The organism is uncultured Brachyspira sp., assembly GCF_944388875.1.
Classification (GTDB): Bacteria; Spirochaetota; Brachyspiria; order Brachyspirales; family Brachyspiraceae; genus Brachyspira.
The window spans coordinates 1-57,671 of the sequence record NZ_CALXKQ010000003.1 but is presented as its reverse complement, the minus strand read 5'-3'; the positions used below and the strand labels follow the sequence as shown (position 1 = coordinate 57,671).

Here is a 57,671-nt window from a genome sequence, read left to right as displayed (position 1 = left end):
ATAAAAGTTGAAGATGACGGAAGAGGAATACCTGTTGATATGCATCCTAAACTCAAAATTTCTGCTTTGGAAGTAGTTATGACTAAATTGCATGCGGGCGGTAAATTTGACAATGAAACTTATAAGGTGTCAGGCGGTCTGCATGGTGTAGGTGTATCTGTAGTTAATGCTTTAAGTACTGAACTCATTGCTGAAGTAAGAAAAGACGGAAAATTATATAAACAAGTGTATCACAGAGGTGTTCCAGAAGAGCCTGTTAAAGAAGTAGGTACAAGCACTAAAAATGGAACTACTGTAACATTTAAAGCTGATGCTGAAATATTTGAAACTACAATATATGACTACAAAATTCTTGCCAACAGACTAAGGGAATTAGCTTTTTTGAACAGAGGAATAAGAATAACACTTACAGATAAAAGAGAATCAGAAGTTGTAAGCAATGAGTTCTATTATGAGGGCGGTATAGAGATGTTTATAACCCATCTAAATGAGAATAAAAAAACATTGCATGATAAGCCAATTTATCTTCATAAAACAGAAGATAAAACTGATGTAGAAGTAGCTATGCAGTATGTTGATGCTTATAATGAAAATATATTTACATACTGTAATAATATCAATACAACAGAGGGTGGTACTCATTTGGTTGGATTCAGAACCGCTTTAACAAGAGTTTACACTGACTTTGCCAAAAAACTTGAATTAGATAAAAAGAACAAAATAACATTTATGGGTGAAGATACAAGAGAGGGACTCGTTGCTGTGGTATCTGTAAAAATACCTAATCCTCAGTTTGAAGGACAGACAAAAACTAAATTAGGAAATACTGAGGTTCGTGCTGTAACTGAAAAACTTGTTGTAGAAGGTTTGAATGATTATTTCTCACAGAACCCTAAAGTTATAAAAGCTATATTAGAAAAAATAATATCTGCTGCACAGGCTAGAGAAGCTGCCAGAAAAGCTAGAGATTTGGCTAGAAGGAAGAATGCCTTAGAAAGCGATTCTTTACCGGGCAAATTGGCTGACTGTTCAGAGCAGGAAGTTGATAAATGCGAAGTATATCTTGTAGAGGGGGACTCGGCAGGCGGTACTGCAAAAGGCGGAAGGGACAGACATTTCCAAGCCATTTTGCCGCTTAGAGGTAAAGTATTAAATGTTGAAAAAGCCAGACTTGATAAGATTATAGATAATGAAAGTTTAAAACCTATAATAGCAGCATTAGGATGCGGAGTTGGTGCTTCATTTGATATATCTAAAATAAGATACGGAAGAGTTATAATAATGGCTGATGCTGATATTGACGGCTCTCATATAAGAACTTTGCTTTTAACATTCTTCTTCAGATATATGCGTCCTTTAATAGATTTGGGGCATATATTTATAGCTGTTCCTCCTTTGTATAAAATAAGTTTTGATAAGAAAAACTTTATTTATGCTTATTCTGATGAACAAAGGGATAAAATATTGGCAGAAAATAAGGACAGAAAATACGACATACAGAGATATAAAGGTTTAGGTGAGATGAATGCTGATCAGCTATGGGAAACTACCATGAATCCAGAAACCAGACTTATGTATCAGGTATTGACTGAAGATGCCGAAAAAGCAGATCAATTATTTTCTATGTTAATGGGGGATGAAGTTAAGCCTAGAAGAGATTTTATAGAATCTAATGCCAGATATGTTAAAAATTTAGACGTTTAATCTGTAATTTTGTATTTTTTATATTTGTATTTTTCTTAAATATTGTTTTATTTTATAATAAAGATAATTGTATAATTTTAAGAAGGAGTAAAAAATATGGATAATAAATATGATTTAATTATAGTAGGCGGCGGTCCTGGAGGCATAGCTTCTGCAGTTGAGGCTGCCATATTAGAGATGCCTAAAGTACTTTTATTGGAGAAAGGTGATAACCACTCTACTACTATTAGAAAATTCTATAAAGATGACAAAAGAGTTGATAAAGATTATAAAGGCGAAGCTTTAGACCTGAAAGGAAATATTAAATTTGAAACTGCAACTAAAGGCGATGTATTGGATTTGTTCAGTCAATGCTTATTTGGAAATTATATAGAAGCAATGTTCAATACTGAAGTAGAATCTATCAAAAGAAATGGAGAATATTTAGAAGTAAATACTGCTGATAATAAAAAATATATTTCTAAATACGTTGTAGCTTCAATAGGTAAAATGGGAAGACCTAATAAACCTGATTATGCCATACCTGCAAGCTTGAATGCTGTTGTAAATTTTAACATATATAAATGCAAAGAAAATGAGAAAATATTAGTTGTAGGCGGCGGAAACTCTGCTGTTGAGTACGCTTACCTTTTAGGAAAGGATAATGATGTTACTATCAATTACAGAAAAGCTGAGTTTACAAGACCTAATGAAAAGAATTTAGAAACTATAAAAGAAGATATTGCAAGCGGAAAAGTAAAGGCTAAATTGGGTATTGATATTAAATCAATAGAGGATAAAGGTGGAAAAGTACTTGTTCATTATACTGATGATACAGAAGATACTTATGACAGAGTTATATATGCTTTAGGAGGAGTTGCTCCTGTAGATTTCCTAAAAAGATGCGATATAGAATTAGATGAAAGCGGAGTTCCTATAGTAAAAGATAATCATGAAAGCTCAGTTGAAAATCTATATATTGCAGGAGATATATTATATAAATCTGGCGGTTCTATAGCTAAGGCTTTGAATGCTGGTTTTGATATAGTAAAACATATTCATGATTTAATTAATAAATAAAATGAAGGAGTAAACATATATGTTAAAAGTATTAGTTGCTTGTGCAAGCGGTGCTGGTACTAGCTTGATGATGAAAGATAAAGTTTCAAAAGCTTTAAAAGAAGTTGGCATAGAAAATTTTGATTTAAGCCATTGCGATTTAAAAAGCTGCAAAATGGAAGATTATGATTTGATTTTCTGCCCTTTCAACTTTTTAAATCATTTTAGTCATGCATCTGAAAAAGGAATAAAAGTTATTGGCATAAAAAATATATTATCAGAGGAAGAGTTTAAAGAAAAATTAGAAACTTCAGGATATGTAGAAGAATTAAAAAATAAATAATAAATTATATATTGATATTGATGACAGGTTTATACAGCCTGTCATTATTTTTATATACATTATTAGTATTTACAAATGATTATAAAGAATATATTATCAATGCTGTAAATTATAATTGGAGAATATATGAAAATATTGGCTATAGATACTTCATGCGATGATACATCGGCTGCTGTAGTAGAGAATGGAAATAATGTTTTATCATCTGTATTGAGTTCATCAATAGATGCTCATAAAGACTTTCAAGGAGTTGTACCAGAAATAGCGGCAAGAAAGCATTTAGAGGCTATTATTTATGTAGTAGATAAAGCATTAAAAGATGCTAATCTTACATTGGATGATATAGATTTATTTGCTGTAACCAACAGACCAGGACTTTTAGGTTCATTGCTTGTAGGAGTATGTTCTGCCAAAGCATTAGCATTTTCATTGAATAAGCCTTTAATAGCATTGGATCATATAGCAGCACATATATACTCTCCTCATCTTACAAATAAAATTGAGTTTCCGTATATTGCCTTAGTTGTATCAGGCGGGCATACAATAATAACAGAAGTTTATGACCATGGAGAATATAAGGTTGTAGGTACTACATTGGATGATGCCGTAGGAGAGGCTTATGATAAGGTTTCAAAGTTTTTAAATCTAGGCTATCCTGGCGGACCTATAATAGATAAGATGGCAAAAGATGGAAACAAAGATGCTATAAAATATCCTATTATACTTTTAAACGGAGCAGATGAGTTTAATTTTTCATACAGCGGACTTAAAACTGCATGTGTTTATTCTACAAAAAAATATTTAAAAAACGGATATGAAGCTACTAATGAAAATATAGCAGCGGCATTTCAAGTAAGTGCAATAGAACCTTTGTATATAAAAACTCAGAAATATGTTGAAAAAACAGGAATAAAAAGGGTTACTCTTTCAGGAGGAGTTGCCTGCAATAGTTATCTGCGTGAAAGATTCGGAAATTCTAAAGATTTTGAATGCTATCTTCCAGCATTGAAATATACAACAGACAATGCGGCTATGGTTGGAGGACTTGCATACTATATGAAGGATAAGCAGGATTATGCTGATTATAGTTTGGATTGTGCTTCAAGAGTTTTAAATAAAAAATATAATAAAAACAAAGGTAAAGTTTAATTTTGTAATATACTATTAATTTTTTCTATATTTTTTTTACTTATGCTTCTTACTCTGATTTTTATTTTATAATTTTTTTTATTTTTCATCTCTTTTGTATAATAACTTTTAAGAAGTCTGTTATTTTCTGTAAATAATATTTTTGTTTTTTTGTCCATGCTTTTTATATAATATTCTATACTCAAAGCAATATTAACATTATCAACTTCCCAAGCAGAGAGAAATTTCATAGGCTTATGAAATTTTGTATAATTAGCACCTTTTCCTTTTTGATGTTTTTTAAATCTGTTAATAAGATTATTTGTGATGCCTGTATAATATGAATTATCTTCGCAAAGTATTATGTAAACATAATATTTATTTTTATCATCTTCCATTTCGTATATCGCTTATTATAGTATCAACATCTATATATATATTATTATTATATTTTTTGAATATACTGCATACATTATTATAATCTTCTAAAGTATCAACGGTTGTTCTTAATTCAGGCATAGCAAAATCATTATTAACTTTTGGATTTTCTATTTTGAACTTATCAGCATTTCTGTAATGATACTGTGTTATATGTTCATGTTCAAATTTATCATTAGAATTATCATCAGCATATTTTAAAGCATCATAATTTATAACCTCAACTCCGCTGCCGTAAGGAAGTAAATCATAATGGCTTAAATCAGCATTTTTTTCTATATGATAATCTACTATCATGTCCAATGCTTTTATGCTTACTAATGGATTATCACCTGTAGCACGTACGATAATATCAGCATTGAATTGTTCAGCTGCTTTTGTATATCTGTTTAAAACATCCTCTTCACTTCCTACAAAATAACTGCATTTAAGATTATCAAATATGTTTTTAAAAGCATCTAATGATTTTTCTTCAGTGGCAACAATTACATCATCTGCTATTTTGGAGCTTCTTAGTCTTTTAATAATAAGTTCAAGCATGCTGCTGCATTCAGACATCGGTTTTAATGCTTTATTTGGAAGTCTTGTTGAGCCTATTCTTGAAGCTAGTATAATAACTATTTTTTTCATCATAATAATACCTATATTTTTTTATTAAAAGTTTTTTAATTATAATGTAATAATTAGTATTGTCAATTTGTAAAAAATTAATTTTTTGTAAAATTACATATTGATTCTGGAGTTAACTAAAATGGTATAATCCAATAAAAATTAATAAGGAGAATGATTTTTATGTTAAAACAAAACAATAATATTCTAGTATTGGTATTGTCATTTGCAATATTCTCAATATTAAATACAGAAATAGGAATAGTTGGTGTTCTTCCTATAATTTCTAACACTTTTAATATAACTATAGATAAAGCAGGAATATTGGTTAGTGCTTTTGCTTTAACAATAGCAATATCAGGAATAATAATGCCTTTATTATTCTCTGGAATAAATAAAAAAATATCAATGTTAATAGTAATTGCTGTGTTTATAATAAGCAATATAGTATCAGCATTTACAAATAGTTTTAATGTGCTTTTGATATTTAGAATAATACCAGCTATTTTTCATCCTATTTATTGCTCAATGTCATTTATTATAGCTTCAGAAACAGCGGAAGAAAAAGATATACCTAAAGTAGTTGCTTTTATAATGATGGGAGTTTCGGCAGGAATAGTTATAGGAACACCAGCTTCTAATTTTATTGCTGAAACATATTCCTATAGGGCTTCAATGCTTTTCGCTGCTTTTTTAAACATTATATCATTCATTGGAATATTATTTATAGTTCCTTCGATGCCTGCAGTTAAAAAACTTTCTTATGGCTATCAGCTTTCTGTATTAAAATTTCCTATAACTTGGATATCATTATCAACTGTAGCTTTGATTGCAGCATCAATGTCATCGGTTTACAGTTATTTTGCTCAATATATTAGAACAGTATCAAATATTACTTGTAAATATTCAAGTATTATACTATTTTTATTCGGCATATCAAGTATAATAGGCAATTTTTTAGCGGGTAAATTTTTATCAAAGAATGCATTAAAATTTGTAGGTATTTATCCTTTTGTATTTACAGCAGTATATATTTTAGTATTTATATTCGGAGGATTATTTTCTATGATGTTTGCTTTAGCATTTGTGTGGGGAATGGTATATGGAATGGGAAATAATATACAGCAGTATTGGATTACATCAGCACTTCCTCAGGCACCAGAATTTTCAAATGGGCTTTTTATATCATTTGGAAATTTAGGAATAACTATAGGCACTTCTATAGGAGGTTTATTTATTTCAAAAATAGGAATAAAAAATATAATATTATGCGGAATAATGTTTTTGATATTAACATTTATATCAGTAGTAATTAGGCTGGCTATAAATAAGGATAATGCTAATTAAATTAATTATATTTATAATAGCAAAAATTATATAAAAAATTTTTAACTAATATAAATATTTAGAATGCTGTTATATAATTTTTTACTATTGAAGTTTTTTATATTTTTTATTATACTTTAGTGAATGAATAGGACTAATCAGTTTTTTGATAAAATTCTGCAGAATTTCGATAAAGTTTCTGACATTGAAAAGAAAAAGGTATTTAAAAGACTTACCACTCTTTTATACTCTCAAAACATAATCATAGAAAATCTTGAAGAAGGTATAATTGCAATAGATAATAAAGGCATAATACAGGAGATAAATAAAAAGGCTTGTTTCTTATTTTCAATACCTAGAAATTCTGAAGGCAAATTTCTTTCAAAATACATGCATACTAATGATATAGGAAAAACAATATTAGAGCTTATAAACATCAATGATTCAGAAACTAAATTATTAAAAGATAATGACAATGAAAGAATACTTCAGATAAATATACTTCCTATAGGGGACAGCGGAAGAATAATAGGAACTCTTATAAAAGCATTTGATATAACAAAAACTTATGAAAGCACTCATAAACTTAAAAGGGCAGAACAGTTAGCATCTCTTACAACATTAGCAGCAGGCGTTGCACATGAGATAAAAAATCCTTTAGGTTCTATTTCAATATATGTTCAGCTTATAGAAAAAATAATAAAAAAGAATATGGACAATGACTGTCAATGTTATAAGGATTTTAGAGAATATTCTGATATAATCAAAGAAGAAATAGCTAGGCTTGAAGATACTATTAATTCATTTTTATTTTCTGTACGCAAATTAGAATTGGATATTGAAGATGTTAATATAAATGAGCTTATTCTTTCTACAGTTTCATTTTTGAAATATGAAATAGAAAAGAATAATGTTAATATAGATATAAAATTTGATAAGGATAATTTAATATTAAAATTAGATGCTAAATACATAAAACAGTCATTAATTAATATAATACAAAATGCAATAGATGCTATGAGCGAAAATTCTGCTGATAAGAAAAAAGAGATTTATATCAAATTGAAGACTATTGATAATTATGCTGTTATAAGTATAAAAGATACAGGAATTGGAATGGAAGATGAAACTTTAAATAAAATATTTGAGCCTTATTTCACAACCAAAAGACATGGTACAGGATTAGGACTTACAAATGTAGTTCGTATAATAGAAGCCCATAATGGCAATGTTTCAATAGAAAGCGAATACGGCAAGGGAAGCGAGTTTATAATAAAACTTCCATTGCAGCAGGAAAATCAAAAATTTTTAAAAACGGATTTATTAGATTATGCCTAAGATATTAGTAATAGACGATGAAAAAAATATAAGAGATGGTATTAAAAAATCATTAGAGTTTGAAGGTTATGAAGTAGTAACTGCAGAAAATGGAGAAAAAGGAATAGAAACAGTTTATAAGGGCGGAATAGATTTAGTTATAACAGATTTAAAAATGCCTGAAAAAACTGGCGAAGAGTTTTTAAAAGAAATTTTGGAGTTCGATAAGCATATACCTGTAATAGTTTTAACAGGACACGGCAATGTGGAAACTGCTGTGGAAATGATGAGATTAGGTGCTTATGATTTTATGACAAAGCCTTTCAATCTCGATAAAATGCTTTTGATAATAGCTAGAGCATTAGAAAGTAAAAATATAAAAAAGACAAATGAAACACTTGAAAAGCGTGTAGATTACCATGAAAGTTTTTACGGAATGATAGGTCATAGCCCTAAGATTCTTAAGGTTTATGAAGCTGTAAAGCAGGTGGCAAGAACTAAAGCTACAGTATTGATAGAAGGCGAAAGCGGAACAGGTAAGGAATTAGTAGCAAGTGCAATTCATCAAATGTCAGACAGAGCAAAACAGCCTTATATTACAGTAAACTGTGCGGCACTTTCTGAAGGTGTGCTTGAAAGCGAATTATTCGGACATGAAAAGGGAGCTTTTACAGGAGCTATAGATAAAAAGATTGGAAGATTTGAGGCTGCTAATAAGGGTACAATATTTCTTGATGAGATAGGTGAAATTAATCAGGCTGTGCAGGTTAAACTTTTAAGAGTTCTTGAAGAGAGAGTTATTGAGAGGGTAGGTTCTAATACTCCTATTGATGTTGATATAAGAGTAATTGCTGCTACAAATAAAAAATTATCTGAAGAAATTAAAGAAGGTAAGTTTAGAGAGGATTTATATTATAGGCTTAATGTTATAAAGATAGAAATGCCTCCGCTTAGAGAAAGAAGAGAAGATATACCTCTTTTGATAGATAATTTCATTAAAGAGTTTTCAAAGGTTCATTCCATAGAGATAAATTCTATTGATAAAAAAGTTTATAAGATATTATCATCATTACAATGGGAAGGAAATGTAAGAGAGCTTAGAAACACAATAGAAACTATGGTTGTTATGAGTAGGGATGGTAAAATTGACGAGAGTAATATACCTGACTGGGCATTGAAAGGAAATAATGATGATGATTTTGTGGTAGAAGGAAATGTTACTTTGGAAGAGCTTGAAAAGATGTATATAAATTATTTATTAGGTCGAAACAATTTTAATAAAGCACAGGTTGCTAAAATATTAGGTATAGAAAGAGCTACGCTTTATAGAAAATTAAAAGAAGATATTAAAGATTGACAGTAAATATATTTTTTAAAGAGGGAATAAAATCCCTCTTTTTTTATTTATCAAATATTATTTTACAGCAATCATTATAGTATCGCCTACTGATACGCTTCTTGGTTCTGTTTTATCTAATGATTTCAATTCAGAAAAATTTGGTATAATTATTGGAGAAGTAATATCATATTCTTTTTCAACTTCATATTTATCAAATTCTATTAATAAAGTACCTGCCTTTACTTTATCTCCTTCTTTTACATGAGCTTTGAAGTGTTTGCCGCCTAATTTTACAGTGTCCATTCCTATATGCACAAGTATCTCTATTCCTTTAGATGATAGTCCTATAGCATGATTAGTATCTACCATTGTAACAACTTCTCCGTCTACAGGGGAGTAAACTTTTCCATCCTCAGGAATAATAGCCATTCCATCTCCAAGTGCTTTGCTTGAAAAAGCTTCATCTTTTACTTCTGAAACATCTACTAATTTGCCTTTGATAGGACTTTTTATTTCTATTTTTTTAGAGAATAAACCCATATATGCCTCCAATATTTCTTTATGTTACGATTTTAACATAAACATTTATAAAGTAAATAACTTTATATACTAAAATTTTATTAATCGTGTTTATTTAAGTATTGTTATCGTACAATTTTAAATTAGTTTAAATATATTTATTGTATTTATTAAAAATTATTTTTATTTATATTTTATTGTAAAATAAAATATATAAAATACTTGATATATTAAAAATTGTTTAAGTTTGTAATAATAATTTACCTAAAGATTAGAAAAATATAAAAAAAATATTTTTATACATCGTATAATACTTGATTATAAAAAAATAAGTACTATAATTATATATAGAGAGAAAAATTTTATATAACATGTAAATATATAAAAATTTTTATAATTTTTAACGGAGGACATATGTTTAATTATCTACAAAGGATAGGTAAATCCTTAATGGTTCCAGTAGCTGTACTTCCTGCGGCTGCTATTCTTTTAGGTATTGGTTATTGGATTGACCCAAATGGATGGGGAGGCGGAAGTCCTGTTGCGGCATTCTTTATTAAGGCAGGCGGAGCTATTATTGATAATATGCCTATACTATTTGCTATCGGTGTTGCATTTGGTATGTCTAAGGATAGAAACGGAGCTGCTGCTTTGGCTGGATTAGTTGCTTTTTTGGTTGTAACAACTCTTTTAGCTCCTGCTACGGTTGCTATGATTCAAAGTAAAGATGCTGCTGAAGTACCTGCTGGTTTTGCTAAAATTAATAACCAATTTATAGGAATACTTTGCGGTGTTATAGCAGGAGGTTTATATAATAAATTTGCTGAGGTAAAATTACCTGAATTTTTAGCATTTTTCAGCGGAAGAAGATTTGTTCCAATAATAACTTCTGTAGTTATGATGATAGTATCTTTCATACTAATGGTTATTTGGCCTGTTATTTATAATGCTTTAGTAGCATTTGGCGAAGCTATAATAGGTCTTGGTCCTATAGGTGCTGGTATATACGGATTCTTTAACAGACTTTTAATTCCTGTTGGTTTGCACCATGCTCTTAACTCAGTATTTTGGTTTGACGTTGCTGGTATTAATGATATACCTAATTTCTTAGGCGGTCAGGCTTCTATAGATGCAGGTACTGCTACTGTAGGTGTTACTGGTATGTATCAGGCAGGATTTTTCCCTATAATGATGTTCGGACTGGTTGGTGCTTGTTTAGCTTTCATAAAAAATGCTAAGCCTGAAAATAAAAACAAAATTAAGTCTATAATGTTAGCAGCTGCTTTTGCAAGTTTCTTCACTGGCGTTACTGAACCTATAGAGTTTTCATTTATGTTTGTAGCTCCTGTACTATATCTTATACATGCCATATTAACTTGTATATCTTTGATTATTTCTGCAAGCTTTAAATGGATGGCTGGCTTCGGATTCTCTGCAGGTTTTATTGATTTGCTTTTATCAACTAAAAACCCATTAGCTACTCATTGGTATATGCTTATTTTACAAGGTATAGTATTCTTTATATTATATTTTGTTATATTTGATTTTGCTATTAGAAAATTCAATCTTAAAACACCAGGAAGAGAAGATGATGATGCAGATGCTGATGAAAGAGAAATATCAGTAGGTGCTTCTTCTAATAAATCTTATGCTGATAAAGCTATACTTTTACTTCCTTTATTAGGCGGAGCAGAAAATATAGTTGATATAGATAACTGTGCAACTAGATTAAGATTGGAAGTTAAAGATAATAGTATAATTAATGATGCTGAAATAAAAAGGAACTTCCCTGGAGTATTAAAACCAGGTAAAACATCAGTTCAAGTTATAGTTGGTACAGATGTTCAATTTTTAGCTGATGAGTTTAAGAAATTAGTTAAAAAAGAATAGTTATAATTATTTATGGCTTGCGGTATTAATTTACTGCAAGTCATTTTTTATTATATTATCCAGCATTGTAAATAATTCATCTTTACTTTCGCATTTCATAAGTTCTATTTTATTTTCCATTTTGTATCCAGTAAGATATTTCATAATGAATTTACGCATAAAATGTATACCGCTTATTTCTCCGTAAAGTTCGCAGCATCCGTTTATATGTTCTTTCATAATGTTTATTAGATTATCATTTTCATTGATTTTATTATTATAATTATCATTATCATCAAATATTGTATTAAGCTCTCTGAATATCCATGGATTTCCAATAGCAGCCCGCCCAACCATTATTCCATCAGAATTTGATATTTTAAAGGCTTTTAAAGCATCCTCTTTGTTTTTTATATCTCCATTACCTATTAATATATAATTTTTACCTAATGCCTCTTTTACTCTTGCTATAGCCTCCCAATCAGCAGTTCCTCTGTATAAGTCGCTTGCATATCTTCCATGCAGTGTAAGAAAGCATGCTCCGTTTTCTTTTAATGCTAATGCTCTTTCTATTTCTCCGCCTTCTCCTCTTTTAAGTCCTAATCTTATTTTTACGCTTACAGGAAGTTTTGAAACACTTTTTACCGCTTTTAATATTGACACCATTTTATCAGTATCAGATAATAATCCAGCCCCTCCGTTATTTTTTACTACTTTCTTTGTAGGACATCCCATATTAATATCTATAAATGAAAATCCGCTTAAATCTGTTATTTCTATAGCCTTTTTATAATCATCTTCATTTGCCCCGAATAATTGAAGCGATATAGGGTACTCATCTTCTTTATGCTCCATATATCTGTATGTCTTTTTTACTCTTCTAGCTAAAGCAGCAGCACTCACTAATTCTGTTATAAGAAGTCCTGCTCCGAATCTTCTTGACAGTCTTCTGAATACATAATCAGTATACCCTGCCATTGGTGCCAAAAAGAATCTTGAAGGTATATTTATGTTTTCTATTACAATGCTTCTGTTCATATTTTATTCCAATTAATTTGTCCGATATAATATAATAATTAGTAAAAAAGTTCAATAATATAATATTATTGTTTTTAAACTAAATTAATATTTTATTTTTATATAATTTGGTATTTTCTATTGCATGCCTCATCATAAAATTATAATAAATTACAATAACTTGACACAGAACAATTATGACTATATAATCCAATTATATGCAATAGGCATGGAAGGGTATATATGAAAAAAGTATTTATTATATTATTATTGTTTAATATTCTTTTATATTCTAAAACTTTAGATGAATCGTTATTTTCCGCTGTAGAAGATAATAATATAAAAAAAGTTAAATCATATTTAGAGCAAGGTGCAAACTGTAATGCATTAGATTCTTATAATAGAACGGCTTTAATAAATGCTTCTGTAAGCGGATATGATGATATAGCAAAACTGCTAATAGAAGAAGGTACTGATGTCAATATTCAAGATAAAGCAGGTGCTACAGCATTAATGTATACTGCTAGAAATACAAATTATGAAATGGTTGAAGTTTTATTAAAAAATGGTGCCGATGTAAACATTAGAGATATAACAGGAGAAACTGCATTATATTATAGTATTGAGCATAATAGTTTCGGACAAGAAAATGAAACAGAAAATGCTATAAAAATACTTAATTTATTAATAAAATACGGTGCTGATGTAAATACTAAAGACAATGATGGAGCATCTCTCCTTGATGTATCCTATAGAATTTCAGAATCTTTTGATAAAAATAAAGAAATGTTTAAAATATTAGTTGAAAATGGTTTTGATTTAGAGTCAGGAATAAAAACGGGTATATCTGATTATGATTATACTCCTTTAATGATAGCAGCTTTAAGAAATGACTATGATATGGTTAAATATTTGCTTGATAAAGGTGCCAATCCTAATACAGCAAATAATGAAAACAAAACAGCTTTAACAATTGCTAATAATTATGGAAAATTTGATATTTCAAAATTACTTATACAACAAGGTGCCAATATAAACGCACAAGATGAATACGGCTGTACAGCATTAATGAACGCTGCTTTAAGCGGAGACTATGAAATGGTTAAATTTTTATTAGAAAATGGTGCCAATATAAATACTAAAGACAATGATGGAAACACTGTATTATATTATAATATTTGCTATGATCATTATGGAAAAGAAGAAATGCTAGAAAATGCTAAAAAAATATTTAATTTATTAATAAAATACGGTGCTGATGTAAATACTAAAGACAATGATGGAGCATCACTTCTTAATAAATCTTATAGAGCTTCAACAGCATTGGCACAAAATAGAGAAATGTTTAAAGTATTAGTAGAAAATGGTTTTGACTTAGAATCAAGAATAAAGGCTGGGGAGCATTATCCTGAAGATTATGATTATACTCCTTTAATGATAGCAGCTTTAAGAAATGACTATGATATGGTTAAATTTTTAGTTGAAAAAGGTGCCGATGTAAATGCCAAAACACATTCTGAATATAGCTCAGTAGTAACTCCACTATTACTCTCATTAGATTATGAACATATTGAATCTAGATATGATGAAAATTCATCTGTTGCAGAATATTTAATAAATAACGGTGCTGATATAAATGTAAAAAATAATCATGGAGAGACACCTTTAATGTATGCTTCCAAACTTCATAATATAAAAGTGATAGAACTTCTAATACAAAAAGGTGCTGATATAAATGCTTTCGATAATTATGGAAATACAGCCTTAATATATGGTGTAAATAATTTAGAAACAGTAAAATTATTAGTTGAAAACGGTGCTGATGTAAACTTTTATAAAGGAGGAAGTACTGCTTTAATATCAGCATGTGAGTATAGTCATGAAAGAAATATAGATGTAATAAAATATTTAGTTTCAAAAAATGCTAATATAAATGCCCAAGATAATGAAGGAGACACAGCTTTAAATAAAACTCTTGATACTTCAGATGAAGGCAGTATTGATATATTAGACTTTGAAATAGCTAATTTTTTAATAGAGCAAGGTGCTGATGTAAACATAAAGAATAAATACCAATATACTCCTTTGATATATCTTGGTATGGGTGAAGGTAATTTTAATAATAAAAGTTTTCAGGAATATCGCATAAAATTAGCTGAAGTTTTATTAGAAAAAGGTGCAGATATTAATGCTCAAGATTATGAAGGATACACTTCTTTAATTTGGGCTTGTGCATCATCAGGGTCAAGGTTTGCTGAACCATATGTTAAATTTCTAGTAGAAAAAGGAGCCGATGTAAATATAGAAGATGACCATGGAGATACTGCTTTAGATATAGCAGAGAATCTTAAACTTAGAAAAATTGCAGGTATTCTAAAAAAAGCCCAAAGAAATAGAAACTAAATTTTTATAGTTAAACTTGTAACTTTATATTTAATTTAGTATATACTTGAACAATTTTATTTTGTCAATTAGTACATATTATACAGAATTATCAACTTTTTTGCCGCACACACTTAGTGAAAAACGCAATTGCTAGAACTTTATATTTTAAAGATATGTATTAAACGTATGACAATACCTAAAATTTGGGCTACGCCTAGAGGCGGACTTCGTCAAATGCAGTCTTTTTGGTTCTTTGTGCCAACAAAAGAACTTGGGGTGTGGGGGCTAGTCCCCACAAATACTAAAATTTAAAAATTTATTTTTTGACAAACTATAATTGTTTAGGTATAATAAAGTCATGAGAAATATTAATGTTTTAAATGACTATTTTGTGAGATATCTTTTCTAATCATCATACAGTAATTTAATACTGCTTGACTTAATGCTTGATTCTAATATAAAAATTTTAAAAGTGTATATATTTTCTCCTCATCAATGAAAGGATTGTATATTCATAAATTATAATATACTTGTTTTGAAAGTACTTGACAAGATTATATATGCAATTTTAGTAATTTATCAATTATAAAAGCAATGTTTTTATATGTTGTGTAATTTTGTTATTTTTTATATATAAACGTGCAGTATTTCGCATGCAAACACCTTCTTACTGCACGCATGGAGTTGCAATTATAAATAAAATTAGTTTTGAAATAAGCATATATATGAAAAAGAATTTTATTTAAGATTAAATAAAAATATGACAATAAAGTCATTAAGAAAAAAGTAGAACATATATAGTTCTATAACAGTTATAATCTTATATAATCAAAATAAATCTGTAAGTCTAAAATCCCAAATCATCAATACTAACAAAGTATAAATAAATCTGTTACTTACTTCTTTACCATTTTCATTATCAAAATAAATATTAATTCTTACTCTGTCATGAAAATCAGTTTTAGAATTAACATCTGCCTCTATAGTAAAAGTATCTCCATTCTTTGATTTTAATGAATAATTTTTAACGACATCGTATCCTATATATTCAGAATACATTTCATATCTTGCCCCAAAAGCCTTGAAAGTACCATAAGCTATTTCTGAATTATCTATTTTTTCTATTTCGCTTTTTAAATTATCTTTGTCTAATTTTATAACAGTTAATTGCTGTAAAGCCTGTGATATTTCATAATCTTCAAGCTGCTTTCTCCATTTATTTATAGTGTTATCGTCCATTTCTATAGGGCTTGACAAACTTATAAAAGTATTATCATCAATTTTTACTTCTTCATCTTCACAGTTTGAATAACTTCCGTCGCCTGAATATCTGAAAGTAGTTATAAAATTAGAATCTTTATCATATAAATTCCATATCAAAGATGAAGCAAATCTATTCATCATAGCATTATCAATAAAAATATCTTTGAATATATCATAACTGTATTTCTCTCCGCTTGCTAATAAAACAGCCAAAAGAGAAGAAGTATTTTTCATAAAAGAAGGAATCTCTTTTCTCAATTTTGTTACTTCATCTTTTAAATCTTCATCAAAGTTTTGAGGAATCTTTTTTAATTCTTTGTTATTTTTTATATCATACAACATTAAAGAATAATCACTATTCAAAATTAATTTATAATCTTCATTTAATACTCTTTCACCTTTAGAATTAAATCCGAAATCAGATGAATATCTTAATTTGAATTCATTATAGCTGATATCCATTTTTTCCATAACTTCATCAATCAACTTATCCGCTTCATAACGAACTTCAGATTTTTTTGTATTTGAATATATTTCGTATAATACTCTTAATACATATTTACTTTCTATATTTAATTTAATTATTAAAAGCGATAGTTTTGTGTCATGTTCTTTTTTATATATATTTTTTACAGCCTCATCTCCTCCGTATATAGCATATATAAAAGCAGCAGTTTCTTTATTAGTTTCATTATAAATATTTTTAGCAAAATTTATAAAAGATTCTTTATCAAGCAAATTAACTATATTATCAATCTGAATTAATTTTTTTACATCTCTTTTAAGAAGCAAATATTCCAAATATATATATTTTAAAACTTTATTTGCAACTTCTCTTGATTTATCTTTTATTAAAACTTTATAATCATTTATAAAGCTAACTTTCTTATCATCTTTTTTATTATAATTATCTTCAACATACTTTTCTGCTTCTTCTATAGTTTTGAAATTATAATTATCTGTAACAGATGAAAGTTCTTCGCTAAACTCGCTTTCTAATCTCTTTTTAAATGACAAAACTTTTTTATTTGTGTCTTTTGAAATAAGATCATATATTTCTTTGACATTATCTTTTGTAACAGTTAAATAATCTTTATAAGAACCATAAAATGCCTGAAGATATGCTTTAATTCTTAAAGGAAGTTCTTCATACCTTTTAAAACATAAATTACTCATTTCTGATACTTTATTTAAATCCCAGTTTGCTAATGAGTCAAAACTATTATAACCTTCGGCAAAGTCAAACATTCCAAACATTGTTTTTAATTTTTTTGTATCCCATTTATCCAAAGGCTGATTAAAAGATTCAGTACCGCGAAACATAGCTTCCATAGTTTTTACATTAGATACATTCCAGCTATTTAAAGGCTGATTAAATTTTAAACTTTCATTAAACATCTCATTCATATTTTCAACTTTTGAAGTATTCCATTTGTCAAGCGGCTGATTGAATACAAAAGCACTTCTAAACATACCCTCCATAGTTTTTACTTTAGACACATCCCAATCATTAAGAGGCTGATTAAAATTAACACATATACTAAACATATACCCCATATCTTCAACTTTACTAACATCCCAATTACTTATATCTTGATTAAATGCTTTAGCATAATTAAACATAGCCCTCATAGTTGTAACATTAGAAACATCCCATTTGTCTAAAGGCTGATTAAAACTTTCTGCTACCTGAAACATACCGCTCATATTTGTGACATTAGATACATTCCAACTATTTAGAGGCTGATTGAATTTTTTACAATTATCAAACATTCTAAACATATCCTCAACATTAGAAACGTCCCATTTATCTAAAGGCTGATTAAAATCCTGACAATAATAAAACATGAATCTCATATGCTTAACTTTGGATACATTCCAATTATTAAGATTACGATTAAACTTAGCTTTAGAACGGCTTTCAAAACTATCATAACTCATATATGCAAACATATATGACATATCCTCAACATTAGAAACGTCCCAATCTTCTATGCCTTCAAAATCTTTTCTTTCACTTTTATAAAAAAGCTCGCTCATATCAGTAATAAGGCTTGTATCTACATCGTAAAGTTTTATTCCGTCAGTGTATACTAATTTTTCTAATTCTTCTTTTGTTGATGGTTTATATTTCTTCATAATAATATGCTCCTTAATAAGTTTACATAATTTCAAATTATATATGCAGTATAATATATATACTGTAAATTTCTATATAAAATATAATTTTATTTATGATTGTAATACTTTATGTTCTTAATCTATTTAATTACTTTTACTATTTATACTAATTATCATGTTTAACTATTTTCATGATTGAAGTTAGTGTTATATGATTATTATACTTGTTTCAAAACTATATTTACTATTATTTATAATAATTTAAATACTGAAAAATTAAATAGTATAATATTTTAAACATAAAAAATTATTAATTAGTGCTGATTTATAAAAAACTTTACATATTTTTTTTATTAAAAGTTTTATTAAAATATATTGAGATTTTTACATTTAAATATACAATATAATTATACATAATAAAATCAGGAGTATATATGAGTATAGGCTCTAGCAGAAGCAAATTAGAAGATGGAATTAAATTCTTTAGAAATGAGAATTATAAAGAAGCCATAGATTCATTAGAAAAAATTTTCTCAGAGAAAAATGATGTAGAATCAGGATATCATTTAGCATTAGCCTATGCCCAAATTCAGGATTATGACAATACGCTTGAAGTATTTGATAAGATTATGAGAAGATTGGATAATCCTCTTAGGCTTATGCAGGCACATATTATTGTAGGCTATATTTATGCGGTAAAAGAAATGTATGATCTTGCCGAATTTGAACTTATAGATGCTTTATCATCAGGTGTAGAAAATACTCAAATACATGCTGCATTGGGATATGTTTATTATAAAAAAGGGAATATAAGAAAAGCAATAGATCATCTAAAAAAAGCTGTAACTCTTGATCCTAAAAGTGCTAATGCCAGAAACTCGCTTGGTTTCATTCTAGCTGATACTGGTACTGATATAGATGAAGGAATTGAAGAGATAAAAAAAGCTATATCAATAGACCCTAATAATCCTGCATATTTAGATTCTTTAGGATGGGCTTTTCTTAAAAAAAATGATTTAGAACATGCTAAAGAATTCCTTACAAAAGCATTTGAACTTGCTCCTACAAACAGAGATATTAAAGAGCATTTACTGCAATTAGATCAAGCATCATATAAAAAATAAATTTAATTTAAAGGAAGTCTATGAAATATATTATAACTATCATTTTTTTAATTTCACTATCTTTATATTCACAATACAATTTTCAATACAGCGGAAGCATTATAGTAAACAGAGATGGAAAAGATATTAATACAAAAGCATTACAAGAAGTAAATGAAAATGATATAATAGAAACTAAAAAAAATGCCTATGCAGAAATAAAAATAAATAATAAATATTATTATATAGCCCAAAACAGTAAAGTAAAAGTAACATCTAAAGGTACAGAACTTATAAATGGGGCAGTATATACAAGAAACAGCGGTTTTGATTCTTTAAAAGATTTTGAAGTTTATGATAATAATTTGCAAATATATGCTGATCCTTTCCCATTTTATGCAGGAAAAGTTTCAACTATATTCATAACTTCTAAAGATGATATAAAAATAAAATCTTCCAAGCTGTTAGGAAGTGCAAGACCTATAGTTAAATTTTTTGAAATGAAAGATGCTGATGCAAATATGAAAGTATATAAAAGCATATTCGGTATATATGTAGGTGCTCAGGATGAAAAATATCAATTTGTTTCAAATATTGAATTGAATGATAAAACTATTCTTGATGTAGCTTTAAATATAAAATTAGATTTTACTCCTCCTCCTCCTAAACCTAAGCAAATTCCTGGTGTTACTTCCACTATGAAAAATATTATAAGCAACCCTCAAAAATCAAGAGAGGAAAGAGAATTATTGAATGGTAAAATCTATGTCAGCTATACTCCTACTAATTATGCTGATAAAGTTTATATAATGCCTTCTCAGGGAAGATACTCGTCTGGTTTCGGTGCTTTTAGAGGATATACAAAGGACTATGCAAGATATCATCAAGGCTTCGATATAGCAAATACTAACGGCACACCTATAATTGCAGCAAATAACGGAGTTGTAAGAGTATCAAGAGAGTTATTTGTCAGAGGCAACTGTGTTGTTATAGATCATGGAGAAGGTGTTTATAGTTCATATTTCCACATGTCCAAATTAATAGCCAAAGAAGGACAGTATGTAAAAAAAGGAGATGTTATAGGTTTAATAGGTTCTACAGGAATGTCTACAGGACCTCATTGTCATTGGGAAATGAGAGCTGGAAACATGACTTTTGATCCTCTAAGTATATTGGAAAAACCTGTTTCATTTAATACTAAAGTTCTAACTAAAATAAAGTAGTTTAGGATTAACAAAAAATAAATGAAAATAAAAGATAAATCAATAATAAATTCAGAAAATATACATAAAATAGAACCGTTTTTTATTAGGTACCTTACTATAATAAGTTCAATAACTATTATAGTACTATTTATTTTTTTCTTTGGTACAAATAGATTAAATGAAGAATATAATACCATCAATATTTGGAATAAATCTGTTTCATCAATAGAATCCCCATCGCATGATAATAATTTTAATATAGATGGTATATTCAAGCATAATTTTTTCAGCAAGCCTGAAGGTATAATACACTATTTTGATTTTAATGGCGATACTATATACAGCACAAATTTGTCAAGGGGTGAATTGGCAACATTAAACAACGAAAACTTTATTGTGTATAAAAGATATGGAAATTATATAGATGCCTATAATAATATGGGTATAATTATATGGCGTACAAATACATCCGTTTATCCTGAAATAGCTCCTTATGCTAAAAGAACTATATATCATTCAAGCGATAATTCAAAGATACAAATGTTTGATTTTAATAATAATCCATTAAGCAGACATATTCAGTATGGAGAAATTATAACAGATGGTGCATTTGCTCTTAATACAGGAGATTATATTGCAGGTTTCTCAAGCGGAGATATTGCATATATAAATAGAAACGGCAATTTGGATTTTTCTATATCAGCAATATTAAGCGAAATAAATATAGTAAAATCAGTTGCAATAAGTGAATATGGAAGTTTTGCATTATCTGTAAGCGGAATAAGACCAGAATATATTACTCTATATGATGCTAAAGGAAGCACTGTATGGTATTCCGATACGCAATTAAACAGAAGACGTCATGTATCATCTTATGTAAGTGAAAGATCTATGACAGCTTTTATGCTTGCTGACAGAGATATTATTTTATATTCTTTAAACAGGGGAAAAGAAACAGACCGAATTAATTTAGAAAAATATAATATGCAGAATGCTATTAATATGAAATTAAACAGCGAAACTAATTCAACAATTATGAGTGTTTCAAAAGATGCCGAAAGTATTGTTTTTATATATAATAATCAATACAAAGAAATAGTATTTGAAAAACATATAAATGGATGGGTATATTACCTTGATATATCAAATTTACAAAATGAATATATGATTGTAAGTGATAAAATGATTTATACATACAAGAGGGTTAAACTATGAAAAAATATATATTAATATTATTTATTTTATCATCATTTTTGTTTGCTAGAATTCCTATTGATAATACAAGAATAAGAATAACAAGTACATTTGGAGAATTCAGAACAGATCACTTCCATAACGGTGTAGATTTCGGGGGAAACAGAATGGAAATTTATCCTATAGAGGATGGAGAAATAGTTTATTACCATGATGAATATGAAGACCCTACAAGACCTGTATACGGAGTAGGAAATATACTTATGATAGAGCATCCTGACAGTGTTAGAAGTTATTATTATCATATAGAACCGGGCACAATAGAAAAGTCTTACGCTAAAGTAACAGAAAAAGATGTTGTGGCACTTACTGGAAACAGCGGAAGATCAGGAGGAGCACATTTGCATTTAACTATAGAAAATATGAAAGAAGGTTTGGTTATAGATCCATTAGAATATTTAAAAATAACTAAAGGTTCTGATCAGGCCCCATTAATTCATGGTATATATTTAAGAACAGAAAACAGATTAATACAAATAAAAGATAAAATGTCCATGAGATACAACGGAGAGATAAAATTATTTGTAAAAGCATACGATTTGCTTGGAAGTATACCAATGGGACTTAAAAGAGTTAAAATATATATGAATGATGAATTAGTACGTGATTATGATTTTACATATTTTATAAAAAGGGATAATGTATATTATATATCTCCAAAATATACTTTTGAAGAAGTTTACGGAGTAGATTCGCATTTTTATAGAGGAGGTGTTTTTATCCCTAAAAGAGGAAAATATACATTTAAAGCAGAAGTTACAGATTTTGATAATAAATCAGTTGTACTAACCAGAACTGTTAATTTCTATTAAAAATATTTTTAACCATAAATAAAATATTAATAATTATCATCAAAATTATTTATTGTATTTTTGCAGGTTTTTCTGTAAAATATATTATAAAAAATACAGAGATAATATTATGAAAAAAATAGGTATTTATATAGACTTAGAAAATATATGTCATTTAAGTTATGATATTAATTTTGAGTTAATGCTTAATAATATATTTTCTTTTTATAAAAATAATTTAAAAGATAAAGATATTTACTTTTCTGTAAAAAAATCTTATGGTGATGCCAAGTCAATAAAAAAGTACTCAAAAAAATTAAGGGACTTACACATAGACATTATTTATTCTGTACCTGTAAATAAAGCTAAAAACATGGCTGATATGATATCTTCAATAGATGCATTTGAGGATTTTGTAATATATAAAAAAATTGATATAATTGTATTTGTAACTAGAGATGTTGATTATAGTGTTATTATGGAAAGATTAAACAGATATGGAGCTTTAACTTCAATTGTTACTATTTTTGATAATGCTAAAAGAGATATATTTAGAAACTCATGCGATCATATATTTAAAATAGAAGATTATAAAATAAATGAAAAAGAAGAAAAGGATATAAAAGCAGAAAACAAAATAGAAAAGAATGATTTTTTGCAATGTTTTTATAATAGGGTTATTGAAATATATAATATCAGCAGTAATACTGAAAATATAAAAATTTCTACTTCTGATATATGCAATAAAATAAATGAAGATTTTAATTTAAAAAAAGGAAAAAGTGCTATAGAACAGACACAATTTAAAAAAATTAAAAATGTACTAAAATATTTAAATAATAATGGAATAGAGGCAAAAACTGACGGAGATGACTTTTATATAGATGATATAAATATTTTCAAAAATATAATGTCAAATATTTTAAACTTAAGCATTTATGAAATAACTAAAAAAGATTTAATTGCATCATTTAAAGACATATTGAGTAATCATGAAGAAAATAAAGAGATACCATTAGCCAATGCCATGAATGAAATAAATAAAAAATTTAATATAGGCAATGGTTCTAGTGCAATAAAACATACTAAGTTTAAAAGACCTAGTAAATTCATAGATTATATAATAAAAAAAGATACTCCTATTGAATTAACCAATAAGGGAAACAGCTTTATTATGAAAGATAAAAATAAAGTATTAGAGATTCTTGAAAACATAGAAGATGAACAATAAAAAATAATTTAATTTTTACTATAAGGAAATAATATGTCAAATATAACTGTTATAGGAATGGGTTTAATGGGAGGCTCTTTAATAAAAGCATTAAAGTGCTGTAATAAAAATTATAATATATGGGCTATAGATACTAATAAAGATAATATAGATTCAGCATTGAAAGATAAATATATTTTAAAAGGTGATTTTAATTATGATAATATAGAGAATGCTATTAAATGGGCGGATATTATTATGATATGCACATTGCCTTCTATAGCGTTGGAGATAATAAATAAATATAAACCATTAATTGATAATAATAAAATACTTTCTGACTTTTGCGGAGTAAAAACAGATATATTTAATAATACAAAAGATAAAAAGTACGTAGGTCTTCATACTATGGCTGGAAAGGAAAAAGGAGGTTATTTAAACTCTTCTGAAAACCTGTTTAAAAACTCCAATGCCATTATTACGCATAATGAAAATGCTTATGAAAATGATATAAAAATAATAGAGAACATGGCAAATGATATAGGATGTGCAAATATTATTGTATCATCAGCAAATAAACATGATGAAATGATAGCATTTACAAGCCAGCTTATGCATATAATAGCATGCTCAATTGTAAATCATGAAAGTTTTTTGAATTCTTTGGGTTATGAAGGTAACAGTTTGGGAGATCATACTAGAGTTGGTACAATAGATGCTAATATGTGGAGTGAATTATTCATGTATAATAGTACATATTTATCTGATTCACTTTCTAAATATATAAAATGCTTAAACGACTTTAAAAAAGCACTTGATGATAAAGATATTGATGAATTAAAAAATTTAATGATCAATTCAAATAATGTAAAAAATGAATGGCTTAATAGAAAAAATATTAAATATTAGAATATACTAACAAAAGTAATATATACTTAATAATTATATCCCCCCCAATTAAAGTTAGGGGGGACTAAAAAAATAAATAAATGCTTTCTTAAATAAAAACCGCATATATATGAACTTGTAAAAATAAACTAGTTTGACATTATAAATAATACTGCTATAATGAAAATATTATCATAAAAAATGCAATTATCTTTTTTATGATAAGACATATAATACTATATTTAGGGTTAATCCAAGTTATGAAGATAATAAAATTACTAAAGAGAATTGATAAAAACAGAGAATTAAATATAGAACTATACAAAAAAGAACATATAGAAAATAAAAAAGATAAATTACGTTTTGAAAAAATGCTTCAAAAGTCTGTATCTATGGGATTAGTAATGAGAAAAGGAAATTTTTTAAAACTAACTAAAGAAGGCAAAACGTATTTAGAAAAAGAATTAAAAAGAATAAATGAAAAAGATGTATCAAAAAATAGAAAGTTAAGTAAAAATAAAAATGATGATAGGGCTGGCAAAAAAACAAGCATACCAAAGCCTGAAATAAAAATAGATGTTAACAATGCCAAAAAAGATGCTGAGATAATAGCAAAAGCATATAATGTACCCACAGATTTTCCAAAAAAATGTTTGGAAGAGGCTAAACTACTGCCAGACAGCATGGAAAATGTAGAATTAGAGTTCGACAGAATAGATTTAAGAGATATAAGAACTGTTACAATAGACGGAGCAGATTCAAAAGATTTTGATGATGCTATAAGTATAGAAAAATTAAATGACGGATATAAATTAGGCATTCATATTGCTGATGTAAGCCATTTTGTAGTAATGGGAAGTTCTTTAGACAGAGAAGCTAGAAAAAGAGGAAACAGTGTTTATTTAATAGATACAGTTTATCCGATGTTTCCTCATGAACTGTCAAACGGTATATGTTCTTTAAATGAAGGTGTTAGCAGATTTACTATGACGGTATTTATAACAATAGATAATAAAGGCGATGTTAAAGAAAGCAGTTTTCATAAAAGCGTTATAAAATCAAGCAGAAGGCTAACTTATGATTATGCTCAGGATGTTTTGGACGGCATAGAAGAAGATGAAGATTGGCTTGTAGAATTATTAAAAAATGCTGATGATGTAAAAAAAATACTTCTTCAAAAGAGAATAGAAAACGGAAGTATAGAGTTTAATCTTAATGAAACTCAGATAATATTAGATAAAGGCGGAAACCCTAAAGACTTTTTTATAGGAGAGAGAAAAGAAAGCCATAAAATAATAGAAGAATTAATGCTTATTGCAAACTGTGAAGTAGCTAAAAGATTACAAAATATAAAAGGTTCTATTTACAGAGTGCATGACAGTCCAGATACGGAAAAGCTGGATACTTTTACAAGAATAGCATTTAATAGAGGATATAGAATTACAAGAGATGCTGAAGGGAATTTGGATTTTCATTCATTTATAGAATCGATAATGGGAAAGCCAGACGAAAAATTGCTTCTTACACTGCTTCTTCGTTCTATGAAACAGGCAATATACGATGTTAATAATATAGGGCATTTTGGGCTTGGTTTTGAATGCTACACTCATTTTACTTCGCCTATAAGAAGATATACCGACCTGCTTACTCATAGACTTTTAAAACTTTCTTTAGAAGGTATAAATAATTTAAAACCTACTATGCAGCAGTTTTATACCAATTCGGCACAGTGGTGTTCAAAAACTGAAAGAATTGCAGTTGAATGCGAGAGAATTTTAGCTAAAGTAAAAGCTGCTAGATTTATGAAAGACAAGGTAGGAAATGAATATAATGGAATAATAAGCGGAGTTACAAACTTCGGAATATTTGTAGAAATAGAAGATAGAGGAATAGAAGGCTTAATAAGATATGCTCTATTAAAATCTCATTATCATTATGATGAAAATGAACAGGCAGCATACAGCGAAGAAGATGCTAAATGGTACACATTAGGCGACAGAATAAGAATAGTAGTTTATAAGGTTGATATTAAAGAATTATTTATTGACTTTATGCCTGCAAGCGAATTTGATAATAGTTTTGATGACAGAGATATAATAGACAGCAGAGATTTCTTAAAAAAGAAAAACAAAAAAGAAATATATTCAAGAAAATCTAAATCATCTAAAGATAAAAAAAGAAATTCATCTAATAAAAAAGAAAGAAAAAAAAATAAAAAGAGAAGATAATGTATTAAGCTTAACTTAATATTTAGATATATTAAGTTTATATTGATTAATATTATTTTTTAATTTGTTTAAATAAATTTCTGATATTGGAAAAAATATATATTCATGCGAATTGTACTTTTTATATATTAACCTATAAATTCTTATTTTGTTTTTGATTTATATTTTTCTTTAGTAATAGAGTATACTTAAATTTATTTTATAAAATGCAGTATTTTAAAACTATTTTTAAATTTTTTATAAAAAAAAATAATAATTTAATAAAAAACCGATAACATTACTATTGACAATAATACTATTTAGTGTATAATATTTTCAGCAAATAAAAATTAATAATTAAGGAGATTAAATATGTCTTCTCAGATGAACGAACAACTAGAAGCTATTTATAACAAAATAGTTAAAAGAAATCCTGGTGAAGTTGAATTTCACCAAGCAGTAAAAGAAGTATTAAGCACTTTAGAAGTTGTTTTAAAGAAAAAACCTCATTATGTAGAACAAAAGATAATTGAGAGAATATGCGAACCTGAAAGACAAATTATGTTCAGAGTTCCTTGGATGGATGATAAGGGAGAAATACATGTAAATAGAGGATTTAGAGTACAATTCTCAAGTGTAATAGGACCTTACAAAGGAGGACTTCGCTTTCACCCATCTGTTTATTTAGGTATTATTAAATTTTTAAGTTTTGAGCAAATATTTAAAAATGCTCTTACAGGTCTTCCAATAGGAGGAGGTAAAGGAGGTTCTGACTTTGATCCTAAAGGAAAAAGCGATAATGAAGTTATGCGTTTCTGCCAAAGCTTCATGACAGAACTTCAAAGACATATAGGTTATGATATCGATGTTCCAGCTGGAGATATAGGAGTTGGCGGAAGAGAAATAGGCTATTTATTCGGACAGTATAAAAGACTTAAAAACAGATTTGAACCAGGTGTATTAACAGGAAAAGGATTAGGTTACGGCGGTTCTTTAGTACGTACTGAAGCTACTGGATACGGACTTGTATATTTTACTGATCTTATGCTTAAAACTAATGGTAAAAACGGCTTTGAAGGTAAAAAAGTTGTAGTTTCTGGTTCTGGTAACGTTGCTATATATGCTATGCAGAAAGCTTCTCAATTAGGTGCTAAAGTTGTTGCTTGCTCCGACTCTAATGGTGTTATTTATGATGAAAATGGTATTAATTTAGATACTGTTAAACGCTTAAAAGAAGTAGAAAGAAAAAGAATTAAAGAATATGCTTCTGCTCATTCTTCTGCTAAATATATAGAAAATGGAAATATTTGGGATATTGCCTGCGATATTGCTATGCCTTGTGCTACTCAAAATGAAATTAGTGCTAAAAGTGCTGAAACATTGGTTAAAAATGGCTGTATCTCTGTTACTGAAGGAGCTAACATGCCTGCTACTCCTGAAGCTGTTGAAATATTCCAAAAAGCTGGCGTATTATTCGCACCTGGAAAAGCTACAAATGCAGGCGGTGTTGCTACTTCTGCTTTGGAAATGCAGCAAAATGCTTCTCTTGATAAATGGGATTTTGATTATACTGATAACAAACTTAAAAATATTATGACTAATATTCATAATACTTGTTATCAAACTGCTGAAGAATACGGATGTAAAGGTGATTATTTGAAAGGGGCAAATATAGCTGGCTTTGTAAAAGTTGCTGATACAATGATACCTTACGGTTTAGTTTAATACTTTATGTAGTTTTCTGTAAATGCCATTAGTATGAAATATTACTAATGGCATTATTTTTTAATATTTAGCTTTTTGTTTACAGCATCATTTCAGTATACATAAAAATATTATAGGTGTTATAATTTTGTATTTTATAGGATTAGCATTAAAGATATATATAGTGTTTTTATATATTATTGTTTTAAATGTAATATAATATTATATAAAATAAGATATAAATATACAGCCTTTTACCCGCCAATATCAAAGATGGACTACTTCGGCACACAGAGCGGTATGAATTTATGATTTACAGCAAAGCCAAAATTATCAAAATTAATAATACAAATATATACAAGTACAAAATTTCAACAGATATATTGTAATAATTATGATTCTTTAGCTGATGCTATTTTTCCATAACCTTCAGCCTCTACTTTATCATCAGCATATACTTCTTCAACATGCATATATATAAATAATGATCTCCTGTTTCAATAAATTCTTTCAAATTGCATTGTATAGCTGCTGCACTATAAAGAGGAATTTTTATATCGCTTGTAGGAATATCTTGCATTTTTATTTCAAATTTTTCTATTTTGTCTATATCTCTTCCGCTATGTATACCGCATTCCATTACTATTTTTTTAATATTTTCACTTGGAATAGTAATTATAACTTTTTTATTTTCTCTAACTAATTCACCGCTATAAGAACTTTTAGCCATAGCATAAGCTATCATATTTGGGTTATAAGATAGATAAGTATACCAAGATACAGTTACTAGATTTGTACTTCTGTCAGGTTTCTGAGTGCATACTATTGCAACAGGATTTGGAGAAGTAATTTTTGATGCTTTTGCCAAATTTATTTTTTCCATGAAATGCTCCTTGTTGTTATTAAAAATTATAATAACTTCATCCTAAAAAACAAGTACGAACAAAAATGTTAGAAACTAACTTTTAGTGAAGCTATAAATATAACTATTAATAAAATATATTATACTTGATTCAAAACTAATCTTATTAATTGTGATGACCATATATGCTATAAATTTGAAAATACAATTTTTACTTAATAGCAGTGTGATTTTATTTGTTTTCTAGTAAAAAAATTATAACAATGATACTGCTTTTTTATTTTTCAAGATGTATAAAAACTTATACTACTAAACAAAATATATTTTTTTAATATATTGACTTTTTATTTGTTTTAATATATTATTAATGACATCTATAAGTATGGCGGCGTCGCCAAGTGGTAAGGCAGGAGTCTGCAAAACTCTTATCATCGGTTCAAATCCGTTCGCCGCCTCATTTTCTAACTATGAATGACAGCAGAGTTAAAAGATTATATTTGTTCCTTGTATGTTTTGGAATAGGAACTATAGCTATACTTATACAGCTATTTAATTTAACTATAAAAAATAGAAAATCCATATCTTCATTAAACGGACTGGATAAACCTAGAGGGACAATATATGATTCTAAAATGCGTCCTCTTACTATAAATATACCAGCATATACAATATATCTTGATACAGAATCAGTTTCATTAGACGGAAATGAAGAAACCGACATAAATGAAGCCTACAGTCAAATATTTAATATTATAGGGATAACCAAAGAAAAATTTTCAGAACTTCTTAATACTAAAAGAAGAACTATAATGCTTGCTCAGAATATAAATTTGGATTCATATAAGAAAATAAAAAATATTAAAGATAAGTATAATGTAAGAAGTATATACGGTATAGAAAGTTATAAGAGATTTTATCCCTATGAGGATGTTTTTGCTCATGTTATAGGCTATATGAATAGAACTGAAACGGAAGGATATGCAGGACTTGAGGCAACTTATGAGTACATGCTTTCATCAGAAAATGATAATCCTAAAGATATAGTACTTACTTTAGACAGAGATGTTCAAACTATAGTGCGAAATGAAGTATTGAAAACGGTTGCAGAAAAATCTCCTCAGTCTGTAACCGTTATAGTTTCTGATGTTAATACTGGAGCAATAATAGCAAATTATTCATATCCTTCTTTTGATCCTAATAATCCTTTTGATTATGTTAATAATGAAAGGATGGATAGAAGTATAATGAGTACTATATATCCAGGAAGTACAATGAAAATATTTGCAGAGCTTGCCGCCATAGAACAGGGCGTTGTTAATAGTGATGAGGTTTTTCATTGCAAAGGCTATTATGACTACAGCAGACAAACTAGAATACACTGCGATTATCCTCATGGGGATGTTTCTTTTAATGATATATTAAAATACAGCTGCAACTATGCTATTGTAACTATAGCTGAAAGAATAGATAGGCAGTTTTTTTATGATTATTTGAAAAGATTTGGTTTCGGAGAACCTACAGGGGTAGGACCTTACAAGAATGAATGGAGCGGAATATATCACCCTTTAAATAAATGGCATAGATTTTCACGAGGATATTTATCTATAGGCTATGATTTAAGCGTTACGCCTATGCAGATAGCAGCTTCTTATTTGCCTCTTTTGAATGGCGGATGGAAAGTTCCTATGCATGTTGTTGATTATTTTTATAATGGTATTGAAAAAATAAGTGCTACTAACAATCTAAAAAAGGTAAGAATAATAGATGAACAGTATTCGCAGATAGCTAGAGTTTTGCTTAGAAAAGGCGTTGAATCAGGCTCTACAGGATACAGAGCTAATCTTCTTAATATAGATGTTGTAGGCAAAACTGGTACAGCTATAACTGAGGTTTACAGAGATAATGCTGATGATAAACCTGAAAAATATTATCAATCTATATTTATAGGCGGTTTTCCTCTTGAAGATCCAAAGATATCCATACTTGTATTATTGGATGATCCGCAAGGTGCTGGCAATCAGGCAGCAGGAAGGGTAGCGGCTCCTCTTTTTGCAAAAATTGCTAATCAAATTATACCTTATTTAGGTTTGGTTGATGGGGAAATATATACTATAAATACTAATGAGTTTCTTTCTTTGGTTCCGCCTTCCAATAATTATGGAATTACAAACAATATTATGCCTAATATATCAGGTCTTTCTTTAAGAGATGCTTTGAACAGTATATCATATATTGTTTCTAATAATAATGCCAAGATAGCTATACAAGGCGAAGGATATGTTTCTGATTTTTCACCTGCTTATGGAAGTACGGTTACAAATAATTCTATAATAAGGCTATTATTAAAGGCACCTGTTAAGGAATAATTTAATTTTTCGGGGTTTTATACTATGAGCAATATACTTAGTTTCGGAGAACTTTTATATGATGTATATGACAATACAGCAGTTATTGGAGGAGCACCTTTTAATTACAGCCTTCAATTATCAAGACTTATTGGAAGCGATGATAAATTAAAGTTTATAACAGCTTTAGGTAATGATGATTATTCTAAAGATGCATTAAAGTTTATAAGTAATGAAAATATAGATTCGTCTTTGATACAAATATTAGATAATTATGAAACAGGTAAAGCTACAGTATTTTTAAATGAAAATAAGGTTCCTGATTATATAATACATGAAAATGCTGCTTGGGATAATATAGAATACACTGAGAATATAAATAGTGCCTTGAAAGAAAAATATGATATATTTTATTTCAATATACTTTCACAAAGAAATGAAAAATCATACAGTACTCTGAAGCAAATATGCAAAAATATAAATGCTGATTATAGAGTATGCGATGTAACATTTAGAAAGAATTATTATACAAAAGAAAAAATAAAAGAGGCTTTAGAGTTTGTAAATGTATTAAAAATTAATGATGATGAACTTGCTGTAATAAAAGGCTTATTTTATCCTTCCTTAAAAAATGATAATGAGATATTATTAAAAGAACTTAATAAAGATTTTAATATAGATTATATATTTCTTACATTAGGTAAAGACGGGGCAAGTGTATTTTATGGTAATGAGTATATATTTAATCCGTCCAGCAAAATAGATGTTATTGATACAGTAGGAGCAGGAGATTCATTTTGTGCTGCTTTGAGCTATGCTATATTAAAAAAACTTGATATTAATAATATATTGAAATTTGCTTCTGCTGTTTCTGAGGAAATGGTTCAAGTTAAAGGCGGAACTGCTAGATATAATGTTAATGCTGTTAAGGCTAAGTTTAATTTATAATTATTTAAGTTCTTCCTGTATAGTATTTAAATTTCTCTTTCGTTAAAAATCTTATAGATGTGAAATTTCCTGTATAATTTTCATTTGTTATGATTGAATTTCTTATATTGTCATATAATAACTGCAAGTTATTCTGCATCATATTGTCTATATAGCTTGAAGGATATTTTGAAATATACTGATGTATTTGTCTGTTAATCAATAGAGAAATAAATTTAGAAGGAGGAGTATTATAAGCTAGAAGTCCTTTATATATTCTTATATTTTGATTTAATGTCATTTTTTCTTCTTGGCTTTGTGCTTCTTTTTCTTGTTTTTCTAAGTCTGCTAAAGTATTATTAATATTATATATATTATTGCTGTATATATTTTTACCTTCATCGCTGAAAATATAATTGGCATCTATATAAAATATATATTCTTTATTATCTGAAGATATTATTTTATCAAATTTTTCTATTACTCTAAATCTAATATTTAAATTATAATTAAAACTATTTTCGGCTAATAATAATCCGCTTAATATGGTAATTAATAATAAAATAATAAATATCTTTTTCATATTATATTATTCGGAATTATTTTTTTATTATTTCGGTATTGACGATAGTAATCTTATAAAATCTCTGTCATTTGGGAATAATTTTAACGCTTCTTCTGATATAGTATTAGCATTGTTATATCTTCTCTCATTATATTCAGTAACAGCATAATTATAGTAAGACACTTTTAAATTTCTTTTTAAAACATCAGCATCATCGCCTATATCGGATATTCCCATTTTATATACTTTTATTGCACTAGGATAATCTTTTTGGCTTAAATATGAAGTACCCATAGTATTATAATAATGTATTCTATTATTTTTTGTCATAGGACTTGAAGGATTAAATGCCAATGCTTCTCCCAATGTTTTATATGCAGATTCATAATTATTGTTTTTAAGATAGTCTAATGCAAGTCTGTTGTATGCATTCACCAAATTATCATTATACATTTTCGTATTTGGAGAAAGATAATATGCTTTTTTAGCCATAACAAGCTGCTTTTCCAAATCTTTTTCTATTTTTTTTAATGAAATTGAATTTGGATATAATGTAGCTATTAGTGTAAATATATCAGCTTCATTTCTGTTTCTGTAATTTCCTTGAGGAACAAATGTAACTATTGTGGAGTTTCCTGTATTTCTTATTTCTTTCTGACCAGGATTAAATCCTTTTGATACTGTAGTTTCTACATCTATATCTCCCTTTTCTGTGGATACTGTGCAGAAAGCATGGCTTGAAGTGAGTACTCCTACAACTTCAAATCCGAATTCTTTATATAATAGCGAATATAATATACTTGAAGTTAAGCAGTTATATTCACCTTTATATATTAAATCCTGAAATAGGGTAGAGGTTTCAAAATATTTTTTTAATACTCCGCTGGAATACATCCAATTCAGAAGTATTTTTCCAAATTCATAAGGACCTTTTTCAACATATTGAGATAATTCATTTTTTGCTAAATTCCTTATATCATTTAATTTGCCTCTGTAGAATTTAAATTCTTCTTCATCTGTAATTCCTGATGCTATTATAAACCCATCATAATGTATTTCTATATCATTAGTTTCGCCGTTATCTATTTTTGTAAAGAAATCATATTCCAATTTTGTAAGTTCGCTTGCCTCAAATCTTATTTTGTCTGAAGGCTTAGCATATATTAAATTGGATAGCATTATTATAATAAAAAAAGTAATTTTAATATAGTGTTTCATATAACCTCTAAAGCTATATTATTTTAAATTATCCAGCTCATCTCTATATCTAGCTGCATCTTCGTATCTTTCTTCTTTAACAGCCTGATCTAATAATTTCTGTAACTCTTCTTTATTTTTTTTATTATTATCCTTTGGTATGTCTTTATCAAGATTATCTTCGTTTACAGAATTATCATTTTGAATTATTAAACTTTCTTCATTATTCTCTTTAATATCTTCTCTATCAAATCTTTGATATGTAAAAGGTATACTGTCCTTAACTTTCATTAATCCTTCACTGTTTTCAAGTATTATTCCAGCTTTTTCTATAACATGCTCTTCTATAAAAATAGGAGCTTTTGATTTTAATGAAAGGGCTATAGCATCAGAAGGTCTTGAATCGATAAAAATATTTTTTCCATTATGTTCTATAACCAATTTTGAAAAGAATGTATCTATATGTACATTATCTATTATAACATTTATCAATCTAATACCGCAGTTTTGAAAAATACTGTTTACTATATCATGTGTAAGAGGTCTTTCTATCTTATATCCAATTAGACTTGACATTATAGACTGTGCTTCTAAATATGCTATTGATATAGGAACTACTTTTTCTAATTTTATCGGCTTTAATATGACTGCAAAACCTTTATCCGTAATTGCTAAATTAAGTATCTTTGCTTCAACCACTTTAATAAACCTCTTTATAAACCTATTATATAGTTATATAATATTAATATATATATATTATTTGTCAAGGTAAATTTTTTATAAATCCCATATCATATTTTATTTATAATTATTTTTCCGATAAGTAATTAAATTTGTATTAATATTTTACTAATTTTATATTGATATAGTTTAATTATTAATTATAATTACTTGAAAAAAATATAATATTTTATAATATGGAACTATGAGAAAAAAGATATTTTTAATTATTACACTATTATTATTAACTTTAAATTTATTTTCACAGACAGAAGAACTACCTCCTTATCCGCCTGAGAATCCTGAAGTTATACCTATAAGCGAAATTTATGAGGGAATGGAGGGCGTTGGATACACTGTTATACATGGAACGAATGTAGAACCATTCAAAGTGAAGGTTTTATCCATTTTGAGAAAAAGATGGCATAACAGTGATGCTATACTCATACGATGCGAAGGACTTGATTTAGAACATTCAGGTACGGTTGCAGGAATGAGCGGTTCTCCTATATATTTTAATGGCAAAATAGCTGGAGCATTGGCTTTCGGATGGAATTATGCCAAAGACCCTATAGCAGGCGTTACTCCAATAGAAGAAATGTATAAACTGTATGATGATACTAATGCTAAATCTCCTGCATTAGCTTTCACAGATAATAATTCGCTTCAAACTCCATTAATATTTTCTGGCATAAGCGGAAAAGCATTTAATGAATATTCAAGTATTTTCAAAAAAGGCGGATTTTTTCCTATGCAGGCTGGAGGCTCCGTTTCAGATACTAATCAATCAATGAAATTCCTATTTGGAGATTCTGTTGCCATAGTTTTAGCTGACGGAGATGTTTCAATGGCAGGTATTGGTACAGTTTCACATACTGATGATGAGAAATTCCTTCTTTTCGGACACTCTATGTGGTCTAAAGGAAGATTAAGAGCCCCTGTATCAAGGGCATATATTAATCATATAGTTGCCTCCGTGGACTCTTCATTCAAATTAGGTGCTGCTTATTCCAATTATTTAGGATATACAGTTTATGACGGAGTTTTCGGGGTTTCTGGAGTTTATGGAGAGGTTCCTGAAAATACTATGGTTCCTGTAAAATTGGAGATAGAAGATCAAACTTTCCTTACTAGAGATTATAATTTTAGAGTATTGAATGATCCTACATATTTTTCTGATATACTCTCAATGGCAATATACAGTGCTATAAGTTCTACTGCAGGCGGAGATGAGGAAGGAGTATTTAGTATAAGCTATGAAATAGAAACTGATTATTTTAATGAACCTTATAAAGTAGATGACAGAATACTTGCTTATTCTTCTACTGATGCTTTCAAATCTGCCATAAAACAATTAATAGCACCTGTTGATTTCTTTATATATAATAATTTTAACAGAGTAGGCATAAAATCTGTGAAATTATCTATTAAAAGAAATAATCTTGAATATGCATTCTTAAATGATATAACATTAGTAGAACCTAGAGCTGTAGCAGGCGAAACTATACATTTAAGAGTAGGATTTACTCCTTACGGACAGGAGAAGCAATATATAGATATACCAGTTAAACTTCCTGTTAATTTGAAAACAGATAAATACAGTATTTATGCTGCTAATGAGTATATTTATAATTATGCAGAACAGTTGTTTATGCCTAATAAATATGAGATTAGAAGTTTAGATGATGTTATGCGTATTTACGGTAAATCTTATGATGACAGTGATATAAAAGTATGGCTTTATTCATCATCAAGGGGAGTGCAGATAGGTAAGGATTTATATCCTACGCTTCCTCCATCAAAATATGGTATTATGGCAAAGAATGCTACATCTGATAAAGCTGCCGTTATAACTGCTGTTGACGGAGATTATCAAATGCCGTATTCTATACTTGGTTTAATGAAATTAGATATAATAATTGAAGGGGCTAAAAAATATGAGAATCGCTAAGATTGTTTTTATATTACAATTAATATTAATATTATCTTCCAATATGGTTTTTGGTGTTGTTACAAGAACATTTTCAAGCAGCAGAAGAGGATTTTATGATAATGGAATTTATGACGGTATAATGCTTACAGAACAAGGTGCTTTAACTTTAGCCCCAGTTATAGAGCAGAATGGAGCTATTGCTGGAAAAGATATATGGAAGATTTATCCTGCAAATGACGGAAGTATGTTTGCTGCTATAAGCGGAAGCGGTGCTGAACTATATAAAAGAAATGCAGGGGAAACAAATTTTACGCATTTTTTAACGGCTGAAAATGAAAGTGCCTTTACTGCTGTTATTTCTGATGATGCTGGAAATGTTTATGCGGCAACTGGTCCTTATGCCAAAATAAGAAAGTATGACAGTCAGGGAAATGAGATTTGGTCAAAGGACTTGAATGATACTTATGTATGGGATATGAAATTTGACAATAATGGTAATTTATTTCTTGCTGCAGGCGGTAATAATGCCAGAGTATTAAGAGTTTCTCCTGATGGGAATGTATCTGAAATATTAAAAACAGATGAACAGCATGCTATGTCATTATATTTTGATAAAAAAGGAAATAAAATCTATGTAGGAACTGCTGGAAGAGGACTTGTTCTATGTATAGATTTATCAACTAATTTAGAAAGCCCTTCATACAATGTTGTTTATGACACTGCTGAGAGCGAAGTTTATGCTATAACTATGGATAATACAGGTAATTTATATTTCGGCACTGCTACAAGAGAACCTGCTTATTTGCTTCTTCCTTCTATAATTGACGGGGATAAAAGACCTGATGAAAGCGATAAAGAGTTTAGAAATTCATTATATAAAGCAGATCCTAGCGGAACAGTTCAAAGATTATTCTTTTTGAATCAGATGCTTGTATTTGCTATGAGCAGCGATAATAATAATAATGTCTATTTTGTAACAGGAGATACTGCTGATATATATAAAATAAATGGTGATGACGGCTTATTATCATATATAGGCGGTTTGAAAAATAAAATACTTTCAACTTTTGCTGTTTCTGATGACGGACTTTATTTTGCCATATCAAAAACTGGTGAAATATACAAAATAAAACATGGTTATCCTCAAAAGGGCAGTTTCACAAGCGATACTTTGGATTTGAAACTTTTAAGCAAATTAGGAAGTTTAAGTGCTATGGGAAGCATACCAGACGGAGCCAATATATCTATAGAGGTTAGAACTGGAAATGCTGCACGTGTGGATGATACTTGGAGTGATTTTACTGCTGTTGCTGCTAATGGAAAAGTTGATGTTCCTAATGGAAGATTCATGCAGTTCAAAGTTACAATGGAAACATCAGATACAGAGATTACGCCTATATTAAATTCTGTGGATTTCACTTATGTTGAAAATAATTTAGCACCTGAAGTTTTGAATGGAGGACTTACCACACGCTACCGTCAGCAAAATGATTCTTCTGAAACAGCTAAAAGTCCTCAATTAGAAGAAAATGAATCTATGGTATATTGGAAAGGTTCCGATCCTAATGGAGATAAATTGATATATGATTTGGAATACAGATTAAAAGGTGAAAAAAATTACAGAAAATTAGCCAATAATTTAGAAACATCATATTATAAATTTAATTCATATTTGATGCCTTCTGGAATATATGATTTCAAAATCACAGCAAGCGATAAATATGATAATCCTGTAGGAGCAATAAAAACAAAAAGTTTAGAAGTATTTAATGTTAAATATGATAATGATCCTCCTGAAATATTTGATTTTAATGTAACAGGAGATGGTGCTAATAGAAAAATAACTTTTAGAATAGAAGATAAACTTTCTTTTATCAAAACAGTTAGATATTCTACTATAACTGGAGAATGGGCATATATAGTTCCTGATGACGGAATGCTTGATTCTACAAATGAAACTTTTACCGTGAATATAGAAGATGCTGAGGCAGGTTCTGTTACTATTGAGGTTATGGATACGGAAGGAAATACTAAATATTATTCATTCTTAATATAAAATATAATAATATAATTAGACTATTAAAGAAACAGTGATTTTTTAATTGCTGTTTCTTTTTTAATAATCAAAAAAATTATTCATGTCATTAAAAATTTCTCTCATGCTTCCTCTTAGAATTTTAGCATTTGGAAGAGATTGTATAAATTGAGTTCCGTAAGTTTTAGTATATAATCTTTTATCTAAAACAAATACAACCCCTCTGTCATCTTTACTTCTTATAAGGCGTCCGAATCCTTGTTTGAATTTTATAACAGCAAAAGGAAGGGCATAATCTAAAAATGCATTTCCTCCATTTTCTTCAATGTATCTGTATCTTCCTTCGCTTATTGGATCTGTAGGCACGGCGAATGGAAGTTTTGGTATTATAACCACTTCTAAATTTTTTCCAGCAACATCAACACCTTCCCAAAATGAATCAACTCCGTAAAGCACATTATTTGATGATGATTTAAACATATCAAGTAAAGTATGCCTATGAACGGAGGCAGTTTGTGCTAGAGCATTTATATTTTTCTTTTTCAGTTTTTCTGATGTGCTTTCATAAACACTCATAAGAGATGAAAAAGAAGTAAATAATATGAAGGCTCTTCCTCCTGTTATATCGCATACATTCAATAATACTTTTGATGTAAAATCATTAAATGTATCTGAGGCAGCATCAGGCATATCGGTTGCTATATACAGTCTTGCATTATCTTCATAATTGAATGGCGATTCCAAATATATTTCTATCTTTTTATTCTTTTCTATATAGTCGAATCCCAATCTGTTTGAGAAGAAGTTAAAGCTTTTTGAAACGGTTAGAGTAGCTGAATACATTGCAACAGTATCGAATCTTGAATATAAAAAGTCATTTAAATTTTTTGCAACTGTTACTGGTGTCAGATGCCAATTAAGTATAAGATTTCCTTTTTTTGTGAGCTTAGTTTCTATCCATCTAATATATTCATCTTTTTTATAATCTATAGTTGAATTTAAAGATACTAATTGCCTTTTTAATCTTTCTAAATATGCATTCGACATTTGAGCTATTTCTTCATAATCGAAATTCTTATCTATAGCAATGTCAAAGAATTTTTTATATAATTTATCGCATATATTAACAAGAGAAGTCATTGAAAGCACTATTTCTCTAAGCGGTTTTAATCCCTCATTTTGCCAATGATTTGTCATAACTAGTTCAGGACTTATTCTAAATTTATAGCCTAAGCCTTCTTTAGTTTGTATGTTTTTATGACAGTAATTTATAAACTCTTTTGATTTTTCATCAACAACATTTCTAACTCTGGATGTTGAATCATGTGCCTGATTTATTAGATTTATTATTTCATCATATTCATGTTTTTCTATTGATGATTTTTTTTCATTAAGCATATTATTAATACTTTTTATAATTCCAAGTTTTTCATTTTTTTTAATTCTTGAAATATAAAAAAGTGCTTTTAATATACCGTTTTTGCTTCCCTCATCTCCAAAATAGCTGGATGCTGAGTTTTCAAAATTATGAGCCTCATCAATTAAAACTTTTGTGTATCTTGGAAGAAGGCTGTATCTTCCTGCTGTTTCAGCATACAAAGATAAATCAGCACAAAGTATATGATGATTAACTATTAATAACTGAGCGGCATTTAACTGTTTACGCATCCTATAAAAATAGCAGTCCTCTAAATATTCGCATTTTCTATGAGTGCAAGTGTCTGTATCACAGCAAACCATTTCCCATAATTCAGCTTTAGGTTTATACCCCAAATCTGTTATAGAACCGTCTTTTGTTATATTAAGCCAATTATCAATATCTTCAAAGAAATTAAGCTGTTCTCCAATATCAAGCATATTAACGTCATTTAATGCTTCTTTTACTTTTTTGATACATACATAATTATTTCTTCCTTTAACCAAAGCATATTTTACACTCGGTGCTATTGCCCCTATAATAGAAGGTATATCCTTTGAAATAATCTGTTCTTGTAAATTAATTGTATTAGTGGATATTACTATTCTGGTTTTATTTTCTTTAAGCCATAATAGGGCAGGAACTAAATATGCAAATGATTTTCCTATACCAGTACCAGCTTCAGATATTAAATGCTTATTATTGTTAAAAGCCTCTATAGTAGCTTCAACAAGTTCCGTTTGTTCCTGTCTGTATTCATATTTTTTTAAAACCTGACTTAGAGTACCATTTTCTGTAAACATATATAAAGCATCAGGAGCATCTATTGTTTTAATACTTTCTGATTTTATAGGCTTAACTACTTCATAATATTCATCAACATCATTATTTACTATATAAAATCCTACACCAGCATTATTTCCTAATTCGCTTGCTATTGCTAAATCTGCTCTTGATGGAGTAAGCTGTCCTGAAGGATGATTATGAATAACAGCATCGAATTCCAATGACAATGATATTATAGCAGGTACTGAATCTTTATTGCCTCTGGCCATTACCTCTATATAATCTAGTATACCATAAGCATTAAAATTTATTCCAAAATATACTTCATTTCCATAAGCATCTACTATTGCTTTTCTCATATAATTAATTGCATCTATGGAAAATACATTGTCTATTTCTTTTGCATAATTATTACTCATATTAGTACAATAATATAGTATATATTGAAATCTTTGTCAATGATTTTTATAGTTTTATTAAAAATTTAATTATGAGCTAAACTATTATTGGAAACCATATTATTACTGCTTATATTTTCAGAAAACATTGTTCTTACTTTTTCATTAGTCAGAGGCGAGTAAAAATCATGTATAAGTTCATAACCTTTTTTTATAGCATTAGTATCATAAGCACTATAAACATAATTGCTTGATAGAACAGGCATATTAATATTAGGGTCTTCTTTTATAGGCTTCATTATAACTTCAAATCCGTTCTTTTTAAAAAAAGCATAGTATGTAGGAACATAAGAGAAACTTATTTCCTTATTTTCATTAATATTTAATGTAACAACTGTTCCTATATCGAGATAGGGATATCTTCCTTTGTGATTTGCAATGAAATTTCCAAGAGAATATATTATTATTCCGCTATGATTAGTTCCCTCATAAACTTCAGCAGGTCTTGGAACATGAGGATGATGTCCTATTATTATGTCAACTCCATTTTCTATTAATGCTCTTGCCGTTTCTATTGTTGCTTTTTCGGGTGCTGTTGTATACTCTAAACCGAAATGAAGCGATATAATTTTTATTTCATTGTTTGTAGCAAGTGTTAAATCAGATTTTACTTTTTCTATCAAATCTTCCTGTTTCGGAAAGAAATTCATAAAGTAGAAATAATCATTTTTATTAGTTTTATGGCTAAGTCCGTTATCAAGCATTGTATATGCTGATATAAAAAGAGGTATATTATTAATATTAGTTATAATTGGTGCTATGCTTGAAGAATTGGTAGAGCCTCCCAAAGTTAATTTATTATTCCTGTGAAGTTCTGCTACTGTTTCTGCTTCAGCCTGTGCTCCTTGATCATAGGCATGATTATTTGCTATTGAGAAAGCATTAAAATATTTGAAGAAATACTTTAAATATTCTAATGATCCGTTGAATTCAGGATACGGCATAGGAGGCTTATTTGTATTTACCACGAACTCTAAATTGGCAAATACTATATCTCCCTTAAAATAGTCTTTTAAATCTATTAATACATCATTGCTTTGAAATGCATTTACAATAGTAGGATGAGTCATTATATCGCCCGTAAATACCAGCTGAATGCTTTTAGGAGGTTCTGGTATTTTTTCTTCTGTTTCTTTTTTTTCAGAGCATGATGTTAATAATGCTATTAATACTGCAATAATTGTCATAATTTTTATCATATCTTCATCCATTTATTTTTTATAATTTATTTAATTATCTTATTCATTTGCAATTTCTAGATCATTTTTTTCTATATCATGTAAATTCTGCATTTCTGTATTATCATTGCCATCATTTGTTCTAGTATATTTTAGAGGAGTAAATTCCATTTCTATTATTCTTCTGTCCTCTACTTTCATTATTCTTCCTCTGTATCCTTTCAATATAAAACGCTCATTAGTTTCAGGTATATGATCAAGCATATCAATAACATATCCTGCTATAGTTTGATATTCCTCATGCTCCAATTCTAATTTAAGAGTTTTATTAACTTCTTCTATAGAAGCAGTTCCATTTATTATTCTTCTTTTGCCTTTTATTTTTATTAATTCTTCTTCTCTCTTATCGCTTTCATCCTCAATATCCCCCATTATTTCTTCTATTATATCTTCCATAGTAACAAGCCCAGCTGTTCCGCCGTATTCGTCAATAGTAATAACCATTTGAAGCTTTTTTTTCTGCATGTCATTAAATAAGCTGCTTATAGTTCTAGTTTCAGGAACAAAATACGGAAGCATTATATAATCAATGGCTTTCTTTTTTATTTTATTTAATTTTCCAGAGCCTTTAACATATTCTTTAAATAATGCCCTAGTATGAAATATTCCAATTATATGGTCTACTGTTTCTTCATATACAGGAAATCTTGAAAGACCAGTTTCTACTGTTAATTTTATTATCTCATTTACATCCGTTTCTGCCTCTATGCAAACCATATCAACACGCGGAGTCATAATTTCTTCTACGGTTTTATTTCTAAAATCAATTACTCCGGTAAGAAGTTCATGAGTGGATTCTTTTATTATACCTTCCTTATGTCCCAAATGAATAATTGTTGTTATATCATCCATACTTGATAAAGCACTTCTCTTTTCAGTATTTCTTAATTTTTTTGGTACAAAATAATTCATTATGAAAGTAGTTATTTTATCCATTAAAAATGTTATAGGCTTGAAAAGAAAATGACAAAATTTCATAAAATATAGAAGATAAGGCATCATCTTTTCAGCATTTACTCTCATAAGAACTTTAGGAAGTATTTCACCAAATATTATAATTAATATAGTTATAGTTGCTGTAGATATAGTAACCATTACACTTTCAGATATATGAGGCAGTGCAGAGGCAAGCCTTATAGCAAATACTGTTATTATGGAGCTTGCTGTGATATTAACTATATTATTTCCTACTAAAAGGGTAGGAATCATTGAACTAGATTTTCCCCAATATTTAGTATCTTCTTCTTTTATTTTTTTCTCTCTAACCAAACGCATTAATGTAACATCATCTATAGAAGTATATGCCGTTTCGCTTCCTGAAAATAATGCCGATAACATTATAAGAATGATAATAATTGATATTTCAAATAAATAAACTAATATAATTTCCATAATCTAATTAAACCTTATATTATATTCTTTTTCTCAATTCTTCCATGAAGTTTTTTCCGGGGTCTGTTTTTATCGGATTTATATATTTAGTATTCAATTCTTTATATAGAGAATAATGCTCAGAGTTTTTATCTTTATATTCATAATGTGCTATAATATATTTAATGCTTTTATATTTGCTTTTTAGATATTTTATTAATTTTACATTTGCTTCAAGCTGATCTTCAGTTAATTTATCAGCATAACCTATGTTTTCAATACTAATGGCTGTATAATTAAATCCAACAGTATGTCTTGCTATATAATCAAGCGGAGTGTTTGCATATATAGTGCCGTCAAAATCAACTAAAAAGTGTGTCCCTACATTAACTTCGCCTCCTGATTCTATATCGGGTCTTCCTATTAGAATGTCATTTTTAAATATATTTACAGCTATAGCAAGATTCGGTGTTTCTGTTGAATGAACAACTATTATTTGAGGATTATCCAAATATATAAGAGGTTCTCCGTAATGCTCTTTTGAATATTTTGACATTAAATTTAATTTTAATGAGTTAGGAGTCAATTTATATTTATCATTAATATCTATATTTATTGATTGATTAGTATTCACAATATTAGTTTGCAGAATACCGCCTTTTGCAGTATAACTGCATGATAATAATGAGATTATTATTGGCAATAAAATAATAGTATTTTTCAGCATTTAAACATTATGCATCCATAGCAATATTAACACTGACAAAACCAAGTGAAGATTGGAATGGTATGATTATAGTCTGTAAGTTTTTCGGTATAATTTGAATTTCTTTACCGAAATAAAGTATAGGAGGAGTAATATCGCAGCTTATTCCTTCTTCCGCTAATTTAGTTATAGCAAGACCGCTTATAGTATTTCCCATCTCATTTATAACACTTCTCATCATTTCTTCAAAATCATCTTCAGAATCATATTCTCCTCTCTTTTTCTCTGTTAGGGTTTCGGTTAAAAGCTGAGAGAAATTTTCAGGAAATTCATATAATACCTGTCCATTAACATCTCCAACAATTCCTATAGCAACACCATATCCAGAAAATAATTTACGTCCCTGACCTTTTACAAGAGTACCTTTTTCCATTGTAAGACCAGCCATTTCCTTAAATATAGATACTAAAGACACTATGAACGGATTTATGAATCTAACGTCCATAAATTTTATTGGAGTTGTAGCCATTTTATATTCCTCTTTAATTTTTAATATTAAAATATATTATAACATAGTTAATTTTTATTTTCAATGTATAATATTTTATATTTTAAATATAAGAATAAATTTAAAATTGTCAAATTTTGATATAAATTATAAAATTATTTATTATACTTGTTTTGATAGTACTTGAGGGGATTATATATGAAATTTTAGTAATTTATCAATTATAAAAGCAATGTTTTATATGTTGTATAATTCGTTGTTTTAATATATAAATATGCAGTATTTATAATTGCAAACACCTACTTACAGCTGCAATTATAAATGAAATTAGTTTTGAAACAAGTATAATGTATACTCTATTATTAATGTAAAAATTAAAGCTCTTTATTATTTTTTTATTTATTGTATTCTTCTATTAACTTACTAAAGAAATCTCTTTCTAAATCAATAGCTTTTATTCTGCTGGTTTGATTAAATTTAGCAGCATCTGTTTTGTAATTATAATAATGCTCTTCTTCTTTTTTGTTATTGTCTGATATATTATACTTAGAGAAAGAAAATTTATCTAAATAAAAATCACTATTTTCTATTATGAATGTATAATAATATGTACCGTCATCTGTTGCTTCTATTGTAACGTAATTTCCTGATGAAGCAATATCATAAGTTTGTGAGTAGTCATCATTTTGCATTGGATAAAAGCCTGTTATAAACTGTGCTTTATTTTCATCGTTTTTATCTCTTTTCCATACAGTTACATAATTAAAATATTTATCGTTTACTTCAAAATCATGTACATATTTTTCCATTGATATAAGATTTTCTACATATTCTTCATTTAATATATGAGTTTGTATTAAAATATATTTTTCATTATTGTTTGTAAATTCAGTTTGTGATGCCGGTGAATAAATATAGCTAGTATCTGCAAATTTAAAAGTTTGAGATATTTTATTTAATATTCTTATCATCAAATCTTCATTATTATTTCCAGTGATAACAGTATTAATTAAATTTGTAGGACTTAAAACAGGAAAATTTTCCATCAATACAAAAGATATATGGCCATCATAAGTATGAATACTTTCTAATTCTTCTGTATCTTGAAAGCAGTGAATAGTAATATCCGCATTTTTCTCTTTTAAATAATCCATAATATCGTACTTTTCATAATATACACTATACATTAAAGGAGTTCCCACATAACCATCACTCATTCTGTTTATGGAATTAATATCAGAACCAAGTTTTAAAAATAATATTACTAAATCCAAATTATCAGCTAAAATGGACTGAAATAATAAGTCGCTTTGTAATTGATAATCTATATCAAAAAAATAATAACCTGCAGATTCTAACTTTTTAATTAATTTTGATATTAAATTATAATTATTATTGTTTAAGTCAATTTTATTATATATTGTTTTGTAATCAAAATTAACTCCTGATTCTAATAAATAATCTATCGTATTATCAGTATAATCATAATTTAGTATTTCAGTATCATCTAAACTAATGCCATGTTCAACAAGCCATTTCACTAAATTATTATAAGCATAATTTCTATAATCAAGTTTCTGCATTAGAGTCAATATACTGTTTCCATTTTCATCTTTACTGTTTATCCCTTCCAAAAGTAAATCTTTAATATTCTGCATTCTTTGTTTTTCTTCTTCTCTTCTTTCTTTTTTGGAATTATCGGATATTCCATAATCTGCTAATTCTGAGTCAATGGTTTTGTATAATATCTCATCGATTTCTTCTTCTGTATATGATTTGATAGGATATATATTTTTAAATTCTGTTTTTTTCTTTCTTACTTCAGTTGTTTGAGAGCTGACTATTTGATTTGTATTTTGGGTGTTATTATTATTTGATGTTATGTTAGTATTTATTTGGCTGTTGTTAGTTTCTTTATTATTACAGCTTATAAAAATCATTAAACTTATTATAATTAATACAAATTTCATTATACCTGCCTCATCTATATAATTTTTTAAGTATATCTTAAAAAATTTGTATTGTCAAATTTTAAAGATTTACTGATTTTTATTTATGTCTTTTAAGTTTTTTTCAAGCATTATGAATTTATTGTCGAAGAATTTAAACATTCCTATATAATCATCATCAGTCTGCATAGTGTTTCCGTCTTTAATATTGAAATCGTTTTCTATTACGCTTCTTGATAATATAGTTAATAGATTTATTATGCTTTCTGCTTCTCTTGCAGTTTTATAAGCCATAATCTCATATTTACCGAAATTTTTAAGTCCTTCAGTAAATGCATGATTGCCGTTATTATCTGAGAAAATATCAACTCTAACCCATAAGCGTGTAGGGAAGTATTTTTCATTTTTTATGCATTCATTTATTTCTGATATATAAGTATCTTTAGAAATAATAAGATTAATATCCCCTATTAAAACGGCTGATACATTATTTGTTTTTATTATGGAATAGCATACTTTACTAAATGTTAAAGCTATATCTTTAAAATTGGCATTAGAAGAATTAGCTTTAATAGATAAAAACGATTTATGATTCAATATTTTTTCTCTTGTCTGAGTATCTATATCATTATAGTTGATTAATATTTCAGCTTCTTTATCAGGCACTTTAAAAGGAGCTAGTTCATATTCAAAATCTATATTATCAATAGTAAATGTATCTTTATTTTTATGAGAAACTATTGTTATATCTATGCTCCAATCTTCTTTTAATTGATTTGAAAAGCTATTGAAATTTTTATCATCTAATAAAATAAAAGCTATTATTGAATTATTCTGAATTAAGCTGCTCATTTTTAATTATTCTCTTTTATATTATCTATTATTACAGCAAAGCCCATGCCAAGTGAAGCTTTTATGAGCATTGCCGTATCTTCTTTCAAAAACTCTTTTACTTTTTCTACGGCACTTTTGGAATTTTCAAAATAATATTTCTCACAATTAACGGTATTATAAATATCTTTTGAATGCTTTCCAACTGCTATAACAGTATTAATATTTTTTAATTCATTTATAGTATTTCCTATTTCTTTGTGATAAGATGAGTTTTCAGTTTCTGTTTCAAGCATATCTCCTATTACAGCAATTTTTTTAGATTCATTTCTTTGCGATAAATATTTAAGCATATTTTTTAATGCTGCAGGATTGGAATTATAGCAGTCATTAATTACATTACAGCCTTTTATATTAATTATCTGCATTCTGTTTTTTTGTGATTCATAAGTTACTAAAATATCAGCACATTTTTTTAAGTCTATATTATAAATTTCTGCAGCCTTTAATGCAGATAATACATTACGTAAATTAAAATCTCCTATTAAATTATGCTTAAAAATTATTCCTTTATATTCAAAACTATTATCATCTTTTTTTGTTATATCTTTTATATCAGCTTCTATTATATTTTTTATATTGTTTTTTTCAGCTTCTTTTTTTAATATATCAGTACAATTAGTATTTTTATTTATTACAGCATTGGCATTTTCTCTAGTATGATTAAAAAGTTCTGCTTTAGCATAAGCAATATTTTCTATAGAACCGAGATGAGCAATATGTACAGGCTCTACATTATTTATTATGACAGTATTTGCCTCTATACACTCTGATATTCTTAGCAGTTCATTTTTATGATTCATTCCAGCTTCAATGACTGCTATTTCATAACTGTCATCTAAATTAAATATTGTTTTAGGTACGCCTATCTCATTATTAAAATTTCCTTCTGTTTTTAATGCTTTATATTTTGTAGATAAAAATAGATGAGTTAATTCTTTAGCAGTTGTTTTTCCGCAGCTTCCAGTCATTGATATTATAGGTATATCAAATCTTCTTCTGTATTCTCTTGCAAGCTTTATAAAAAAAAGTATTGTATCTTCGACATAAAAAATAAAAGCATCATCAGGCATATTTATAGTTTCATCGCTTAAAATAAAATATCTGCATCCTTTATTGTATGTTTCTAATGCAAACTTATTTCCGTCAAACTTTTCTCCCTTTATTGCTAAAAATAATTTGCTGTCATCAAAATCATCTCTGCTGTCAGTTGATATTTCTAATTCTTTGCTTATATCTAATTCTTCTATATTTTTATTGCATTTTGAGTTTAATTCTCTGCTTACTTTTATTATATCTTTTAATGAAGTTTTACCCATGATAATATTTCCAATCAATTAATATTGTTAACATAATTAAACCATATAAATAAAAAATTGTAAATAAGTATAATTTTATCATTGTATTATGTATACTTATATTGTTATTTATACTAAGCCGTAATTGTAATATTTACAGTATTATTTTTTATAATATAAATACCGATTATAGAAGAGTTAAAATACATATTTAAAGATGATAAGATGGAAAATATAAAGCAATATTGGAATGAATTTTTAGATATTATAAGCGAGGATAATGAGTTTACAGCTGTAGCTTTACTTAAAGGTTCTGCTTTTATAGTTGATAATAATAATAAGGCTACAATAGTATGTTCTGGAGATTTTGCTTCTACACATATAAAAAAAGATTTCCTGCCTAGAATAAAGGAATTCATATCTAATAAGGCTGGAATTAATATTGATATAGATGTTAAAGTTGATGCTGAGCTTGTAAAAGATTATATTAATGAGATTGATGATATAAATGCTTCGGATAATGAAAAAGCAGATATTGGAAAAACTGATAAAAAAGATAATGCTAATTCAAATATAAATAATACTGATAATAGAAAAAAATCAAATTTAAATGAATATTTTAGATTTGATAATTTTATTCAGGGCAATAATAACAGATATGTATTTGAGGCGGCAAAATATGTATCATCTAATCCTGGAAAGGAATATAATCCTCTTTATATATACGGAAGTGTTGGTATAGGTAAGACGCATTTACTTCAGGCTATAGGAAATAGTTATATAGATTCAAATCCTGATTCAAAAGTATTTTATATAGACGGAAGCGGATTCAGAGATGAATATGTATACAGTCTTCAGAATAAGAAGCCTGAAATATTTAAAAGAAAATATAAATCTTTAGATATGCTTTTACTTGATGATTTGCAGCTGCTTGAAAGTGCTCAGGAAACTTCTAAGGAATTATTTGAAATTTTCCAAGCATTGGATAATGCAGGAAAGCAGATGGTTTTTGTAAGCGATAAGCCTCCTAAAGAACTTAGAAATATAGAATCAAGATTAAAGAATAGATTTGAAAAAAGTCTTATTCTTTCAATAGAGCCTCCTCAGTATGAAACGAGGCTTGCTATTATAGAAAGAAAATTAATAGATTTGCATACTTCTATGGATGATGATGTTATGAAGTATATGGCTGAGAATATTACAACAGATGTTAGAAAAATAGAGGGTGCTATAAGGGCGTATTTATCCGTAAGAGATATAATGAAGATAACTCCTAATGTTGAGCAATGCGATAAAATGGGGATATTTAAAGATTATTTTACGAATAAGCCTAAATTGAAAAATGCTACTATTAAAGAGATAAAAAAGTTAGTTTCTGATTATTACGGAATAGAGATGTCTTTATTTGAAAGCAGGGACAGAACTAAATTTATAGCAAAAGCAAGACATGTGGCTATATATTTGGCATGCGAGTATTCTAAGAAGTCTGTTACAGAGATAGGGCTTGAATTTAATAGAGATCATGCTTCTATTATACATGCTAGAGATAAGGTAAAAGATGAATTAAGGAGCGGATCTCATATATCTTTAGAAATTAATGATATAATATCTAGTATTTCTTAAAAAAATTGAAAAAAAACCATTGACTTTTATGTGATTTTTTATATAATTTGAAGGTATTGTTAAATTAATACAATTTTTCATAAACCTCCTTATCACCCTGCAGTGTTTTCTCAGGGTGATGCTTTTTTAACGGTTTTTTATAATTTATATCTTAAATGTGTTAAAGTCCTAATTAAATGTATTAAAATTATACAAAATATATTATTTTTGATGTATAAAAACTATACATAAATATCGTTTTTTCAAAATTACATATATATTTTACAGCATATTTTTATTATAATATATTAATATAGGCTAAATTTATAGTATTATTAAAAAAATAATTGGCATGTTTTTTGCATATATATAAGTGTGCGATAAAATAAATATCCGTTACAAGGAGAATAAATGGAAGAAGAAATAAAAGAAACAAATGAAAGCGGTAACAGTAATGAAGAGATTAATAACAATGAAAAAGATATAGATACTTCAAATGAAGATGTAGAGAATAAAACTAATAATGAAGAGGATGAAATAACAGCTTTAAAGAAAAGAATAGAAGAGTTAGAAAATGAAGCTTCTGATATGAAAAATAAATATATGTATGCTATGGCTGAGGCTGAAAATATCAGAAAAAGAACAGCTAAAGAAAAAATAGATGGTATAAAGAGAGCGAATAAAGATTTGTTATTATCCCTTTTAACATTTATGGATAATTTTGAGAGAGCATTAAAAGCAGGAGAGCAGGATGCTAATATTCAAGGTACTGAATATTACAAAGGAATAGAACTTATACATAAACAATTTATAGACTTTATGCATGATCATGGAGTTTCTGAAATAGAGCTTGAAAAAGGCGATGAGTTTGATCCTAATGTACATGAGGCATTAACTATGATGGAAGTTCCTGATATAGATAAAGAGCAGGTTGTTGAGATTTATGCTAAAGGGTATAAATTGAATGATGAACTTTTGAGAACAGCTAAGGTAGTAGTAGGAAAACCGAAAGCTGCCCAATAAGAATAAATAAATTAACTAGGAGATTTTATGGCACATATTCAACTTTTTAGGGCTTATTATGAGCCTAAGGCAGATAAGAAGGAAAGTATACAGCATATAAATGGTGTATTACAAGATTTAACAGATGCGATAAACAATCACATTAAAGACAAAGAAGTAATTAATGTTGACCTTACTACTTCACATTTGGGTAATGGTCATACAGAATATGTTGTTAGTGTTCTGACAAAAGACTAATAACAAAATATAAATAAAAAATATTTATACTAATATTAACTAATAATATTAATTAATAATCAAAAGGAGAAATTTATAATGAGTAAAATAATTGGAATAGATTTAGGAACAACAAATTCATGCGTATCAGTAATGGAAGGCGGAAAACCTGTAGTAATAACAAATGCAGAGGGAAACAGAACAACACCTTCTATAGTAGCATTTACAAATAAAGGCGAAATATTAGTAGGACAGCCTGCTAAAAACCAAATGGTAACTAACCCAGAAAATACAATATTTTCTATTAAACGTTTTATGGGAAACACTTATGCTGAAGTAACAGAAGAACGTGCTAGAATGCCTTATACAGTTATAGAAGACGGTGGTAAAGTAAAAATCAAAACTTTGGAAGGAAATTTCACTCCTCAAGAGATAAGTGCTAGAATACTTCAAAAGATGAAACAAACAGCAGAAGAGTATTTAGGCGAAACAGTAACTGACGCTATTATTACAGTACCTGCATACTTTAATGACAGCCAAAGACAGTCTACTAAAGATGCAGGACGTATTGCTGGACTTAATGTATTAAGAATAATAAATGAACCTACAGCAGCAGCATTAGCTTATGGTATGGAAAAAAAGAAAGATGAAAAAATCGCAGTTTATGACTTGGGCGGCGGTACTTTCGATATATCTATACTTGAATTGGCTGACGGAGTATTTGAAGTAAAAAGTACAAACGGAGATACTCACTTGGGCGGTGATGACTTTGACCAAGCTATAATTAATTGGCTTATAGATGAGTTCAAAAAAGATACAGGTGTTGATTTGAATAATGATAAAATGGCTTTACAAAGATTAAAAGAAGCAGGCGAGAAAGCTAAAAAAGAACTTTCAAGCTCATTACAAACAGATATTAACTTGCCTTATCTTACAGCAGATGCATCAGGTCCTAAACACTTGAATGTATCTTTGACAAGAGCTAAATTTGAAGATTTAATCAGAGATTTGGTAGAAAAAACACGCATCCCATGTGAAAAAGCATTGAAAGATGCAGGACTTTCTATAGGCGATATAGATGAGGTAATACTTGTAGGAGGTTCTACAAGAATACCTATGGTTCAGGAAACAGTTAAAAACATATTTAATAAAGAACCAAACAAAAGCGTAAACCCAGATGAAGCAGTAGCAATGGGAGCAGCTGTACAAGGCGGTATTATCAAAGGTGATGTTAAAGATGTACTTCTTCTTGACGTTACTCCGCTTTCACTTGGTATTGAAACAGAAGGTTCAGTAATGACTGTTTTAATCAACAGAAACACTACTATACCTACAAACAAAAAACAAGTATTCTCTACAGCAGCAGACAATCAGTCATCTGTAACTATCAGAGTATTACAAGGTGAAAGAAAAATGGCTAATGACAACAGAGAGCTTGGAAGATTTGACTTGGTAGGCATACCTCCTGCACCAAGAGGAGTTCCTCAAATAGAAGTATCATTTGATATAGACGCAAACGGTATAGTACATGTTACAGCTAAAGATTTGGGTACTGGTAAAGAACAAAAAATAAGAATAGAATCTTCAAGCGGATTAAGCGAAGATGAAATAAACAGAATGGTTCAGGATGCTGAAAAACATGCTGAAGAAGATAAAAAGAAAAAAGAAGAAGTTGAAGCTAAAAACAATGCTGACCACATGATTTATCAGACAGAAAAATTATTAAAAGAAAACGGCGATAAATTACAGCCATCTGACAAATCAGAAATTGAGTCAAAAATGGCTTCATTGAAATCAGCAGTAGAATCTAATAATACAGACAGTATTAAAAGAGCTACAGACGATTTACAAGCAGCATGGAGCAAAGCTTCTGAGGCACTTTATAAACAAGCAGGTGCACAGCAGGGACAAGCTGATGCAGGCAGTCAGTCATCATCAGGCGGAGAATCATCAGGCAGAAAAGATGACGGCGTAGTTGATGCTGATTATGAAGTTGTTGATGATAATAAATAATAAAATAGATAAAAAGTAAAAGTTGAATATATAAAGTCTAATGGGCGATTGGAAGTTAATTTTTTGAAAGTGTTGATTTTCAATCGCCTATATTTTTAATGTTTATTAGGAAGTAATTTATGAAAAGAAATATAGAATTAGTAAAAGCAGCCAGACTTGGAGATTTAGAGAAAGTAAAAAACATATTAGAAACAACAGAAGAGTTTAGACATAATGAACTTAATATAGCGTTAGAATATGCATTATTAAAAGGTCATAGAGATATAGTAAAAGAGCTTATTATAGCTGGTGCTTATAATACAGAAACTAAATTAAGATTAAATTATAATAATGTTTCATTTTATAAAGAATTAATAAATGATATACAATGCATATATGAATTAATGCTAATTTATTATTCTTATATTGGGGATTTAGAAATGGCTGAGCTTTTAATAGACTCAGGAGCTGATGTAAATGCTATAGATAATGCAACAGCTTTGATGGAGGCTTCATCTAATGGGCATTTAGAAGTAGTAAAATATTTGCTAGATAAAGGAGCCGATGTAAATGCTAAAGATAATTGGACAGCTTTGATGGAGGCTTCATCTAATGGGCATTTAGAAGTAGTAAAATATTTAATAGGTAAAGGGGCCGATATAAATGCCAAAGATAATTATGGTAAAACAGCTTTGATTTATGCTTCAATAAATGGGCATTTGGAAGTAGCTGAATTTTTAAAATCAAAAGGGGCTGAATAATAAAATATATTTAAAATTTTTGTTCTTTGACAATTTACTTTAATATTAGTATAATAAACATACAATTATTTTTAAAGGCTGGTATGGAATATTCAGAATATCTTGAAAAACTTAAAAAAGAAATTATCACTGTTGATAATATTAACAGAATAAATGACTGCTATATAAGGTATTTATTTTCAGAGAAAGGTAATGAGAGAATAATACTTAGTTTTATAAATTCTGTTATGAAAAATATGCATTTCATAACTTTTGTAAAAGCTGAGATTCTTAATCCGTTTAACCTAAGCAAATATTTAGAATCTAAAGAGTCTGTTATGGATATAAGGAGCGGAGAAATTGTTATTATAAAGATACAGTCCCAGGGAAATATTGAGTTTATTTATAGGAGTTTGTTTTATTGGGCTAATGGTTATGCTGTTGGGTGATAATTATAATAATTTATGTCCTGTAATAAGCATAAATATTTTAAATTTTAATTTGATGTATGATATAAATGATATTCATACCTGTTATGTTTTGAAAGAGATTAAATATAACATAATACTTACTAATCATTGTCAGCTTCATTATATAGAACTTCCTAAATTTAATTTTAATTCAAGTTATGATGAAGCAGAGAAGAAATTTTTATCTTGGTTAAAATTTTTTAAGGGGGATAAGATGGAAAATTTATTGAAAGAAGATACTATATTTGAAGAGGTAAAATTAAAATCCGAATCGTTTGTACATACTAATCCTTTGATAGACAGCTATAGAATAAAAGAGGATGATATAAATGCTAAAGATAATGATGGTAAAACAGCTTTGATGAAGGCTTCAGGTAATGGGCATTTAGAAGTAGTAAAATATTTGCTGGATAAAGGAGCCGATGTAAATGCTAAAAATAAACATAATATAACAGCTTTGATGAAGGCTTCAGGTAATGGGCATTTGGAAGTAGTAAAATATTTGCTAGATAAAGGTGCTGATGTAAATGCTAAAGATAGTCATAATTGGGCAGCTTTGATTTATGCTTCATATAATGGGTATTTAGAAGTAGTAAAACTTTTAATAGATTCAGGATCTGTTTATTTAAATATGGCTTTGATGAATGCTTCATATAATGGGCATTTAGAAGTAGTAAAATATTTGCTAGATAAAGGAGCCGGTGTAAATGCTAAAAATAAATATAATGAAACAGCTTTGATTTATGCTTCAAGAAATGGGCATTTAGAAGTAGTAAAATATTTGCTGGATAAGGGAGCCGATGTAAATGCTAAATATAAATATAATAGAACAGCTTTGATGGATGCTTCAAGAAATGGGCATTTAGAAGTAGTAAAATATTTGCTAGATAAAGGAGCCGATGTAAATGCTAAAAATAAATATAATGAAACAGCTTTGATTTATGCTTCAAGAAATGGGCATTTAGAAGTAGTAAAATATTTGCTGGATAAGGGAGCCGATGTAAATGCTAAAGATGATTATAATAATACAGCTTTTATTTTGGCTTCATCTAATGGGTATTTGGAAGTAGTAAAATATTTATTAGATAAAGTAACTGATGTAAATGCTAAATATTATTATAATTGTACAGCTTTGATGGAGGCTTCAAGAAATGGGCATTTAGAAGTAGTAAAACTTTTGATAGATAAAGGAGCTGATGTAAATGCTAAAGATGATTATAATAGAACAGCTTTGATGTTGGCTTCATATAATGGGCATTTAGAAGTAGTAAAATATTTGCTAGATAAAGGTGCTGATGTAAATGCCAAAGATAATTATAATAGAACAGCTTTGATGTTGGCTTCATCTAATGAGCATTTAGAAGTAGTCAAATATTTGCTGGATAAATGTGCTGACATAAATGCTAAAGATAATGATGGTAAAACAGCTTTGATGTTGGCTTCAGATAATGTGTATTTAGAAGTAGTAAAATATTTGCTAGATAAATGTGCTGATATAAATGCTAAAGATAATGATGGTAAAACAGCTTTGATGTTGGCTTCATCTAATGAGCATTTAGAAGTAGTAAAATATTTGCTGGATAAATGTGCTGACATAAATGCTAAAGATAATGATGGTAAAACAGCTTTGATGTTGGCTTCATC

At 28.2% G+C, this 57,671-nt stretch carries 45 protein-coding genes, 1 tRNA gene and 1 pseudogene (1 of these 47 running past the window's edge); 30 read left to right on the top strand and 17 right to left on the bottom strand.

The window, feature by feature from the left end:
- The 4 genes from gyrB to tsaD all read left to right on the top strand — a co-directional run.
- Positions 1-1,704, top strand: the 3' portion of a protein-coding gene (gyrB, locus tag Q0J69_RS03710) for a DNA topoisomerase (ATP-hydrolyzing) subunit B (protein ID WP_297204433.1). The gene continues 210 nt to the left of window position 1, outside the view; the window shows 1,704 of its 1,914 coding nt (coding positions 211-1,914); the start codon falls outside the window, past its left edge; it ends in the stop codon at positions 1,702-1,704.
- A 96-nt stretch (positions 1,705-1,800) separates the two neighbouring features.
- Positions 1,801-2,763, top strand: a complete 963-nt coding sequence (locus tag Q0J69_RS03705; protein ID WP_297204432.1) for an NAD(P)-binding domain-containing protein — start codon at positions 1,801-1,803, stop codon at positions 2,761-2,763.
- 19 nt (positions 2,764-2,782) lie between these two features.
- Positions 2,783-3,085 carry a PTS sugar transporter subunit IIB gene (locus Q0J69_RS03700; RefSeq protein ID WP_297204430.1) on the top strand — a complete coding sequence of 101 codons (303 nt, stop codon included), beginning with the start codon at positions 2,783-2,785 and terminating at the stop codon, positions 3,083-3,085.
- A 126-nt stretch (positions 3,086-3,211) separates the two neighbouring features.
- Entirely contained in the window at positions 3,212-4,234 is a 1,023-nt protein-coding gene (tsaD, locus tag Q0J69_RS03695; protein ID WP_297204426.1) for a tRNA (adenosine(37)-N6)-threonylcarbamoyltransferase complex transferase subunit TsaD, read from the top strand.
- On the opposite strand, the gene Q0J69_RS03690 is transcribed toward tsaD, so the two are convergent.
- On the bottom strand, positions 4,231-4,611 hold the full coding sequence (locus Q0J69_RS03690) for a GIY-YIG nuclease family protein (protein WP_297204424.1): 381 nt from the start codon (positions 4,609-4,611) through the stop codon (positions 4,231-4,233). The two genes, tsaD and Q0J69_RS03690, sit on opposite strands and share 4 nt — an antisense overlap.
- On the bottom strand, positions 4,601-5,281 hold the full coding sequence (locus Q0J69_RS03685; RefSeq protein ID WP_297204720.1) for a spore coat protein: 681 nt from the start codon (positions 5,279-5,281) through the stop codon (positions 4,601-4,603). Before Q0J69_RS03685 ends, Q0J69_RS03690 begins: the two co-directional genes overlap by 11 nt.
- Positions 5,282-5,443: 162 nt before the next feature.
- Between Q0J69_RS03685 and Q0J69_RS03680 the strand changes: the two genes are divergently transcribed.
- From Q0J69_RS03680 to Q0J69_RS03670, 3 genes are all read left to right on the top strand, one after another.
- Entirely contained in the window at positions 5,444-6,607 is a 1,164-nt protein-coding gene (locus tag Q0J69_RS03680) for an MFS transporter (protein WP_297204422.1), read from the top strand.
- Between the two features lie 123 nt (positions 6,608-6,730).
- Complete coding sequence (locus tag Q0J69_RS03675; RefSeq protein ID WP_297204421.1) at positions 6,731-7,924, top strand: ATP-binding protein; 1,194 nt, start codon at positions 6,731-6,733, stop codon at positions 7,922-7,924.
- On the top strand, positions 7,917-9,260 hold the full coding sequence (locus tag Q0J69_RS03670) for a sigma-54 dependent transcriptional regulator (protein WP_297204419.1): 1,344 nt from the start codon (positions 7,917-7,919) through the stop codon (positions 9,258-9,260). Before Q0J69_RS03675 ends, Q0J69_RS03670 begins: the two co-directional genes overlap by 8 nt.
- Positions 9,261-9,317: 57 nt before the next feature.
- Here the strand turns inward: Q0J69_RS03670 and Q0J69_RS03665 are convergent, their stop codons facing one another.
- A complete protein-coding gene (locus Q0J69_RS03665) occupies positions 9,318-9,782 on the bottom strand; it encodes a PTS glucose transporter subunit IIA (RefSeq protein WP_297204418.1) in 465 nt (154 codons plus the stop codon).
- Between the two features lie 393 nt (positions 9,783-10,175).
- Between Q0J69_RS03665 and nagE the strand changes: the two genes are divergently transcribed.
- A complete protein-coding gene (gene nagE / locus Q0J69_RS03660; protein WP_297204417.1) occupies positions 10,176-11,651 on the top strand; it encodes an N-acetylglucosamine-specific PTS transporter subunit IIBC in 1,476 nt (491 codons plus the stop codon).
- A 30-nt stretch (positions 11,652-11,681) separates the two neighbouring features.
- Here the strand turns inward: nagE and Q0J69_RS03655 are convergent, their stop codons facing one another.
- Positions 11,682-12,668 carry a tRNA-dihydrouridine synthase family protein gene (locus tag Q0J69_RS03655; protein WP_297204416.1) on the bottom strand — a complete coding sequence of 329 codons (987 nt, stop codon included), beginning with the start codon at positions 12,666-12,668 and terminating at the stop codon, positions 11,682-11,684.
- A gap of 222 nt (positions 12,669-12,890) precedes the next feature.
- Between Q0J69_RS03655 and Q0J69_RS03650 the strand changes: the two genes are divergently transcribed.
- On the top strand, positions 12,891-15,050 hold the full coding sequence (locus Q0J69_RS03650) for an ankyrin repeat domain-containing protein (protein WP_297204415.1): 2,160 nt from the start codon (positions 12,891-12,893) through the stop codon (positions 15,048-15,050).
- A 168-nt stretch (positions 15,051-15,218) separates the two neighbouring features.
- On the top strand, positions 15,219-15,344 hold the full coding sequence (locus tag Q0J69_RS03645; protein WP_297204413.1) for a hypothetical protein: 126 nt from the start codon (positions 15,219-15,221) through the stop codon (positions 15,342-15,344).
- Between the two features lie 516 nt (positions 15,345-15,860).
- Here the strand turns inward: Q0J69_RS03645 and Q0J69_RS03640 are convergent.
- Positions 15,861-18,434, bottom strand: coding sequence for a BspA family leucine-rich repeat surface protein (locus Q0J69_RS03640; RefSeq protein ID WP_297204412.1), 2,574 nt, complete (start codon positions 18,432-18,434; stop codon positions 15,861-15,863).
- 416 nt (positions 18,435-18,850) lie between these two features.
- Between Q0J69_RS03640 and Q0J69_RS03635 the strand changes: the two genes are divergently transcribed.
- From Q0J69_RS03635 to gdhA, 8 genes are all read left to right on the top strand, one after another.
- Positions 18,851-19,540, top strand: a complete 690-nt coding sequence (locus Q0J69_RS03635; RefSeq protein ID WP_297204411.1) for a tetratricopeptide repeat protein — start codon at positions 18,851-18,853, stop codon at positions 19,538-19,540.
- A 20-nt stretch (positions 19,541-19,560) separates the two neighbouring features.
- Positions 19,561-20,742 carry a M23 family metallopeptidase gene (locus tag Q0J69_RS03630; RefSeq protein ID WP_297204409.1) on the top strand — a complete coding sequence of 394 codons (1,182 nt, stop codon included), beginning with the start codon at positions 19,561-19,563 and terminating at the stop codon, positions 20,740-20,742.
- A 21-nt stretch (positions 20,743-20,763) separates the two neighbouring features.
- Positions 20,764-21,939, top strand: coding sequence for a hypothetical protein (locus Q0J69_RS03625; RefSeq protein WP_297204407.1), 1,176 nt, complete (start codon positions 20,764-20,766; stop codon positions 21,937-21,939).
- Positions 21,936-22,790 carry a M23 family metallopeptidase gene (locus Q0J69_RS03620; RefSeq protein WP_297204405.1) on the top strand — a complete coding sequence of 285 codons (855 nt, stop codon included), beginning with the start codon at positions 21,936-21,938 and terminating at the stop codon, positions 22,788-22,790. Before Q0J69_RS03625 ends, Q0J69_RS03620 begins: the two co-directional genes overlap by 4 nt.
- Before the next feature lie 109 nt (positions 22,791-22,899).
- Positions 22,900-24,000 carry an NYN domain-containing protein gene (locus tag Q0J69_RS03615; protein WP_297204403.1) on the top strand — a complete coding sequence of 367 codons (1,101 nt, stop codon included), beginning with the start codon at positions 22,900-22,902 and terminating at the stop codon, positions 23,998-24,000.
- 33 nt (positions 24,001-24,033) lie between these two features.
- Positions 24,034-24,888 carry a prephenate dehydrogenase gene (locus Q0J69_RS03610; protein ID WP_297204400.1) on the top strand — a complete coding sequence of 285 codons (855 nt, stop codon included), beginning with the start codon at positions 24,034-24,036 and terminating at the stop codon, positions 24,886-24,888.
- A 239-nt stretch (positions 24,889-25,127) separates the two neighbouring features.
- Positions 25,128-27,095 (top strand): VacB/RNase II family 3'-5' exoribonuclease, encoded by a 1,968-nt coding sequence (locus Q0J69_RS03605; protein WP_297204398.1) that lies wholly within the window; start codon positions 25,128-25,130, stop codon positions 27,093-27,095.
- Between the two features lie 351 nt (positions 27,096-27,446).
- Positions 27,447-28,799, top strand: coding sequence for an NADP-specific glutamate dehydrogenase (gene gdhA, locus Q0J69_RS03600; RefSeq protein ID WP_297204397.1), 1,353 nt, complete (start codon positions 27,447-27,449; stop codon positions 28,797-28,799).
- A 415-nt stretch (positions 28,800-29,214) separates the two neighbouring features.
- Here gdhA and Q0J69_RS03595 read toward each other — a convergent pair whose 3' ends face one another.
- Positions 29,215-29,661, bottom strand: a complete 447-nt coding sequence (locus tag Q0J69_RS03595) for a flavin reductase family protein (RefSeq protein ID WP_297204395.1) — start codon at positions 29,659-29,661, stop codon at positions 29,215-29,217.
- A 363-nt stretch (positions 29,662-30,024) separates the two neighbouring features.
- On the opposite strand from Q0J69_RS03595, the gene Q0J69_RS03590 reads away from it, so the two are divergent.
- The 3 genes from Q0J69_RS03590 (at position 30,025) to Q0J69_RS03580 (ending at position 32,933) form a co-directional block, all read left to right on the top strand.
- Positions 30,025-30,095: transfer RNA gene (locus tag Q0J69_RS03590), tRNA-Cys, on the top strand.
- Between the two features lie 12 nt (positions 30,096-30,107).
- The gene (locus Q0J69_RS03585) at positions 30,108-32,006 is read left to right on the top strand and encodes a penicillin-binding protein (protein ID WP_297204393.1); all 1,899 of its coding nucleotides are present in this window, start codon (positions 30,108-30,110) and stop codon (positions 32,004-32,006) included.
- A gap of 24 nt (positions 32,007-32,030) precedes the next feature.
- Positions 32,031-32,933: a PfkB family carbohydrate kinase gene (locus tag Q0J69_RS03580; RefSeq protein WP_297204391.1), complete on the top strand. Its 903-nt coding sequence runs from the start codon at positions 32,031-32,033 to the stop codon at positions 32,931-32,933.
- Positions 32,934-32,937: 4 nt separating this feature from the next.
- On the opposite strand, the gene Q0J69_RS03575 is transcribed toward Q0J69_RS03580, so the two are convergent.
- From Q0J69_RS03575 to Q0J69_RS03565, 3 genes are read right to left on the bottom strand one after another with little or no spacing between them, the layout of a single operon-like run.
- Positions 32,938-33,495: a hypothetical protein gene (locus tag Q0J69_RS03575; protein ID WP_297204389.1), complete on the bottom strand. Its 558-nt coding sequence runs from the start codon at positions 33,493-33,495 to the stop codon at positions 32,938-32,940.
- Positions 33,496-33,522: 27 nt separating this feature from the next.
- A complete protein-coding gene (locus Q0J69_RS03570; RefSeq protein WP_297204387.1) occupies positions 33,523-34,695 on the bottom strand; it encodes a hypothetical protein in 1,173 nt (390 codons plus the stop codon).
- A gap of 18 nt (positions 34,696-34,713) precedes the next feature.
- Positions 34,714-35,373: a bifunctional nuclease family protein gene (locus Q0J69_RS03565; RefSeq protein ID WP_297204385.1), complete on the bottom strand. Its 660-nt coding sequence runs from the start codon at positions 35,371-35,373 to the stop codon at positions 34,714-34,716.
- A 226-nt stretch (positions 35,374-35,599) separates the two neighbouring features.
- Between Q0J69_RS03565 and Q0J69_RS03560 the strand changes: the two genes are divergently transcribed.
- Both Q0J69_RS03560 and Q0J69_RS03555 read left to right on the top strand, forming a co-directional pair.
- Positions 35,600-37,345 (top strand): SpoIVB peptidase S55 domain-containing protein, encoded by a 1,746-nt coding sequence (locus Q0J69_RS03560; protein WP_297204383.1) that lies wholly within the window; start codon positions 35,600-35,602, stop codon positions 37,343-37,345.
- A complete protein-coding gene (locus Q0J69_RS03555) occupies positions 37,332-39,383 on the top strand; it encodes a sugar-binding protein (protein WP_297204381.1) in 2,052 nt (683 codons plus the stop codon). The genes Q0J69_RS03560 and Q0J69_RS03555 overlap by 14 nt, the downstream gene beginning before the upstream one ends.
- Before the next feature lie 60 nt (positions 39,384-39,443).
- Here the strand turns inward: Q0J69_RS03555 and Q0J69_RS03550 are convergent, their stop codons facing one another.
- The 8 genes from Q0J69_RS03550 to murF form a co-directional block, all read right to left on the bottom strand.
- Positions 39,444-41,984 carry a helicase C-terminal domain-containing protein gene (locus tag Q0J69_RS03550; protein WP_297204379.1) on the bottom strand — a complete coding sequence of 847 codons (2,541 nt, stop codon included), beginning with the start codon at positions 41,982-41,984 and terminating at the stop codon, positions 39,444-39,446.
- Positions 41,985-42,049: 65 nt separating this feature from the next.
- On the bottom strand, positions 42,050-43,222 hold the full coding sequence (locus Q0J69_RS03545) for a CapA family protein (RefSeq protein ID WP_297204377.1): 1,173 nt from the start codon (positions 43,220-43,222) through the stop codon (positions 42,050-42,052).
- A 39-nt stretch (positions 43,223-43,261) separates the two neighbouring features.
- Positions 43,262-44,653 carry a hemolysin family protein gene (locus tag Q0J69_RS03540; RefSeq protein ID WP_297204376.1) on the bottom strand — a complete coding sequence of 464 codons (1,392 nt, stop codon included), beginning with the start codon at positions 44,651-44,653 and terminating at the stop codon, positions 43,262-43,264.
- A 19-nt stretch (positions 44,654-44,672) separates the two neighbouring features.
- Complete coding sequence (locus tag Q0J69_RS03535; protein ID WP_297204375.1) at positions 44,673-45,359, bottom strand: peptidoglycan recognition family protein; 687 nt, start codon at positions 45,357-45,359, stop codon at positions 44,673-44,675.
- Between the two features lie 7 nt (positions 45,360-45,366).
- Positions 45,367-45,867 (bottom strand): chemotaxis protein CheX, encoded by a 501-nt coding sequence (locus Q0J69_RS03530; RefSeq protein ID WP_028329706.1) that lies wholly within the window; start codon positions 45,865-45,867, stop codon positions 45,367-45,369.
- 374 nt (positions 45,868-46,241) lie between these two features.
- On the bottom strand, positions 46,242-47,816 hold the full coding sequence (locus Q0J69_RS03525; RefSeq protein WP_297204373.1) for an ankyrin repeat domain-containing protein: 1,575 nt from the start codon (positions 47,814-47,816) through the stop codon (positions 46,242-46,244).
- Between the two features lie 69 nt (positions 47,817-47,885).
- Positions 47,886-48,647, bottom strand: coding sequence for a DUF4261 domain-containing protein (locus Q0J69_RS03520; protein ID WP_297204371.1), 762 nt, complete (start codon positions 48,645-48,647; stop codon positions 47,886-47,888).
- 2 nt (positions 48,648-48,649) lie between these two features.
- Positions 48,650-50,005: a UDP-N-acetylmuramoyl-tripeptide--D-alanyl-D-alanine ligase gene (murF, locus tag Q0J69_RS03515; RefSeq protein ID WP_297204369.1), complete on the bottom strand. Its 1,356-nt coding sequence runs from the start codon at positions 50,003-50,005 to the stop codon at positions 48,650-48,652.
- Between the two features lie 204 nt (positions 50,006-50,209).
- Between murF and dnaA the strand changes: the two genes are divergently transcribed.
- From dnaA to Q0J69_RS03480, 7 genes and pseudogenes are all read left to right on the top strand, one after another.
- Positions 50,210-51,607, top strand: a complete 1,398-nt coding sequence (dnaA, locus tag Q0J69_RS03510; RefSeq protein WP_297204367.1) for a chromosomal replication initiator protein DnaA — start codon at positions 50,210-50,212, stop codon at positions 51,605-51,607.
- Between the two features lie 390 nt (positions 51,608-51,997).
- Positions 51,998-52,609 (top strand): nucleotide exchange factor GrpE, encoded by a 612-nt coding sequence (locus tag Q0J69_RS03505; protein WP_297204365.1) that lies wholly within the window; start codon positions 51,998-52,000, stop codon positions 52,607-52,609.
- A 27-nt stretch (positions 52,610-52,636) separates the two neighbouring features.
- On the top strand, positions 52,637-52,846 hold the full coding sequence (locus Q0J69_RS03500; RefSeq protein ID WP_297204363.1) for a hypothetical protein: 210 nt from the start codon (positions 52,637-52,639) through the stop codon (positions 52,844-52,846).
- A gap of 78 nt (positions 52,847-52,924) precedes the next feature.
- Positions 52,925-54,838 (top strand): molecular chaperone DnaK, encoded by a 1,914-nt coding sequence (dnaK, locus tag Q0J69_RS03495; RefSeq protein WP_297204362.1) that lies wholly within the window; start codon positions 52,925-52,927, stop codon positions 54,836-54,838.
- Between the two features lie 119 nt (positions 54,839-54,957).
- On the top strand, positions 54,958-55,578 hold the full coding sequence (locus tag Q0J69_RS03490; protein ID WP_297204360.1) for an ankyrin repeat domain-containing protein: 621 nt from the start codon (positions 54,958-54,960) through the stop codon (positions 55,576-55,578).
- A gap of 83 nt (positions 55,579-55,661) precedes the next feature.
- A pseudogene (locus Q0J69_RS03485) lies at positions 55,662-56,583 on the top strand (Rpn family recombination-promoting nuclease/putative transposase); the annotation flags it as partial.
- On the top strand, positions 56,584-57,671 hold a 1,088-nt coding region (locus Q0J69_RS03480), incomplete at its 3' end, for an ankyrin repeat domain-containing protein (protein WP_297204717.1).

Coding starts and splice junctions, on each gene's coding strand:
- Q0J69_RS03575 (WP_297204389.1), bottom strand. CDS start 33,495: ATGAAAAAGATATTTATTATTTTATTATTAATTACCATATTAAGCGGA.
- Q0J69_RS03650 (WP_297204415.1), top strand. CDS start 12,891: ATGAAAAAAGTATTTATTATATTATTATTGTTTAATATTCTTTTATAT.
- Q0J69_RS03550 (WP_297204379.1), bottom strand. CDS start 41,984: ATGAGTAATAATTATGCAAAAGAAATAGACAATGTATTTTCCATAGAT.
- dnaA (WP_297204367.1), top strand. CDS start 50,210: ATGGAAAATATAAAGCAATATTGGAATGAATTTTTAGATATTATAAGC.
- Q0J69_RS03585 (WP_297204393.1), top strand. CDS start 30,108: ATGAATGACAGCAGAGTTAAAAGATTATATTTGTTCCTTGTATGTTTT.
- Q0J69_RS03645 (WP_297204413.1), top strand. CDS start 15,219: ATGACAATACCTAAAATTTGGGCTACGCCTAGAGGCGGACTTCGTCAA.
- nagE (WP_297204417.1), top strand. CDS start 10,176: ATGTTTAATTATCTACAAAGGATAGGTAAATCCTTAATGGTTCCAGTA.
- Q0J69_RS03690 (WP_297204424.1), bottom strand. CDS start 4,611: ATGGAAGATGATAAAAATAAATATTATGTTTACATAATACTTTGCGAA.
- Q0J69_RS03560 (WP_297204383.1), top strand. CDS start 35,600: ATGAGAAAAAAGATATTTTTAATTATTACACTATTATTATTAACTTTA.
- Q0J69_RS03530 (WP_028329706.1), bottom strand. CDS start 45,867: ATGGCTACAACTCCAATAAAATTTATGGACGTTAGATTCATAAATCCG.
- Q0J69_RS03635 (WP_297204411.1), top strand. CDS start 18,851: ATGAGTATAGGCTCTAGCAGAAGCAAATTAGAAGATGGAATTAAATTC.
- Q0J69_RS03570 (WP_297204387.1), bottom strand. CDS start 34,695: ATGAAACACTATATTAAAATTACTTTTTTTATTATAATAATGCTATCC.
- Q0J69_RS03705 (WP_297204432.1), top strand. CDS start 1,801: ATGGATAATAAATATGATTTAATTATAGTAGGCGGCGGTCCTGGAGGC.
- Q0J69_RS03525 (WP_297204373.1), bottom strand. CDS start 47,816: ATGAAATTTGTATTAATTATAATAAGTTTAATGATTTTTATAAGCTGT.
- Q0J69_RS03700 (WP_297204430.1), top strand. CDS start 2,783: ATGTTAAAAGTATTAGTTGCTTGTGCAAGCGGTGCTGGTACTAGCTTG.
- Q0J69_RS03615 (WP_297204403.1), top strand. CDS start 22,900: ATGAAAAAAATAGGTATTTATATAGACTTAGAAAATATATGTCATTTA.
- Q0J69_RS03655 (WP_297204416.1), bottom strand. CDS start 12,668: ATGAACAGAAGCATTGTAATAGAAAACATAAATATACCTTCAAGATTC.
- Q0J69_RS03665 (WP_297204418.1), bottom strand. CDS start 9,782: ATGGGTTTATTCTCTAAAAAAATAGAAATAAAAAGTCCTATCAAAGGC.
- Q0J69_RS03670 (WP_297204419.1), top strand. CDS start 7,917: ATGCCTAAGATATTAGTAATAGACGATGAAAAAAATATAAGAGATGGT.
- Q0J69_RS03630 (WP_297204409.1), top strand. CDS start 19,561: ATGAAATATATTATAACTATCATTTTTTTAATTTCACTATCTTTATAT.
- gdhA (WP_297204397.1), top strand. CDS start 27,447: ATGTCTTCTCAGATGAACGAACAACTAGAAGCTATTTATAACAAAATA.
- Q0J69_RS03680 (WP_297204422.1), top strand. CDS start 5,444: ATGTTAAAACAAAACAATAATATTCTAGTATTGGTATTGTCATTTGCA.
- Q0J69_RS03640 (WP_297204412.1), bottom strand. CDS start 18,434: ATGAAGAAATATAAACCATCAACAAAAGAAGAATTAGAAAAATTAGTA.
- Q0J69_RS03675 (WP_297204421.1), top strand. CDS start 6,731: ATGAATAGGACTAATCAGTTTTTTGATAAAATTCTGCAGAATTTCGAT.
- Q0J69_RS03545 (WP_297204377.1), bottom strand. CDS start 43,222: ATGATAAAAATTATGACAATTATTGCAGTATTAATAGCATTATTAACA.
- Q0J69_RS03620 (WP_297204405.1), top strand. CDS start 21,936: ATGAAAAAATATATATTAATATTATTTATTTTATCATCATTTTTGTTT.
- tsaD (WP_297204426.1), top strand. CDS start 3,212: ATGAAAATATTGGCTATAGATACTTCATGCGATGATACATCGGCTGCT.
- Q0J69_RS03595 (WP_297204395.1), bottom strand. CDS start 29,661: ATGGAAAAAATAAATTTGGCAAAAGCATCAAAAATTACTTCTCCAAAT.
- Q0J69_RS03500 (WP_297204363.1), top strand. CDS start 52,637: ATGGCACATATTCAACTTTTTAGGGCTTATTATGAGCCTAAGGCAGAT.
- Q0J69_RS03490 (WP_297204360.1), top strand. CDS start 54,958: ATGAAAAGAAATATAGAATTAGTAAAAGCAGCCAGACTTGGAGATTTA.
- Q0J69_RS03605 (WP_297204398.1), top strand. CDS start 25,128: ATGAAGATAATAAAATTACTAAAGAGAATTGATAAAAACAGAGAATTA.
- Q0J69_RS03505 (WP_297204365.1), top strand. CDS start 51,998: ATGGAAGAAGAAATAAAAGAAACAAATGAAAGCGGTAACAGTAATGAA.
- Q0J69_RS03540 (WP_297204376.1), bottom strand. CDS start 44,653: ATGGAAATTATATTAGTTTATTTATTTGAAATATCAATTATTATCATT.
- Q0J69_RS03520 (WP_297204371.1), bottom strand. CDS start 48,647: ATGAGCAGCTTAATTCAGAATAATTCAATAATAGCTTTTATTTTATTA.
- murF (WP_297204369.1), bottom strand. CDS start 50,005: ATGGGTAAAACTTCATTAAAAGATATAATAAAAGTAAGCAGAGAATTA.
- Q0J69_RS03535 (WP_297204375.1), bottom strand. CDS start 45,359: ATGCTGAAAAATACTATTATTTTATTGCCAATAATAATCTCATTATTA.
- dnaK (WP_297204362.1), top strand. CDS start 52,925: ATGAGTAAAATAATTGGAATAGATTTAGGAACAACAAATTCATGCGTA.
- Q0J69_RS03625 (WP_297204407.1), top strand. CDS start 20,764: ATGAAAATAAAAGATAAATCAATAATAAATTCAGAAAATATACATAAA.
- Q0J69_RS03555 (WP_297204381.1), top strand. CDS start 37,332: ATGAGAATCGCTAAGATTGTTTTTATATTACAATTAATATTAATATTA.
- Q0J69_RS03580 (WP_297204391.1), top strand. CDS start 32,031: ATGAGCAATATACTTAGTTTCGGAGAACTTTTATATGATGTATATGAC.
- Q0J69_RS03685 (WP_297204720.1), bottom strand. CDS start 5,281: ATGAAAAAAATAGTTATTATACTAGCTTCAAGAATAGGCTCAACAAGA.
- Q0J69_RS03610 (WP_297204400.1), top strand. CDS start 24,034: ATGTCAAATATAACTGTTATAGGAATGGGTTTAATGGGAGGCTCTTTA.